Below are 57,671 nucleotides of genomic sequence, written 5' to 3'. Positions count from 1 at the left end.
GACCATCGGTCGTGACCGTTCGCCAGAGTGGATCGATTTTTATCAGCAATTGATGAGTTTCCGTCCACTGCCAGAAGGCCACTTTTTTGGCGTGTTACCGAAGGGTATTTTGCTGGAAAGTCCTTGTCATAGTTTTTATTTGCAGTTGGTTGAGCCGCCAGAAGGTGCTGCTGGTCTGCAATGGGAAGAGCAACTGGTCCGTGTAGGGATCGGTGCTCCTGATGTGCTGGACGCAGTACGTCAGCTACAACAAAGAGGCATTGTTTTCATCGACCGCGAACCCGCGCAATCGAGTGAAAAAGGTGCATTAACACAACTATATAAGGGTGGCATCAGTTTTGAGCTGGTCGTCAGTCATCCGGAGAAAACAGCATGATAGAGATTTCAGGTACAACGCGTATCTTTTTTGTGATTGGCTGGCCAGTAGAGCAAGTCAAGGCACCTGCATTGTTTAATGCCTATTTTAAAAAACACGATCTGGATGCCCGTGTTGTGCCGCTTAAAATCGAACCAGCTGCTTACACGAATGCGATACGTACGCTGATGGCGATTGAAAACGTTGGTGGTATTTTTGTATCGATTCCCCATAAGCCGATGAGCGTGACGGCGGTCGATGAAGTGACTTTACGTGCCCGACTCGCCGGAGCCTGCAATGCCATTTACAAAGCTGCTGACGGTAAAACCATTATCGGCGATCTGATTGATGGCGAAGGATTTGTCCGCGGGCTGGATCGTACCTGTGCCGAAACACCATTCAACTGGAAACAGTCCAATGCGCTGGTCGTTGGTAGTGGTGGCGTTGGCTGTGCTATCGCCGCATCGCTGGCAAGTCGTGGAATCGCCAATGTGTCGATTTACGATACACGCACGGAACAGGCGCAGGCACTGCAAGCACGTTTGCAAGAAGCATTTCCTGCAACCAAGGTCAGCATTGGTAAGCCAAGTGCGGAAGGCTACGATCTGATCGTCAATTCCACTCCACTGGGTATGCATCCTGATGATCCTTTGCCACTCGATCTGACGGGCTTATCACCCTCCTGCATCGTTTCCGATTGCGGTATGAAAATCGAAATGACTAAGCTGTTGACGGCCGCGCAAGAGAATGGATGCCGTATTCAGAAAGGTCGCGAAATGATGATTGAACAGTCACCGCTGTATCTGGAACTGTTTGGCTGGCCCGGCGTTTCTTCTGATGCGTTCAGAAATCTGGGGGTGTTATGAATCTGAGTAATTTTGGCATGGACAGCATTACACTGGCTGGTCCGCTGGAATCCAAACTGAATGCCTCTAAAGCTGCGGGTTTCTCACAAATCATGTTGTGGGCAAAAGATCTGGCTGGTCATCCGGGTGGACTGGCAGAAGCAGTGCGTCTGGTGCGCGCAAGCGGCGTCCGTGTCACGGGTATTCAGGTGATGCGTGATTACGAAGGATTGTCAGGTTCCTTGCACGAATACAAACTCGATATTGCCAAGAACATGCTGCACGTCTGCAAGGCAGTGGGTGCGCCTTTGCTGATGGTGTGCTCCAGCACATCAAGCCATGCCAGTGGCGACTTGTCGCTGATTTCGCATCATTTGTCCAAGCTGGCGACGCTGGCTGTACCACTAGGTGTCAAGGTGGGATTTGAAGCGCTGTCCTGGGGACGTCATATCAATCAATATGAACAGTCCTGGGAGGTCGTGGATATGGCGAATCATTCCAATCTTGGTGTCGTGATTGACAGTTTTCATATGCTGGCGAATCAGGCTGATTTTGATGGGCTGGAAGATATTCCCAGCGACAAAATCGCCATGGTGCAATTGTCTGATTTCATGTGGCGCGATATCCGCAGTGCCGAGGAGCGTCTGGAAACGGCCCGCCATTTACGCGTATTTCCGGGTGAAGGCGCGCACTCCAAAGAACTCAGCGATTTATTGCGTCGCCTGGATAAAGGCGGGTATCGCGGTGATTACAGTTTTGAAGTTTTTAACGACGATTATCTGCAACTGTCACCTGAAATCGTTGCCAGCCGCGCTCACACCGCCGCCAAATGGGTTACCGATCAGGTATTGCGCCGTAGCCTGAACATTCGTCAGCCAAGCGATGGACATCCGATGATGGCATAAGAAATAGCTATCACAAACCTGTGGCTAGAAACTGAATAGTAGCGTAGCCCATCAGGCGTAGCGTCATGGATGATCCGCTCCATTGCGCAGTAACAGAGAGTATTCAGCAGCACAAGTATTACTAAGCAGTAAAAAATTGCCAAGCGACACAAAGATGTCGCAGCAAAAAAAAGCAGTAAAACATAAACAGAAATAAATCTGTCATCACACAGGAGACAAAATGACTATTACTACAAAACACAACATCCTCACGTTCGCTATCAGTGCTTTGGCAACTGCCAGCATGTCCATGACAGCTTATGCAGCCGATCCTATCAAACTCGCTAACATTGTCGAACTGACAGGTGCAGGCGCAACAGCCGGTACGAATTTCAAAAACGGCGTGGAACTGGCGATCAAGGAAATCAATGCCAGCGGTGGTGTGCTTGGTCATAAGATCGAAGCCACGACGATGGATACTCAGTCCAATCCTGGTATTGCCAAAGGATTGACACAAAAAGCGATTGATCAGGAAGTATTTGCGGTATTTGGTCCAGTATTTTCTGGCTCTATCGTGGTCAGTATGGCAGAAACACGTCGTGCAGAAATCCCGAATTTTACCGGTGGTGAAGCGGCGAATATTACGACACAAGGCAATCCATATATTTTTCGTACCAGCTTCACGCAGTCCAATGCCATGCCTAAAGTTGCTGGCTATATCACACGCGTAGCACATATTAAAAGTCTGGCCATGATTTATGGCAATAACGATTTTGGCAAAGGTGGCCACGATGCGTTGCTGAAAGCACTTGATCCATCTAAAACGAAAGTGATTGCGGATATTTCTACTGATCCGGGTCAGGTTGATTTCTCTGCTGCTGTCTTGAAAGCCAAGCAAAGTAACGCTGACGGCATATTTGTGTATGTCAACGAAGAAGAGTCTGCCCGTGTATTGCGCGAACTCAAAAAGCAAGGCTGGAACAAGCCTGTAATCGGTGAGACAACACTGATCGGACAAAAAGTGATTGATCTGGCAGGTGATGCTGCCAATGGTGCCGTTGCTCACGTTGGCCTGACGGTCGATGCCCCCAACCCTGCGATTCGTGCGTTCCGCGCAAAATTTGAAAAAGAGTACAAATACATTTCTGATCACAACGGTATGAAAGGATATTCCGGTGTGTACGTACTCAAGGCGGCGATTGAGAAAGTCGGCAAACTGGATCGTAAAGCGGTTGCCGCTGCTTTGCATGGTCTGAAAATTTCGACAGCAACACAGCCTGGCGTATTGATGGATGTGGAATTCGATGAAAAAGGCGATCTGAATCGCGAGAGTTTTTTAGTGGAAGTAAAAAATGGCAAACAGGAAGTTGTTCTGGTCATGCCGATGGTTTCCACGAAAAAATAAGAGCGCATCATGAGCGATTTTCTTCAACTCCTTTTCTCGGGGCTTGCCACGGGGTCTATCTATGCGCTGGCAGCGCTGGGATTTACCCTGCTATGGCAGGCGTCTGGAACCGTGAACTTTGCCACCGGCGAATTTGTGATGCTGCCCGCGTTTTCCATGTTGGGGCTGATGTCACTCGGCTTGCCTTTGCTTGCCAGTTTTGCCGTTACTCTGGTTCTGTCTGTGATTTTTCTGGGCTGGGGCTTTAAGCGTGTCATCGTCGATCCTTTAATCCGTTTCGGCATGATGCCACTGATCGTTGCTACGATTGGTTTGTCAATGATGATGCGTAACGGTGTGCGGGCAGGTTTCAGTGCCGAGGCACATCCTTTCCCTGGACTATTTGGCGATCATTTATTCAATATCGCCGGTGTCAATGTCTCATCTGGTGATCTCGGTACGTTTGCCTTTGCGATGATCATCGTGTTTGCAGTGCAGGCATTTGTACAAAAGACCGTTACCGGGCGCGCGATGCAGGCTGTGGCACAAAATACAGAAAGTGCCACGGTGCTCGGCATCAATGTCAAACGGATGGTGTTTTATACCTTTGCGATCAACGCCATTCTCGCTACTGCTGCTGCTTTGCTGGTCAGTCCGGTCTATCTGGCGAAATTCGATATGGGTTTCGGTCTTGGCTTCAAGGCGTTTCTTGCGGCGATTATTGGTGGCTTCAGTAATTCCCGTGGTGCTTTGCTTGGCGGTCTGATTATTGGCGTCAGTGAAAATCTGGCGGGCGCCTATGTATCTGCAGCCTATAAAGATGGTGTGGCGTTGGCATTGTTCATGGTGGTGATTTTGTTTAAGCCGAATGGTTTGCTCGGCAAAGCAGAAGAGCGGAAAGTCTGAGGAGATCATCATGAAAACAACACAATGGATTATTGCCGGCTTGCTGGCGTGCGTGGCGGTGATTGCACCGCATCTGTTAAAAAATTATGGCATTTATCTCCTCAGTTACTGGCTGATTTATGTCATCGCTACGATGGGCCTGAATCTGATCGTCGGTTATGCCGGTCAGAAGGCTCTGGGGCAAGCGGCGTTTTTAGGAATCGGTGCCTACACAACGGCATTGATGCTGAATGCCGGATGGAGTTTTTGGTTGGCGATGCCCGCGTCAGCCGCATTAAGTTTCGTCGTGGGTTTGCTGATCGGCTTTCCGGCCCTCCGTGTGCAAATGGTGTATCTCGCATTTGCCACACTGGGGTTCAATGAGCTGGTCAGCCTTTTTATGCGAAACGAAGAATGGTTGACAGGAGGTACATTCGGTATCTCCGGCATACCGCGTCCTTCTCTTTTTGGGCTCTCACTGGAAAGTAATATCGCTTATTACTACCTGGTTCTGGCATGTACGGTATTGCTGTCACTGCTGCTCTGGGGGATTTTGCGTTCACCATGGGGTAAGGCATTTACTGCATTACGTGACAATCCTATCCGTGCCGAGAGTCTTGGTATCAATATCCAGCGCTATACCTTGTTGTCCTTTGCGATCGGTTCTGCCTTTGCCGGTGTTGCTGGTGCGCTGTTTGCATCGTTGGTACAGTTTATTGAGCCATCGCCTTTCAGTTCACAGATTTCTATCATGATGTATCTGATGGTGGTAATCGGTGGTCCTGGTTATATGTTAGGTCCTTTGGTCGGTGCCGCGATTGGTGTTCTGGCTCCGGAAGCGCTGCGCTTTGCAGAGGGCTGGTATCTGTTCGTGTTCGGCGCAATGGTCATTATATTGATGGTCTGGTTACCTGGCGGTCTGCTGTCTATCCCAGATCTACTGCGCGCCAAGCGTCAATCACGTGAAGCGTCTGCTGCCCGCACGGCAGCATCTGCGGCGGCATCCGCTAGCGCGATTTCTGCATCGGTATCCACGTCTGCCAAAGGAGCGACAGCATGAGCGCGTTATTGAAAGTCAACGATCTGAAAAAATCGTATGGCGCTATTCAGGCGGTTGGTGGGGTCTCTTTTGAGGTGATGCCCGGCGAGATTTTTGGTGTCATTGGCCCAAATGGCTCGGGCAAAACCACGATGTTTAACAGTGTGCTGGGGCAAATCAAACCAGACAGTGGAGAGATCACCCTGAAAGGTAAAAATATCACCGCGCTGAATCCGATGGAGCTGAGTCAGCGCGGAGTAGGGCGTACGTTTCAGACTTTGCAAGTGTTTGGACATATGTCTGTCCGTGACAACCTGATTGTCGCGGCTCAGGAACACAAAGGAACGATGTTCAGTCGCTTGTTTGCTGATGGAGACTCAGGTCTCGGGGACAAGGCCGATGCATTGATAGAGCAATTCCGCATCAGTCATGTCGCAGATAAACCTGCCGGCGCACTCAGCTATGGTCAGCAAAAGCTCGTCGATATTGCGATGTCTTTTATGAGTGATCCTGATCTGGTGTTGTTAGACGAGCCATGTGCTGGCGTCAATCCCAGCTTGGTCAGCGGTTTGTCTGATCTGCTTAAAGAGCGTAACCGGATATCCAGAAATTCATTTGTCGTCATTGAGCACAACATGGATTTTGTGATGGATTTGTGTGACCGCGTCATGGTGATGGTCGAAGGCAAGGTCATGGCAATCGGAACTCCGGATGATATCCGCTCAAATAAACAGGTGCTTGACGCCTATCTGGGGAATTGAGATGAACGATACGGCAATTGAATTTCAACACGTGCAGGCAGGCTATAAGGATTTCATGATCCTCAATGATTTGTCATTCAAGGCACAAAAGGGGGCGATCACTTTGTTGCTGGGGCCGAATGGGGCAGGCAAATCAACTGTTCTGAAAACCCTGTTTGGTCTGCTCAAGGTTCGTCAGGGAAAAATTCTGCTTGAAGGGGAAGATATTACCGGCTCCAGTTCACGTCAGTTACTCGACAAGGGAATCGGCTTTGTACCACAAGGGCGTAATTTGTTTGGTCAGTTGACCGCCTTTCAGAATCTGGAGTTAGGCGGCATCACCATCGGCATGAAAAAAACGCACGAACGGATACCGGAAGTATTGGAATTTTTCCCCCGCGTTCGTGAGCGCATGCATTCGCCAGCCGGTGCTTTGTCTGGCGGTGAGCAAAAGCAATTAGAAATCGGTCGTGCCTTGTTGTTGCGACCCCGGGTGTTACTGATCGATGAGCCTTCAATCGGTTTGTCGCCTATGGTGGTCGCCGATGTGTTCAAGCTCTTGCGCAAACTGGCAGATCAGGGAACAACCGTATTGATGGTGGAGCAGAACGTAAAAAGTGCATTGAAAATTTCAGATGATGCGATTGCTCTGGAGTCAGGTTTTTGCGCGTTGCATAGCAGTGCCAGTGAGTTACTGAATGATCCGCATATAGAACGTTTGTTCCTGGGAGCCGGACATGCCCAGAAAAAGGCAGCTTAATCGTTATACCTCGTAATACTGTTCCCGGTGATTCGGAATCGGGAATATTTTTAGATAAGTAAAAATGAAAAAAATCCTGATATTGAATGGCCCCAATCTTAATCTGCTTGGACGTCGTGAACCCGGTGTGTATGGCAGCCAGACTTTGGATGATGTGAAGCAGCTTTGCGCCGTTGCATGTGCTGCGCATGGCTACGCGCTAGATTTTCGTCAATCCAATCATGAAGGAGTTCTGATTGACTGGATACATGAAGCTGGCGCGGCACAGGCTGTGGGCGATGTTGCAGGGGTCATTTTTAATGCTGGTGCATATACGCATACTTCAATTGCTTTGCATGACGCAGTAAAAGGTGCGGCCGTGCGTTTGATTGAACTGCATATTTCGAATGTGCATGCTCGTGAAGAATTCCGTCAGCATTCTTACCTGTCGCCAGTTGCGCAGGGAGTAATGTTTGGATTTGGTACACATGGTTATCCGTTGGCGATTGCTGCCATGGCAGTACTGCATGAACAGGCTGAGGCGACAATTAAGTGAAGAGCGGAAGTCAGTCTGCACTGTCTGTCAGCATTTTATTAATGTTGTTACTCGCCACACAACCTGTGGCGACGGATGTCTATTTACCGGCTTTGCCGCAGATTGCCATTGATACAGGTGGTACTACCGGACAAGTGCAATGGACTTTGACGGCCTACATTATGTCGTTTGGACTGATGCAGCTTGTTGCTGGTTCGCTGGCAGATAAATACGGACGTCGCAGTACGTTGCTATGGGGTCTGGCTTTGTACGTTGCAGCAGGTATGGTAGGTGTACTTGCTATGCATTTGCCTTTGTTGATTGCCAGTAGAGTAGTGCAGGGAGCGGCAACGGCAGCGTGCATTATCAGTGCCCGTGCAGTCATTCGTGACAAGTATTCGGGCGCAGCCGGACTGGGCATTATGGCCAGAAGTATGACCGGGATGAGTCTGATTGGCTTTCTTAGCCCTGTTGTTGGTGGTTTGGTGACGGAATATTTCAGCTGGCATGCCACGCTGGCTGTTGTTACAGGCTTTGGTGTGCTGACCTGGTTGGTGGTGTATTTCTATTTTGTCGAAACTCATACCAATCACACAGCTCACACAGCCAATACAACCCATGCCCCGGCGAATGATGGCGTTGTGATTACTACCGGGGATACGAATTTTAGCTTTAGTTATTTTTTACGGAACAAGCAATTTTTGTTTTCGTCGTTACTGGCAGGATCGAGCTTTAGCGGTGCCATGGCATTTCTGATGCTGTCACCTTTCGTATTCATTGGTGAGTTTGGTATGTCGAGAGTTGCTTACGGTGTTTTGCCAGCGCTCTGTTCGATGGCGTTTTTAATTGGTACGGTGATTTGTCGTCAGTGTTTGCGTTACTGGACTGTACCCAAGGTCGTGCGCGTTGGCGCCAGTCTGTCGCTGATCGGTGGCATTACTGAATTTGTTTTATGGCAGTTACACGTACGGTCTGTATTTGCCATCGTTGCGCCGCAATGTATTTTCATGCTGGGTCATGGTTTTCATCAGCCATGTGGACAAGGTGGAGCCGTTGCACCGTTTCCCGATTGTGCTGGACGCGCTGCTGCCGTGTCAGGTTTTCTGATTACGGGGACTGCCTTTACGGTTGGCCAGATTATTTCGCACAGTTCGCACGCGGCATCGCAGACATTGGTCATGACGATGCTGGTGGTGGCGACGGCACTGGGTGTGCTTGGATGGATCGCGATTCCGAGCGCCTATAGGGATATTGCCTGAGGTTGCTGAGATTAATTCAGTCATACATGAATACAGTTTAGAAGTATGGAGGCCCCTCACTTCAGCAGTGCTTATGAGGGGGAACGGTTGAATTGATGTGCAATTCAACGAGATAACAATTTGTTTGATTAAAATTAAAACGGAGATTCTGATGAAAAAGAAATTAATCGTTGCTGCTACTCTGACCGCTTGTTCCGCATTGGCACAAGCGCAAAACAACGTCACGATCTACGGAACAGTAGACCAATACATAGGCTACATCAGCAGCAACAGCGGTGCCCACATCATCGGCCTCAATGACGGCACCCTGCTGCGCAGCCGCGTTGGTTTTCGCGGCGTAGAAGAACTCGGCAACGGCTACCAGGCCAAATTCAACCTCGAACAAGGCCTCAATGCCGATACCGGCAGCTCAGCGGACGCAGCCCACCTGTTCGACCGTCAAGCCTGGGTAGGCATCAACACCCCCGTCGGAGAATTCCGACTGGGTCGCCAAAACACAGAAATCCAGCAAATCGGCGGCGCCATCGACTACACCGAACGCACCACCTTCGGCTCCATCATCAACTCCTTCGGCGTCCCGTCCCGCTACGACAACGACATCTCCTACAAAACCCCCCGCATCTCCGGCTTCCAGGGCTCAGTCCACTACGCCCTGGCAGAACAGGCAGGAGGAGGCCTCAGCCAAAGCGCCATCTACCAACTCGCCCTTGATTACACAGCAGGCCCCTACCGCGCAGGTTATGCCGGCATCGTAGCCAAACCGGCACCGACAGGCAATATTCAGGAAAAAATCCAATACCACAACCTCTACGCCGACTACGACTACGGCCCAGGCAAAATCTACCTCGCCTACGTCCACAGCAACAACATCACCAGCAACGCCAACGGACTCACAGCAGGCAGCATCCTGAGCAACATCGCCAGCCCGAACAACCTCATTGCCGGCACAGACAAAAACGCCAACCGCTACTACAACATCTACCAGGTATCAGCAGACTACCGCCTGAGCCCACAATTACGCATAGGAGCGTTATACGGCGTCATCAAAGACACCAGTAACGGAGATGCCGGAGCACAAGGCGGTAACGTCGGAGCGTTCTATGATTTGTCCAAGAGAACGACCTTATACAGCTTTGCGAGCGTGATGACGAATGATGCGAATGCGGGCTTCCGTTTCAGTGGATCAGCAGGCCCCTCAGCGAATCTGGCGGGAGCGGATGTGAATGGCAAGCGTCTGACGGGATTCCAGGCGGGTGTGGTTCATCGCTTCTGATCGCCTTTGAACACTTTTTAAATGTAACCGTTTTACTTAGTATGAGCATGGCAACATCATAGAATCATCGTGTTGTCATGCTTGTCATAGCCCAGTTTTTTCCACCATAGTCATTATCTCTGCAAATATGAACCAGGCATCTACATCGACCACATCGCCTCGCAAGGCTGCACTCGCCAGTTGGATTGGCAGCGCGGTTGAGTATTACGATTTTTTTATTTACGGCACTGCAGCTGCACTGGTGTTCGGTAAGATTTTTTTCCCTTCCTTTGATCCGGCCACCGCAACCATCGCAGCATTTGCCACTTTTGGCGTAGGCTATGTTACACGTCCGATCGGTGCAGTTGTACTGGGGCACATCGGTGACAAATACGGACGTAAAAAGGTATTGACCTTCACGCTATTGTTAATGGGGGTATCGACTTTTTTAGTGGGCTTGCTGCCAACGTATGAACAAATCGGTATTGGTGCGCCTATTCTGCTGGTCGTACTGCGTATGTTGCAGGGCATTTCTGCTGCTGGCGAACAAGCGGGTGCAAATTCGATGACACTTGAACATGCCCCATCGCATCGCCGTGCGTTTTTTACCAGCTTTACACTGAGCGGCACACAGGCTGGCCTGATTCTGGCAACGCTGGTATTTCTTCCGATTTCTGCTTTACCTGAAGATCAGCTTCTGGCTTGGGGATGGCGTATTCCTTTCTTCCTCAGCGCGGTCGTGGTCGCTGTTGGTATGTGGGTACGTCGCACCTTACCTGAGACGCCTGCCTTTAAAGAAGACCAGCATAAGGCAGGGAAAATGCCTGTCACCATGCTGTTTCAAGACAATAAGGCGAATGTCTTGCGCGTGATTTTTGCGGCATTGGTCTCTGTTGTCAGTACGATTTTCAGCGTATTTACGTTGTCGTATGCGGTCAATACCATGCACATTCCTCGGGCAACGATGTTGACTGTACTGATTCTGGCGAATGTGGTGGCGCTCGCAGCTATTCCATTGTTTGCTTCGATTTCAGATCGTATCGGACGCAAGCCAGTTTTCATTTTTGGTGCATTGGGTTCAGCCGCGCTGATATGGCCATATATGTGGGCCATCAGCCAGATGAATATTCCTTTGATTTTCACTTTTGGTCTGTTATTGTCCGGCGTAGTGTATAGCGCTGCCAATGGTGTCTGGCCATCTCTGTATGGCGAAATGTTTGGTACGAAAGTGCGCTTGTCAGGCATGGCGATTGGTACGCAAATCGGATTTGCACTGGGCGGTTTTGCACCTACGATCAGCGCCTCTATTTTGCAGCCAGGCGAAAATGGTTGGATGCCAGTTGCTGCATTTGTTACGGCAACGGCGGTTATTTCAGCATTGACTGTAGCAACTGCCCGCGAAACCTATCGCACGCCGATGGATCAGCTTGGTTCCTGAGCACCATTGCTCATGTTGAAAAGCCTGCATAGCAATGCAGGCTTTTTTTTGACGAACGCATAAGCAAATCTGAATTGCTTCGTTGTACATCACGAAATGTCTTTCTATTATCTCTTCTTATTTTCCTACATCGAAGAGAGAAGCATGAAACTAGAGACGATCGCAGTACATGGTGGCTACAATCCAGATCCGACGACAAGGGCAGTTGCCGTCCCGATTTATCAGACAGTCGCCTACGCTTTTGATAGCACCCAGCATGGCGCTGATTTATTTGATCTCAAAGTACAGGGAAATATCTATTCCCGCATCACAAATCCGACCAACGATGTCCTTGAAAAACGGGTAGCCGAATTGGAGGGGGGGATTGCAGGGCTTGCGCTGGCATCAGGCCAGGCCGCTATTACTTACGCGATACAAACGATTGCTGAGGCGGGGGATAATATTATCTCTGCCTCCACATTGTATGGCGGCACCTATAATCTTTTCGCGCATACTTTTCCCCAATTCGGAATACAGACACGCTTTGCGGATTATCGTGATCCCGAATCTTTTGCCGCTTTGATCGATGATAAAACCAAAGCGATTTATGTCGAATCGATTGGTAATCCACTGGGCAACATCACGGATATTGAAGCAATTGCCAATGTTGCACATCGTCACGGCATTCCACTGATTGTTGATAATACTGTGCCGTCACCTTATCTCTTAAGGCCGATAGAATTTGGTGCGGATATCGTGATTCATTCGCTGACAAAATATCTGGGTGGGCATGGCAATTCAATAGGTGGAATTATTGTCGATTCGGGTAAGTTTCCCTGGGGAGAGCACAAACAACGGTTTAAACGTCTGAACGAGCCTGATGTTTCCTATCACGGCGTTGTTTACACTGAGGCGTTGGGAGCCGCAGCCTACATAGGTCGCGCACGAGTCGTACCTTTGCGTAATACCGGTGCAGCCTTATCGCCATTTAATGCTTTTCTGATTTTGCAGGGTATTGAAACGCTCGCATTGCGCCTTGATCGTATTACTGACAATACACTCAACATTGCACATTATCTGCAAAGTCACGACAAAGTGAAATGGGTGAACTACGCTGGCTTGCCTGATCACAAAGATCACGCATTAGCCCAAAAATATTTAGGTGGAAAACCTTCGGGAATTCTCACTTTCGGTTTGGAAGGTGGTCGTGACGCAGGAGCACGTTTTCAGGATGCATTGCGTCTATTCACTCGTCTGGTAAATATAGGAGATGCCAAATCTCTCGCTTGCCATCCAGCGACGACAACGCACAGGCAATTAAATCCGCAAGAACTGGAGAATGCGGGCGTCACAGAAGACACGGTGAGGTTATCGATTGGCATCGAGCATGTGGATGATCTGATCAATGATCTGGAGCAGGCGATTGCTGCATCAGTGCTGTGATTTATCGGATGTCTCCTGACATCCTTTGTGCAATTTAATTCTAGCCGTGCCTTGTACCTATCCGGCATTTTTGATCGACCGCTGGATGTGTACAAGGTTTGCCAATTTTTGGAAACAGAGCATCTCATATCTGATTTCTGAATAATGATGGTTATATTTATTCGTTTTGTGTCGTAAGCAATTTAGGTACATTGGATCACTGTTACGAAATCAACAGTTCTGTATCCAAGAGATTGAAAGTACGCCATGACCGATTTGATATTTGCCACACCTGCATCCCCAGCCTCCAGCATTTCATCTGCTCAGGCATCTGACACATCACAAAGCGCGGCAGCGCACCCCATTTTGCAACAAGCCCGTCAACGTGCGCTGGAAGCGCAACTGCCATTTGCCGGCAGTATTACACCGCCTGATGCCTGGCAATTGATTGCTGACGGCCTCGCTACCTTGGTTGATGTCCGTACGAATGAAGAGCGAGTCTTCGTAGGCTATGTCCCCGACAGTTTACATGTGGCATGGATGACCGGTACGGCAATGAATCGCAATCCACGTTTTGCGAAAGAGCTGGAAGGCAAAGTAAAAGATAAATCTACTGTCATCCTTTTTTTATGTCGCAGCGGAAAGCGCTCAGCGGCAGCCGCTGAAGCCGCACAAAAGGCAGGTTTTATCAACAGCTTCAATATCACAGAAGGATTTGAAGGTGATTTAAATCCGTCGCAACAGCGTGGCCATCTTGGTGGTTGGCGCGTGCATGCCCTGCCATGGATACAAGACTGAGTCTGTGATGAAAACGAGAATATGAATGGAATATGATGGAAACGGTACTACATCCCTTAAAAGAATCACGGACGTCACTGTTCGGTATTGATCAGGTTGTCGGTGAATTAGCCGCAGTCCGTCTGGCTTGGCGCAATCGTCAACAACGTTCATCCGAACCCGGTGGACGTGAGTTGCCATCACGAGATGCACTGACAAAAATTCTTACTGATTTGCGTGGCGCTTTATTCCCTATGCGCCTCGGACCACCGGAATTGCGTCAGGAAAGTGAAGATTTTTATGTCGGCCATACGCTTGATACTGTACTTCATTCATTGCTTACACAAGTCAGACTTGAACTGAGTTATGCCTCCCGCTATCAGCAGCAGGAAGTGCTGCACGTAGAGGATCGCGCAGTGGCGATCGTACGTGAATTTTCCAGCGCGTTACCAGATATTCGCAGCCTGCTGGACAGCGACGTGGTCTCGGCTTATCAGGGTGATCCAGCTGCGCGCAGCATGGACGAAGTATTGCTCTGTTATCCGGGAATTCAGGCAATGATCCATCACCGGATCGCGCATCAGTTATACCTGTCGGGCGTACCTCTGCTAGCACGCCTGGTTGCTGAAATCGCTCACGGTCAGACCGGGATTGATATTCACCCTGGCGCGCAAATTGGTCCCGGTTTTTTTATTGATCACGGCACCGGTGTGGTCATCGGTGAGACGGCAATTATTGGTCAGCGGGTGCGTATCTATCAGGCGGTGACGCTGGGAGCTAAACGTTTCCCGGTTGACGCGCATGGCCAGTTACAAAAAGGTCTTCCACGTCATCCGGTAGTTGAAGACGATGTGGTGATTTATGCCGGTGCAACGGTGCTCGGTCGCGTCACGCTGGGGCGTGGCGCCACAATCGGTGGGAATGTCTGGGTTACCTACGATGTGGCTCCCGGAAGCCACGTTAGTCAGGCGACTTTACGTCACGAACAGGATGTTGACCGTGTCACTCTGGCTTGAGGTGATGCATGAGTGATTTGTGTAATTGTTTTGGTATCGCCATTCGACAGGCGCGCGACGCACATTGCTGGTCGCAGGAAACGCTGGCGGAAAGGGCTGATCTGAATCGCTCTTATGTCGGAGAAATTGAGCGTGGCAAAGTAATTCCTTCTTTAGTGACCGTTGATAAATTGGCGCTTGCGCTCAGTATCAGCATGTCTGAATTAATGATGCGCTGTGAGGAATTACGCCGCGTGAAGGGACATAAAAAAATCAGTCTGTCGTCTATAGCATGTTGAGTGATGGCGGTAGACGGCAGACACTATGTTGTTGATGTTGAAACCCGATTATTCAGTGTTGATTAATCATACTTTTATATGGAGTACCCCATGACAGATGTGTCTTCAACTAACTTTGCGCTCGGCGATAATGCTGCCCGTCAGTTAGCGAATGCAACAAAAACGGTTCCTCAGCTCTCTACTATCAGCCCACGCTGGCTGGTTCATTTACTGCAATGGCTGCCAGTAGAAGCAGGTATTTATCGCTTAAATAAAGTCAAAAATCCTAAAGATGTCCGTGTCGCATGTTCTCAGCGCGATGAATCTGAGTTGCCGCAAACATTCGTTGATTATGATGAGCAACCGCGCGAGTATTTTTTGAATGCGGTATCGACAGTACTGGATGTGCATACCCGGATTTCTGATTTGTACAGCAGCCCGCATGATCAGATCAAAGAACAATTACGTCTGACGATCGAAACAATTAAAGAGCGTCAGGAAAGTGAGTTGATCAATAATCCTGATTATGGTCTGCTCGCAAATGTGCATGATGATCAACGTATTTCGACGCTGACTGGAGCGCCAACTCCAGATGATCTTGACGACCTGCTGACCAAGGTTTGGAAAGAGCCAGGATTTTTCCTCGCGCATCCACTCGCAATTGCTGCATTTGGACGTGAATGTACTCGTCGTGGTGTTCCTCCTCCGACAGTCAGTTTATTTGGTTCGCAGTTCCTCACATGGCGTGGTATTCCGTTGGTGCCTTCAGATAAATTGCCGATTGAAGATGGTAAATCCAAAATCATCTTGTTGCGTGTTGGTGAAAAGCGTCAAGGTGTCGTAGGCTTATTTCAGCCAGGACTGGCAGGCGAACAAAGCCCAGGCTTATCCGTTCGCTTCATGGGAATCAACCGTAACGCGATTGCGTCTTATCTGATTTCTTTGTATTGCTCTTTGGCTGTATTGACAGATGATGCAGTTGCCGTGTTGGATGATGTAGAGATCGGTAAATACCATGACTATCCTGACACCTACAAATAATAGTAACAATGCCGCGAGCGCAGGTTCGGGTCTGCTTGACGAAGGTATTCTGAACCGGATGGCGGCAGAGTTCTTTTCCCATATTCCAGGATCGGCGCAAGGTGTATCCGGCCTTTTGCCAGGGCTGTCGCATTTGCACGAGAACGGTACTTCGATATCGTCTGGAGCAAGCTCATCGCCTGTCGCAGGAGTACCTCAGATTGCACCTGTACAGGGAAGTGGCAATCACACCTCACTGGCGACGCCATCAGCGCAATCGGCAAACGCGCAGGGAGTGCCGGTTGCGTACGCAGCTGCATTGCCACAGATTAGTCGTGCATCTGCATCGTCGATTACAGGTCGCTCTGCCGGGAGTTCATATTATTTTCTGGATCAGTCAGATGCTCCTGATTCTTCATCGGCACTGGATCAACTGGCAACACAGGCAACAGGGAACCCTCAGCAAGTAGAGGCAAGATCATTTGGTTTGCCCGGACAAGATCAGTTACAGCAATTGCTGTCTGAACTTTATCCGGCCAGATCTACTGTTCCGACAGAGTCTGGTGTAAGTCAAAGTAAGTCAGGGTTTTATTTTCAGCAAGGGGAGCAGACTTACTGGGACGCAGCACCACGTTCAAATAACCCGGGTGCTTCGGCGCAGGCACCATTTGACATCAATATCGTTCGCAGGGATTTTCCTATTCTTGCAGAACGTGTGAATGGCAAATCGTTAGTTTGGTTTGATAATGCGGCCACTACACAGAAGCCACAATCTGTGATCGATCGTATCGCGTATTTTTATCAACATGAAAATTCGAATATCCATCGGGCAGCACATGAACTGGCAGCACGTGCGACCGATGCTTATGAGTCCGCGCGGAATAAAGTAACCCGGTTTCTGGGAGCAGCTTCTCCAGATGAAATTATTTTTGTAAGGGGAGCGACCGAAGCGATTAATCTGGTGGCCAATACCTTTGGCAAGAAGTTTATTGGTGCGGGCGATGAAATTATCGTCTCGCATCTGGAGCATCATGCCAATATCGTTCCCTGGCAACAGTTGGCGGCTGAAAAGGGAGCTGTCATACGTGTGATTCCAGTCGATGATAGCGGTCAGATTATTCTGGACGAGTATCGGAAATTACTGAACAGCCGTACGCGTTTGGTTTCCGTGACGCAGGTATCCAACGCACTGGGGACGATTACACCAGTGCAGGAAATCATTGCCCTGGCACATGCAGCAGGAGCGCGGGTGTTGATTGATGGTGCTCAGGCGGTGTCGCATCTGAAAGTCAATGTCCAGGCACTTGACGCTGATTTTTATGTTTTTTCGGGACATAAAATTTTTGGCCCTACCGGTATTGGCGTTGTGTACGGTAAAAAGGCACTGCTGGAAGAATTGCCACCTTGGCAGGGTGGTGGCAATATGATTGCAGACGTGACTTTTGAGCGAACTCAATATCAACCCGCACCGGCAAGATTTGAAGCTGGTACAGGGAATATTGCCGATGCAGTTGGTCTGGGAGCGGCGATTGATTATGTTGAGCGTATCGGGCTGGACAAGATCGCTTTGTACGAACATGCATTGCTGGAATATGCAACACATGGGCTCAAAAGTATTCCGGGAGTTCGTTTGATCGGTACCGCGCATCAGAAAGCCAGCGTTGCTTCTTTTGTTCTTGCAGGCTATAGAACAGAAGAAGTAGGCAAGGCATTAAACGATGAAGGTATTGCTGTTCGCTCAGGACATCATTGTGCTCAGCCGATTTTGCGTCGCTTTGGAGTTGAGGCGACAGTCAGACCTTCGTTTGCATTTTATAATACCTGCGAAGAAATCGATCGTATGATCGCCGTAGTCAGGCGACTTGCCAATATACGACCTTCCTGAAGTATGACCGTCCTGAGCATTTTGCGTTAAATATTGCTGGTCGATATACGTGAATGTGAACGGGATGGCAGAAATAAAAAACCGGACAGTGATGTCCGGTTTTTTATTGAAAATCGTATACAAATTATTTGTATAGAAAATTTTGAATTGAAATTTCCATAGAGAAGTTTTATGGACGAATCTCAACGGCGGGCAGAAATTCTAACCGTAGTCCAACTGCCGTGCGCTGGGGAAATCCCTTCCAGTAGGTGTGTTCTGCTGTTGTATTGCCTTCGCTATCGGTGCTCCATTTTCCATTTTGTGCATATTCAGTCAGTGCTAAATAGCTACTCATATCTGTGTTTTTTTTCAGGTATTTTCCTAAAAATGCTGTGACAAAATGCTGAGAAATATTATTCATTCTCGTGTTATCCCAGACTGCATCTATATATGTTTCTGCAGGAATCCGCTTTAAGTCGGGAAGAGCTTGCCATGCTTCCACTGGTGCGGGTATTGGCGCACCGGCATTGTGATTAGCATGTTCAAAAGTAAGTAGATAGCGATCGGCATTCGCTGTTGATTCAAAAATATTCCTGACTCCGGGTGAATAACCGGAAACATCATCAGCACTGCCTGCAATAAAAAATACAGGCGTTTTGATTGTCGCTAATCCCTGCGCATTCCACAGGCCTTTATTCCAGCCCCAGGGGGCGAATGCAACAGCAGCTTTGATGCGGGGATCAATCGACGCCTGATATTCCGGACGACCGGATTGTCTGATATTAAGAGCTGCATTTGGAACTATCGCGCTATTCACGATATCATCAGTTAATCCACCGCCGATAGTATTGATCACGCCATAACCGCCCATGGAATATCCAATCAGCGCAGTTTGATCGGTATTGATCAGGTGACTCAGAATATCGTCGTGATGTTGTTGCGAGATTCGCGCCATTTCGTTTAAAACAAATAACTGATCCAGAGAACGATTCAGTAAAGTGCTGGAAAACGCATTCAGATCGTGAAATGTACTGTCGGTATGGTCTATCGCTACGACAACATATCCCTTGCTGGCCAAATTTTCTGTCAGGTGACTGAGCAAGAAGCGATTACCAGGATAACCATGCGAGACGATGACTAATGGATATGAGGCGTCGCGCCTGTCCGGTGAGGCGTCACGTAGTGCGCGACCTTTCAGAGTGACTTCAGTTTTTCCATCGCGTAACAATGTCTGATACTGTCCTTCAGGTACTTGGTTTGTTTTAAGTATTGCCGGATACCAGATTTCAAGAGTTAGCGGACGGTCATACAAAGGAGTGATTTCACCGGATTTGGCATGAATAATATCTGCCTGCTGTCGATGTAACAGGTGACGTGTTGTAATGCCCACTTGATACTGGCCATAAGTGGCAAGCTCTGGCGCATCTGAACGAATCTGGTCAATGCGATTATCTATCGCGTAGCTCGTCTGCGCCACCAGATAAAGTGTGGAGGCAATAAGATAAAAAGATCTGATAGACATAAGAAAATACATAAAAAACTCCGGCTTGTTCCGGAGTAGGGGGAGTGAGGCACGGCGAATAAAGGTACTTTGACGCGGCTGGTGCGACGACAAACCATCCTGTTGCCAGGATGGTTTTGCGTAAGTCCGGATCATGAATGATGCTCTTAGCGGATAAGCGGAGTAATGAAAACGAATAGTTGATCGTTCACAGTTTTAATCCGTAAGCAATGCCGATAATGTTTTCGCGTAATGCTACGTTGGCATTGCCGCCGCCGAATACACCAGGAATGGAATTACTGCCATTGACTGATTTATTAAATCCATGTGTCAATGCGAAGCTGATTTCACCATTTCCAGTTTTAAATGTAGAGCCAAGCGTCAGATGATTTTGCACGACACCTGGAGCCAGAATATTAAAAAAAGTTTGTTCTGCCGGGATTGGCTGACTGCTATGGTTGTAGCCGGCACGCAGGCTTATGGTGCTGTTGTACTCATATACGGCTCCTGCTTTAAATACGGTTACGTCGCGCCAGCCAAACCCAGGGCCATTTGCTGCTCCCAACGGATTGCCAGAAAAAAGATTGGATAAGGGATTACTGACAGCGCTGATGCGGCTGTATTTAATCTGTTGCAGGTCAGCAGCCAGAGTCAGCAATGGCGTTGTTTTGATCGCGATACCGATCCCATAATTTTCAGGAATATCAAAACTACCACCATCAGCAAACAGCCCTCGATAACGGTCAAAGCCTGAAGTATTGGTTTTAGATGCCCAGGTCGCACCGAGCGTAATATCCTGATTGAGTTTTCCAGTCCAACCAAGCCTGATACCTATGCCAGTCGATGTGTCTGTACCTTGATCACTGACATTCGCCGGAGTAATCGAACTGGGTGAAAATATATTGATTCCCTTGGCTGAAAAACGTTGGTAAGCGAGATTTACGGCTGCACCAATGGAATGATTTTCGTCGATTTTGTAAGCCAGAGAGGGTGAAATAAATAATTGTTCAAGGTTGATGCCTGTATTTCCTTGGATACCAAATGCGGTAAAGGGGCTTTTCTTGTAATCAGTATTCATCCCGCCATTACCATATACTGCAAGACCCAGCGTTGTGTTGGATGAAAGCCGTTTTATGTAGCCAAATTCAGGCAGCCAGAAATTTTTTGTGTCATTCCCTTCATAGTGTCCATTTGCGCCAGGTACTTTGCTATCCGTAATATCTGTGCTTCTGGTTGGGCCAAACCAGCTGAGTCCCGCATCCAGTCTGTCATCCAGCCATACCGCCCCTGCAGGATTGCTGGCGATGACCAGGCTGTCTTGCGCTAAAGCGATACCAACGCCGCCTGTGGCTTGAGATTTAACACCGTAGCCATGAGAAAAATATCCGTCGGTCGCGTTACTCTGAGAGCTTAGCAAGGTGCTGATCAAAATGATGCCGGTAGTAAGATGTGAATGTTTCATCGTCACTTTCATTGAGTACAGATCGGGGATGTGGCTGCATTGATCTGTGATCGACAGAGTCAGAATGCAGAAGTTCGTTCTGCGATTTAATCGCAAAAGCCGGAGCTGAAAAACGAATATTTTTGAATTTCGATATACCTAAATGACAGATGACTTTTACTGACGCAAAAATCATCTGTCTAGTTCTGCCTCTTCAATTGAATATCGAGATGCCGATATTATTTCCCGGCATGTCGATCATTCAATGGCAAAATGGATACTGAATCAGCGGGTATAGCGATTTGCCGGGAAGGCGAGTCCTAAGTGTTCACGTAATGTCGATCCTGCATATTGTGTTCGGAATATTCCCCGTCGTTGTAACTCTGGGACCACATGCGTTGCAAAATCATCCAGTCCTCCAGGCAACCATGGTGGCATGATGTTAAAGCCATCTGCCGCATGTTGTTCAAACCATTCCTGCATCTGATCCGCAATCATTTCTGCTGTGCCGGTCAGCGTAAAATGGCCGCGACCACCTGCTATTCGCAAATACAATTGTCGTATAGTCAGATTCTCGCCTTGTGCCAGTGCGGTCAGCAGAGCTTGCCTGCTTTGCTGGCCATTTTGGGTAAGCGGTAATTCTGGTAATGGTTCATCCAGAGGATAACCTGACAGATCAAAATTACCGATCATCCTGCCAAGTAATGCAAGGCCGTCTTCAGGAAGCACCAGATTTTGCAGAAGCTGTAATTTATCTTCTGCCTCTGCCTGACTGCGACCAATGACGGGGAATAATCCAGGCATGATTTTCAATGAATCTGGATCACGCTTGAACTTCTGCGTCCGGGTTTTCATGTCCGCATAAAATGCTTGTGCGGAGGCAATCGATGGATGTGCAGTAAATACGACATCGGCTGTTTCTGCGGCCAGATCGCGCCCGGCTTCCGAACCGCCTGCCTGAACGGTGATAGGCTTTCCCTGTGGACTGCGAGAAACATTCAGCGGACCGGCAACAGAGAAGTGTTCTCCTTGATGATGTAGGGGATGCAGTTTTTGCGTGTCAAATTGTTTGCCATTGAGTTTGTCATTAATGATCGCATCATCTTCCCAGCTATCCCACAAACCTTGTACTACCTGGTGGAATTCCCGTGCGCGTGCGTAACGTTCTGTATGAGGGACATGCTTGCTCAAACCAAAATTGGCCGCTTCTTTCGCGTTGTCTGAGGTCACCAGATTCCATCCCGCACGCCCACCGGAAATTCGGTCCAGTGACGCGAATTTTCTGGCAACATGATATGGCTCGTTATAGGTTGTCGTTGCAGTTCCTATCAGTCCAATTTTTTCTGTCACCGCTGATAGTGCTGATAACAACGTCAGCGGTTCCAGCCCACCCACACCACTGGTCAGAGCAACACTGTCAGCAAAAAAGACTGCATCAAAACAGGCCTTTTCTGCAGTTTGTGCCAGATGCTGATAGAGTTTAAATGGATTCTGATCGGTTGGTGCTTCCGGATGCCTCCATGCCGCAACGTGATGGCCGTTATGCAAAAGAAAGGCACCTAATTTTAATTGACGTTTAGTGGTACTCATTTTTAAAAATCTTTTCTGAAGTTGATACCAAAATAACGTTGATCATCGCGAGGCACGGCACGGGTGACGTAACCAGTATTGTTGATGAGATTCGTAGCGTACGATTTGTCGGTCAGATTTTTACCAACCAGAGCAACTCGCCAGCCATTTGTTGGAGAGGAGAGGGCGATGCTGGCATTAAAGAGGCCGAAAGAACCTTGAATCGCATTCGGTGACTGGAACAAGTCGTACTGCACTTTGCTTTGCCATGAGTAATCGGCCGAAAGATCAACGAATAAGCCATTTTGTAAAGGAATGCCGTAGCTGGCACGGGTAAAGCTTTTCAGTTTTGGTGAGAATGGCAGTGTTTGTCCATTCAGATTGCATGAGGCTGCCGCAGCAGCAGGGCAATTAAACTGATCGATATGTGCATCAATGTAAGCCAGCGATTGAGTCAGCGACAGATATTGCACTGGACGAGCCTCAATATCGAGCTCGATACCGCGTGTTGAGACATTGCCTGCATTAATCAGGCGTGTGACAACAGCACCCGCAACAGTGTCATAAAAATTCGCCTGATAATTGGCATACTTGGTTTGAAATGCCGCAAGGTTGATCGATAGACGTTTGTCAAATGCGATTGCTTTTACGCCGATTTCAAATGAATCTGATGTCTCTGGTTTGAGCGCAATCGTATCGCGGTTGAGCATGTTAAAAAACACGTTATACGCCGGACCTTTATAGCCGCGTGAGTAAGTTGCATATGCGGTTACATCACGATGAAGATCCCATTGCGCGCCAAGCCTGCCGGAATAACCTGTTTCAGTAGTCGAGCCGGTATTGCTGGTGGCTGGTTGTACACCAGGAAATGCGCTGGTTTGCGTTGAGGTACGGTAATGATCGTAAGATAATTCATCACGATTCCAGCGCAATCCCGCAATTGCCCGCAAATCAGGACGGAATTTCAGTGTGCTTTCTCCAAACAACGCGTAGCTGTCGTTTTTTACACCGTAATTGGCAAAGCCATTGTTGATGACTGGCGGAGTCACAGATACGATACGTTGATATGTTTCACGGTCTTTGCCATGCAGATAATAAGCGCCAGCCACATAATCAATAAAATCATCTTTGGGCGAGGCAATACGCAATTCTTGTGAAAATTGTTCAAACTCCAGGGTTCCTACGTCGCGCGTGGCGGGATAAGCGCTGCTGACACGATTGACGTCGATGCTGTTCCCGATGGCAGAGGTGGAGGTGTATTGCTGGTTATCCCAACGCCGCAGGGCTGAGATGGAAGTCAGTGTATATCCATTCAGTCGCCAGTCCAGCTGAGCAGAAATACCCTTGGATGTATCGTTAATATTACTGGGAATATCGGCGTAGAGCTGGCGGTTTTCTGCACCTGCTACTGTCGGCAGGATAGCCTGAGAAAATACAGGGCTACTCGATTTATACACTGTGAAACTAGGGGAGCTGCTTGAATGCAGATAATCTGCAATTAGCGTGATATCAATATCCTTGTTTGGTGTCAGCAGTGCTTTTCCGCGCACACCTTTACGCTCATAGCCGTTGACATTTTTTCCGTTAGCGACATTCGTGATATTGCCATCGTAGTCCGCATACAGCGCTGTGATGGAGGCAGCTAAAACATCTGGCGTAATGCTGCCTGAGACGCCTGCGCGCAGGCGTTTTTCGTTATCTTCGTAATAGGATGCATCGACAAATCCGGTACTGGTCTTACCGGGTTGGCGACTGATGATGTTTAATACACCTGACGATGCATTTTTACCAAACAGGGTTCCCTGTGGGCCACGCAATACTTCCAGCCGTTCAATATCGAGCAGCTCCAGCGTCGCTTGTCCGGGACGCGCATACACCACACCATCGACTACGGTTGATACCGTAGGTTCTACACCGGGAGAAGTAGAAATAGTCCCGATACCACGGACAAAAATAGTGGAATCCTTATTACCACCTTGCTGTCTGAAATTGACACTTGGTAATTCTGCTGCAATGGCATCAATGCTGTTGCGATTGGATTGTTCCAGTTCGTCACCACTGATGACGGATACCGCAACAGGTACGCTGCGCAAACTTGCTTCTCTACGTGTTGCTGTAACTGTAACGCTGGGTAAGCTGGCGTTGTCTCCTGTATTTCGTACCTCTTTTAACTCTTCAGCTGCGATAGCGCTGACGGAGAATGCTGCCGTACCAAGCACAAATCCTAGCTGCTGGAATTTTCTGCGCTGTACAGATTTGATATGTCTATTTTTTTTCATGGTTGAGCCTTGTTGAAATAAGTGTTTACCTGAAGTGACGTTGAATCAATGTGCTTAATCATTTTCTTAATCATCGCGTCGATTTATTTTTATCGATTTCTTTTATCTGTTCATCTCATATGCATGCTTACAAAACCAACTTTGGTTACGCACATGACCCTGATAGAATTTTGATGGTACCGATACCATAAATAGTTTCATTTATGCGTACATTGAAGTCAAAGAATTAAAATGCTCTTCGATATGATGAATAGGAATAAGAAGCTATGCCAGAAGAAAACACAGGAAGAAAGCGGCGGGGATCAGGGCGGGCGACCATACATGATGTCGCCAGAGAAGCGCAGGTGGGATCGATTACAGTTTCTCGATATTTCAAACAGGCAGATCGCGTATCAGATGCACTACGTGTACGTATTGCTGCAGCTATCAAAAAATTGAATTACGTACCCAATTTGGTTGCCGGTGGTCTGGCATCGACTCACGGGCGAATTGTTGGCATGGTGATTCCAAACATCTCTGGTCCTATTTTTGCGAATACCATACAAAGTTTTTCCGATGTTCTGACCTTGCATGGGTATCAGTTGCTACTGGCTTCCAGTTATTTTTCATCTGCGCAGGAAGAAAATGCCATTCGCACGTTTTTAGGATGGTCCCCTTCAGCGCTCGTCGTGACGGGCCAATACCATACCAAAGCGAGTGAGCAGTTATTGGCATCAGCAAATATTCCGGTGGTAGAAACCTGGGATTATCAACCAAGGAGAAAGCCTGTCCAGGTCGGATTTTCTCACTATCAGGTTGGTGTGCAGGCAACCAGTTATTTAATCGGAAAAGGATATCGCCGGATTGCCTTTGTACAGAACAGTGTAGCCGGTGATGAAAGCGCGCTCGATCGAAGGGATGGATATGTTGCCACCATGCGTGAACATCAGTTGGAACCCTGGATGTTTTTACCGACAGCAGCAACGCCATTTGATGCTGGAAAACAGGCGATTGACGCCTTGGCAAAGCGGGAAAAAAAAACCGCACAAGCGATTATTTTTGCCAACGACAATTTGGCTGCCAGTGCGATTCTGGCAGGTCAGCGTGCCGGGTTAAAAATGCCGGAAGAGTGTGCCATTGTTGGTTTCGGTGATTACGCCTTGTCGTCGATGTTATTACCAAGTTTGACCACTATACGCCCACCTGCGAAGGAAATAGGGGAGATTGCCGCCATGAGAGTACTTGAGGCATTAGGTGAAATTCCACTTGGCAAGCGTCTGCAAAGATTGAATTTATTGGAATGTGAATTGATTGAACGCGAGAGTGCGTAGTGATCACAGATATCTAACACCAATCACTCTGGATGGATGATTCAGAAATAGACTGAACTTACGCAAAGTTACCTCAGCTGCGTGATGGCTTTTTGTTGTATAAGCGCTCCATACAAGCCCGTATTGCCTTTATCGCCATACCTTGTTTTGACAATTTTGCGTAAGTCCCTAATAGAAAATATAAAAGGAAACAAAAATGAAAAAAATAATACGCTTGTTAGTGTTGTGTATTCTCGCATTTTCTTTTGCGCATATACAGGCAGAAGAAAAAACGATTGGTATCGGCTTTCAAAAGGGAAGTGGTTTATTGTCGATTCTGAAATCGCAAGGAACGTTAGAAAAAATATTGGCTACCAAGGCAGTGAAAGTGAAATGGGTAGAGTTTCCGGCGGGACCACAATTGCTGGAAGCATTGCATGCAGGCAGCATTGATTTTGGTTTGACCGGAGCGCCACCGCCGATATTTGCACAGTCTGCGGGTGTTGATTTACGGTACGTCGGTGCGGAGCCGTCTGCGCCAGCATCAGAAGCGATTGTCGTCAGAAAACAGTCAACTCTGAATAAAGTTACAGATTTAAAAGGTAAGAAAATCGCTTTTCAAAAGGGTTCTAGTTCACATTTTTTGATTCTGGATGTATTGCAGAAATTTGGTTTGTCGATGTCGGATATACAGCCCGTGTATCTGACGCCTGCTGATGCAAGAGCTGCATTTGTCAGTGGTAGTATTGATGCATGGGTGATCTGGGATCCTTATCTGGTGGCGGTACAGCAGACTTTACAGGTGAGAGTGATTGCAGATCATCGCGGCTTGACGCCAGTGAATAGTTTTTACGAAGCTTCTAAAACACTGACCGAAAAATCGCCTGAAATTTTAAATGTGCTACTGGAGCAATTAGCGCTGATTGGAGCATGGAGCAACCAGCATCCGCGAGAAGTTGCCACAATCATCGCACCTCAGTTAGGTTTGCCAGCGGAAATTCTGGAAGTCTGGTTGCATCGTACCCAATATGGGGTGTTACCGATGAATAAAGAGATCATTTTTCATCAGCAACATATTGCCGATTTATTCTTTCAGGCAAAGTTAATTCCTAAAGCAGTCAACGTGGCTGCTGCAACCTGGGTATGGAAACCTGTACCATCAGGGAAATAATTTGCTGATTCTTTTTGATGCGCCAAAATAATAAAGGGAATCCAGCTGAGGATTCCCTTTGCAACAGGCAATATCGCCTGATATTGCCTGTTGTCGATTACTTGATTTTACCAGCGCAGTTTTAATATATTGAACTCAATGAGTATTATCTACGCATAGCATTTATTTCTTTGACTGATATATTTTGTCGAATTCAGCACCATCATCAAAGTGTTTTTTCTGCGCTTGTTTCCAGCCGCCAAACACTTCCTCTACGGTGAATAAACTGACAGGTTTAAACGACGAGGCGTATTTTTTTGCCGCAACTTCTGAGCGAGGACGCAGGTAATGTTTGGCTATCAGATCCTGGCCTTGTTCTGAGTATAGAAATTGAAGATAAGCGCTGGCAATTTTACGTGTGCCAAGTTTATCGACAACCTTGTCAACGACTGCCACCGGTGATTCTGCCAGTATCGATGTTTTGGGATAAACGACATCGTAATTGTCACCGAACTCTTGTTTGACCAATTGCACTTCATTTTCAAACGTGACCAGTACATCTCCGATGTCTCTCTGTGTAAATGTGGTTGTGGCACCGCGACCACCAGCATCAAGAACCGGAACATTTTTAAATACTCGCTCGACTAACTGTCTTGCTTGTGCTTCATTGCCACCATTTTTGATGACGGAACCCCATGCTGCCAGATAGCTGTAACGGCCATTCCCAGATGTTTTTGGATTTGGAATAATGACCTTGATGCCTGACTTACCCAAGTCCTCCCACGTCGCGATGTGCTTTGGATTTCCTTTACGGGTCAAAAATACCATTGTTGAATAAAACGGTGCCGAGTTATTCGGGAATTGTTTTGCCCAGTCATTCGGAACTAAACCTTTTTCCGCAAGAATATCGATATCGTTTGCCTGATTCATTGTCACGACCGATGCTTCCAGTCCGTCAATAACTGAGCGCGCCTGCTTGCTGGAGCCACCATGCGATTGATTGATGGTGACAGACTCTCCGGTTTTCTTCTTCCATTCTGCGACAAATGCCGGATTAATCTCCTTAAACAATTCGCGAGTGACGTCATAAGAAGCATTGAGGATTGCATTGGCGGCGGAGGCTGGTGGCAATACAGTGAAAAAGCTGGCTCCGGCCAGCAGCAGGCTTGTTGCAATACTGGCCCGACGTTTTTTGATTGATGGACTTTGTTTCATTGATTTCTCCTGAAGATGGTGTGCTATCTATCATCCTTAAAAAGACTACGATCAGGAACGATAAATTTCGTCTATGTATAGTTGAAATTGATGCGGATAGAATCTGGTACCGGGTATTGCCTGAGATATTGTTTACGTATTGTCTGTCTCGGTATAACTTTGATTTATAAGGGGCCGAAAAGCGACCCTAGGGTCGCAGTTGCGATATCAGTTCATATTATTCATCCTATTCTGGATGGAATTGATGAGCAAAGGTAAATTCATCTGTTCTCGGAATATATTTAACGCCTTTGCGCATCGCCCAACTGGCGTACTGATGATATAGCGGGATAACAGCATAGTCGCTCAGCGCGATGGTAGCTGCTTTTTTCGCGAGTTCTTCGCGCTTGCTTTCATCTACTGTTGACAGAGAGAGTTGTATCGCTTTATCCAGCGTTGGATTGCTGTATTTCCCCCAGTTCCAGGTACCCCAGCCGGTTTCCGGATTATTGGTGCCCGTGAGCGTACGTAAGCCAAAATCGGTCGCCAGAGTGCCCCATCCTAGCAAGGCCATGCTGAACTCATTGCGCCCTGCTCTTGGGAAATAGGCTGCTAATGGCAGGGTTTCCACTTTTGTCTGGATGCCAGCTTTGGTCAGGAATTGAGCAATGGTTTGTATGACTTGTTCGTCATTGATATATCGGTTATTAGGACCATGTAAGGTTAATCCGAATCCATTTGGATATCCTGCGGCAGTCAGCAATTTCTTTGCTCCTTCCAGATCATATGCCTCTGCCTTCAAGGAGGAGTTATAGCCCATGATCCCGGGGGCTACGATATTTGATGCTGGTACAGCAAGACCTTCCAATGTTTTTTCTGTCAGAGCAGTACGATGAATGGCTTTTGAGATTGCTTGCCGTACGCGTATGTCTCGCAGAGGGTTCTCGGCTAAAGGTTTGCCAGCTTTGTCGGTGATAAACGGCGAGCTATGTGCTTGCTGATCAAGTTGCCAGAAGAGAGTACGCCACGATATTTTTTGTTCCAGTCTGAATTTATTATTGCTTTTGAGTTTGTTGACATCGGCAGGAGGAACGGCATCAATGACATCAACGTCGCCAGATAGCAGCGCAGCAACGCGTGGGGCACCACTGGTCATAATGCGAAATATCACTTTATCCCAGCTACTTTTTTCGCCCCAGTACTGATCATTGCGCGCAATCGTAATGCTATCGCTACGTTTGAAGCTGACAAACTTAAATGGTCCTGTTCCTATCAGTGCTTTGCCGCTGTTGAAATCATCGCTGGATGCACGTGATGCCACTTTTTTGGATACGATAAAAATAGAGCTGAGATCCAGAGGTAACGGGCCATATGGTGCTGCCGTTTTCAACCTGATGGTGTACGCATCTGTTGCCTGCTTGGCGATAATCTGCTTGGTGTAACTGGTGAATGGACCAGGGCTGTTTGTCAGTAAGGCAGGACGATCCAGTGAAAAAATAACATCCTCAGCTGTTAGTTCAGTGCCGTCATGAAATTTCACGCCTTTACGTAATTTAAATTCCCAGGTCGTGGCATCTATTGCTTTCCACGAAGTAGCCAGGCCAGGTATCAGTCTGCCATTGGCATCAATATGCACCAGAGCATCGAATAAGTGCGATGCAAATGAAATATTCGGTGCGATATTCAGGTAGTGCGGATCAAGGGACGATACGTCTGCCGCCAGGCCAATTTTCAGATCTGCCGCAATGCTGTGAGTGTGCACAGAGGCCAACGCAAGAAGTGCTGACAATATTGTTGAAGCGAGTGTTTTTTTTATGGTGCGATCAAACATGTATTTCCTTTATGTCCAACTGCTGACAGAAGACAGCACGACGTTGCCACTGTTGTGATGGTAAAACCGGCATGCTGCATTGTTACTGCCAGTATGACTGAATCTGTAATGGTAGTGTGATATCTCCTTTTTGCAAAAGATAGATTTTATCTTTGAATATGCCATCTCTTATTGCATATGACCTACAGTTGAAATTGGTATATACAAATAATTTTTTATGATTGGAAAGTATTGACGCTATTCGATACAGTGAGCACCTGAATGATTTACGGCGACATGTACCACAGTGATTTATATAGAACAACTTCAAAAGAAATATAGAGTCGGGCCGCGAGAAATTATTGCGTTGCGCGACATTCATCTTCACATTCCCCAAGGGCATATTTTTGGCATTATCGGACGTTCCGGTGCAGGGAAAAGCAGCTTGCTACGCACCTTGAATTTATTGGAAAGGCCAGACGCAGGAAAAATACTGATTGAAGGGCATGACATCACTGGATTTGATTCCCTGCAGTTGCAGCAATTGCGGCAAAGAACTGGCATGGTATTTCAGCATTTCAATTTGCTGAATGCTAAAACGGTGGCAGACAATATTGATTTTCCTTTAAAGCTTGCAGGTACTTATACAAAGGAACAGCGGCGGAAACGAGTAGCAGAGTTATTGGAACTGGTTGAGTTACAAGGACACGAGCAGCAATATCCTTCGCAATTATCTGGTGGACAAAAGCAGAGAGTTGGTATCGCACGCGCGTTGGCGAACTATCCACATCTGTTGTTATGTGATGAGGCAACTTCAGCACTTGACCCACAGACGACGCAGTCTATTTTACGTTTGTTATCTGATATTAATCAGAAATTAGGTCTGACCATTGTTCTCATCACCCACGAGATGCAGGTGATACGTTCAATATGCGACAAAGTGGCAGTGATGAGTGCGGGCGAGATTGTCGAAACGGGTGATGTTGCTCAGGTATTTTTGCATCCACTCCATCCAGTAACGCAAAGTCTCATGGCTGAAAGTCAGGCAGTAGATGGTGATGCCTTTTTGCAGAGGGAGCGACGTGCGGATACGACGTTACTAAGGTTGACTTATGTTGGGGACGTGACTTATGCGCCAGTGTTCAGTCAAATTGCATCACAAAGCAATGCGGAGCTGACAATTTTGCAGGGAACAATTTCCCGCATCAAACATACACCCTATGGACAATTATTAATCGAATTGCGTGCTTCAGCGCTGGAGACCAGTCGTGTGATCGATTTATTGCAGCAGATGAGTGTCAGGGTTGATTTGCTGGAGGGCGTGTAATGATGAATTTCTCACATATTGATTGGGAAGATATTGCTCAGGCGACGCTGGATACATTAACGATGACAGGGTTCTCTTTGTTATTCACCGTTTTGCTTGGGCTACCGTTGGGCGTACTGCTTTTTTTGACAGGGAAAAAACAGCTGTGGGAGCAGCGTGGCGTTTATGTGTTGCTGTCCTTGCTGGTGAATATTTTACGTTCTGTTCCTTTTATTATTTTATTGATTGTCCTGATTCCTCTGACTTTATTCTTAGTCGGTACTTCGCTGGGTGTGGCAGGTACTATTCCTCCCTTGGTGATCGGTACGACACCATTTTTTGCACGACTGGTAGAAAACGTGCTGCGAGAGGTTGACCGGGGCATTATTGAAGCCTGCCAGGCGATGGGCGCGACACCGAGACAAATCATATTGCATGCCGTGTTGCCAGAAGCATTGCCAGGCCTGCTCGCCGCTACGACAGTGACGACCATTGCTCTGGTTTCATACGCTGCGATGTCGGGTGTGATTGGCGGCGGTGGTCTGGGCGATCTTGCCTTGCGTTATGGATATCAGCGCTTTCAGACGGATGTCATGGTGGTGACAGTAGGGGTACTGATATTGCTGGTGCAGTTATTACAATTCTTCGGGGACAGGTTAGTTTTGCGATTTACGCGTAAGTAGTTTATTTTATTTTCAGGAGTTTTTTATATGACTTATTTATTCAAAAAAAAATTACAAGGATTGCTTTTTATTGGCATCAGTACTGCTGCATTGATCGCTTCAGGTGCTGCCTCTGCTGCAGAGGTATTGAACATCGCGGCAAGCCCGGTACCACATGCTGAAATACTGGAATTTATCAAGCCGCAACTGGCAAAGGAAGGCGTTGATCTGAAAGTGAAAGTATTTACCGACTATATTCAGCCTGCTGTTCAGGTGAACGAAAAACATCTGGACGGAAATTTCTTTTTGCATCAACCGTATTTGAATGAGTTTAAGAAAAATCACAGCAATGACATCGAAGTCCCGATTGCTAAAGTACATGTAGAGCCATTTGCTGCTTACTCTTTCAAATACAAAAAAGTTGCAGACATTCCTGACGGCGCGACAATTGCTATCCCGAATGATCCATCCAATTCTGGCCGTGCCCTGTTATTGCTGGCAAAGCAGGGTTTGCTGAAATTGAAAGATCCTACGAATATTTCTGCTACCAGAAAAGATATTACTGAGAATCCCAAAAAACTGAAATTTAAAGAATTGGAAGCGGCAACACTGCCACGCGTTCTGGATCAGGTTGACCTAGCCTTAATCAACACGAATTATGCAATTGAAGCAAAACTGAATCCGGTGAAAGATTCCTTGTTTATCGAAGATGCTAATTCTCCCTATGCGAATTTGTTAGTCGCTCGTGAAGATAATAAAAATAGCCCCGCATTTAAGAAACTGGTAGCAGCATTGCAATCTCCGGCGGTGAAGAAATTCATCGAAGATAAGTACAAAGGTGCTGTGATTCCTGCATTCTGAGACATATTTGATTGGTGTGCTATAAATAAAAAACGCTGCTCTAAAGCAGCGTTTTTTTTGAGCGAATCAAACTTAGTTGCGCACTACACGTTTGTATTCGTTTGTACGTGTATCGATCTCGATCACGTCATCCTGGCTGACGAACAGTGGAACCTGAACAGTGTGGCAGTGAGCTTCGATAGCGTTTTCGATTTTTGCTTCTTTCAACACGTTACCGGAAGTATTGCCCTTAACTGCTGGTTCAGAGTAGACAACCTGACGAGCGATAGTAGTAGGCAGTTCAACAGAGATTGCTTTGCCATCATAAAACACGGCTTCGCATTCCATGCCATCTTTCAGGTAATGCAATGCATCACCCAGATTTTCTTCTTCGATTTCATACTGTTCGTATTCAGTATCCATGAATACATACAGCGGGTCAGCGAAATAAGAGTAAGTAACTGGTTTTTTGTCCAGAACAACAACGTCAAATTTGTCGTCGCCACGGAAAACGCTTTCCAATGGGCTGTTCGTCAACAAATTCTTCATTTTCCACTTGTAGGTGAAGCCCGTGCGGCTTGAACCATTGACGTCAGAACGCAAAACGATCATAGGCTTGCTATCGACCATAATAATGTTGCCAACACGAATTTCTTTTGCAGGTTTCATAGTGAATATATGTAAAAAGTAGATTGCATAAAAATCATCTGTTGCCTACTGGTAAAAATCCTGCAAGCCTACGTCCGATTGAACTTAAAAATACGTCAAAAATTAACCGCATATTTTACCCCATTTTCGACTTCTTCTTACCTAACTCTTTCTGCAAACTTGAGTAAATTCGTACTCAGATCACCATTTTCGAGCAATTGACGTTGCCAATCCTCACTACTGGCGCAGATTTGAGACATATCAGCACACAATGATGTCCATACATTATTCCAGTCGATAGGTTCTTGAAGTGCGCCATTCCACGCAAGTGACAGCTGATGAAGTGATGTCGTAGCGGGGCGATAGCATTCCAGAAAAGCCTTCAATTTGACGTGATGCAGATTTTCGTCTTGCGGATAGATATGCCACACGAAGGGTTTGCATGCCCACTGTGCCCGAACGAAAGAGTCTTCACCCCGAACAAAATTCAAATCACATGCCCATAACAGTTTGTCGTAGTCTGGCTGTGGAACAAAGGGAATGATTCTTACGGTCAGTGCGCCATGGGTCATGCTGTCGCCAGCATGGGCTGCATTACCCATCCATGTCTTTACTGTTTCTGTGGCAACGCCTTCAGGTATCAGGCACAGTACAGGCGTGGCAGATATTTGCCAGACGTTGAAGAGTAAATTGACAGGCGCATGTGGATAGCAGAACAGCGATACCGTCAGTCCATTCATTTCTTCCTGAGTCACGCCAAACTGTTTTAAAAATAGTTGTTTGGCGACAGAATCTGACTGAAATTGTTGCCGTTGCGACACCAAGTCAGATTCAATCAATAAGCCGCCTGTTTTTTGATTAAAACCGGGGAAGAAAAAGTATTTTGTCAGTGAGTAAGAGGGATGCGGTGATGGCAATGTATGACATCCCTCTACCCATGTTTCGGCACTGAGACCTTCCAGGTTGAGCCATACAGGACGCGGTTCGCAAATTGCCATGGTGGCAATATATGCGGGTGGAATATCACAACCGAAAAATTCGATGACGATATCAGCAATATCATCCGTAGTGAATACGCCATCCTGGTCACGCCATTCGCGAATAATGACACCAGCGATGCGTTGATGTGCTGCTTCTGGACGAACTTCCGGACAAATCCTTTGAAAGCTCTTCAGGTCGTCTACCCATAAGGTAACCACAATCCCATGTTCGCGTTGTAGTTGTCTGGCGAGGCGCCAGCAAATACCGATGTCGCCATAGTTGTCGACGACTTTGCAAAACAAAGCCAAAGAATTACCTGCCAGCTTTGTCTGAGGTATGTTTGAAGAGGACATATAAAATTGGATGGAATAAGAAACAAAAAGCAGATATGTTGTTTTAGTGCCGGCATTGAGAGGAATGCTGAGCAGTGTTCGTCGGGATTTACCTGTTCAGACCGGTATTGATCAATCCGTTGATCAATTCGCTTATCAATACAATACTCATCAATCAGAATCTACGCAAAATCACCACGTCGAGGGAATGGCGCCTCGTTGCAACGCGCTGTAATAAAGCTCTGTACAAATTCGTACCGCCTTCACTGTCATTTTGTAGCCAGAAATTCAGGCAACATATCGCATGCTGGTGAAACAAACATCACTTGTAAGTCATATATCCAAAAAAAGGTAAGTTTGCATAACCTTGTTGAGGCAATTTCGCGTAAGTTCTGATCAATATTCAGGCATAGTGATTTTTCCACATGCGTAATGCGGCAAAATGTTCCGCAGGGCTTTGGCTTGCGGTGATTTTATCGGACTCTAATAATTTAGCTATGACGCTGGCTTCTTTGCTACGCAAAAAGGGATTGGTTTGTTTTTCCAATCCTATCTGGCTAGGAACCGTAGCAATACCCTGTGCGCGTTTTTCCTGTTCTTGTTGAACTCTTGCTTGCAAGGCCAGATTGTCTGGTTCAATTTCTTGGGCAAAGCGTAAATTGGACAAGGTGTATTCATGCGCGCAGTAGACGGCGGTATCTTCTGGCAAACAGGCAAGTTTTTCCAGCGATGTCAGCATTTGTGCTGGTGTACCTTCAAACAGACGCCCACAGCCGCCTGCAAACAGCGTATCTCCACAAAATAGCCAATGCTGCTGTTCAGCGAAATACGCGATATGCCCGGCAGTGTGCCCGGGGACATCGATCACTCTGAGTTGCCATTCCAATTCCGGAATGTTGACCGGATCACCTTCGTGCAGTGCGTGTGTCACTGTCGGTATGTGATCTCGTGTGGGGCCAAATACAGGAACTGATGTGTGGGAGAGTAATTCTGTTACGCCTCCCACATGATCTGAGTGGTGATGTGTCAGCAGGATTGCTGCCAGACGTAAGCTGTGTTTTTCCAGTGTCTGTAAAATAGGTAAGGCATCACCGGGATCAATCACTGCAGCATGTTGACCGTTGTGCACGATCCACAGATAGTTGTCGTCAAATGCAGGGACAGTCAATATACTCAGAGAATTCTTCATAGATGCGCATGGAACCAGTGGAAAAAAACATTATAGACCTGAGCACCTGGCTCGAGCAGCCTGCAGGGCGATATATTCTGGACTGGGAACAGGTATTGTTTGACGAGTTGACGGTAGATATTTTTGGTTTTAATGCATTGCAGATCGGCTTGCCTCAGATAAACGCATTGCGTGCCAGCCGCATGCCATATCGTTGGTGTTCTGATGTTGCTGTTTCCTCGCAGGGGTTGGGAAGTCTGCTACAAAAAATTGCGATCGTACATGATTTCACCGAGTTGCCATTTGATTCTCATAGCGTTGATCTGGTGGTCTTGCCGCATGTACTTGAGTTTGCCAAAGAGCCGCACCAAATTTTACGGGAAGTCGAAAGGATCTTAATTCCTGAAGGTCGCTTAATCGTGAGTGGATTTAATCGCAATAGTTTGTGGGGGGCGAGGCAATTTACCGGACGCATCCGAGGGCATTATTTTTTACCGCAAGAAGGCGAATTTATCAGTTTTCCGCGCCTCAAAGACTGGTTGAAATTATTGAATATGGAAGTGGAGCGTTCTGATTTTGGTTGTTATGTTCCGCCGTTCTCAACAGAAAAATGGCTGAATCGCTATCAATTTATGGAAAAGGCTGGGCAGCGCTGGTGGCCTTTTTTTGGCGCAGTATATATGCTGCAGGCCGTGAAACGAGTAAAGGGAATGCATTTGATCGGACCGGTCAGAAAGAGTAAGCGCGTCTCTCGTGCAAGCGTGATGCCGGTCACTAATAAAGCAAAAAAGAATGATGGATAAGATTCAGATATATACAGATGGGGCGTGCAAAGGGAATCCGGGCGTTGGTGGCTGGGGAGCATTACTGGTTGCGGGGAATAAGGAAAAAGAATTATTTGGAGGAGAGAAAGAAACAACGAATAATCGTATGGAATTAATGGCCGTGATACAGGCTCTCAACGCTTTGAAACGTCCTTGCGAGATTACCTTGCATACCGATAGTCAGTATGTATTGAAGGGCATAACAGAGTGGATCAGTGGTTGGAAAGCCAAAGGTTGGAAAACAGCGTCTAAGGCGCCAGTCAAAAATGTTGATCTGTGGCAGGCATTGGATCAGGCGCAGTCCGTGCATCAGATCGACTGGCGCTGGGTGCGGGGACATACCGGGCATCCTGGCAATGAGCGGGCTGATCAACTGGCAAACCGAGGCGTGGAATCAATATTGTAACGATTGCAATGACGACGGCCTCTTGCATGCTTAATCAGATTGGATGAAGGTAAAAGATTGCAGACCTCGCTGCAAGTGATCCAGAAACTGATGAATATGGTAGGCATCTGCTAATCCATGATGAACGAAAGTAGCGACTGGCATCATCCACTTGTCTGCCTGCTGAAATATTTTTCCGACAGATATTTTTGGGATGCTGTCGTTGACATCAAAGCGCCGCGCATGTGTGATACTGCTGAAGCTCATCCATGGAATGGCCGAGAAATGGATGACATCGAGACGTTTGCATTCATCGTTAAAGCAAAGACCATTGCTATTTCTGACTGCTTGCATACGTGGTTCGGCTTCGCTCACAAATATTTCAATATCTCTTTCAAAGTTAATCGGGCAAAAACCGAAAGTATGGTCGGCACGCCCTATGGTTGCATTGGCGTGAATGACATCGAAATCGACGACCTCGCCATTCTCGATACGATAACGCATGGATTCTGTCGCATTGATGGCTAATAAAATCTGATGCAGGTAGAGCAAGAAAAAAGACTTTTTATACGTTTTGCAATGCTGATAAGCTGCGCTGCAGTCGAGATGTACGACGACGCTGTGAAATGGCTCACTGCACTGAGAAAAAAACTCAACGTGTTCACGCCGGTTCCATTCTGCGAGGTTGATGATTTTTTTCATGGCTTATGTTGATTAAGTGTTGATTAAATGTTGATTTGATTTTGTTCAGTGGTTGCAGGTATTGTCGCAAACGGGCTGAGTATAGGATTTGTAAAAAAGAAGCCGGAGCAGAGAGTCTGTTCCGGCTGGCGTATTGCTGATATAAATGATGCGGCTTTTATCTCATATCACTTATGCATGTCTTTCATGATTTAACGAAGCGCAATGATCATTTGCTCCAGTTTGAGTGTATCAGCGCAGAATGCACGTATACCTTCCGACAGTTTTTCGGTCGCCATCGCATCGTCGTTCAGTTGGAAACGGAAAATCTTTTCATTCATCTCGATTTTCTCGAGTGAAGATTGCTGCGCTGTTTCCTGACTCAGTTTTTGTGTGACGTGAGTGCTACTGTCTGCCAGTTTTTGGAGTAATTCGGGGCTGATAGTCAGTAAATCGCAACCTGCCAGTTCAAGAATTTGTGAAGTATTACGGAAGCTGGCACCCATTACTTCTGTTTTGTAGCCAAATTTACGGTAGTAGGTGTAAATCTGTTTGACTGATAATACGCCCGGATCATCGGCGCCGAAAATTTCTTGTCCCGTCTGCTTTTTGTACCAGTCGTAAATGCGGCCGACAAAAGGTGAAATCAATTGTGCCCCGGCTTCAGCACAGGCAACGGCTTGCGCGAGGCTGAACAGCAAAGTCATGTTGCAGCGTATACCTTCTTTTTCAAGAATTTGCGCTGCACGTATTCCTTCCCATGTCGATGCGATCTTAATCAGAATGCGTTCTCGTGAAACGCCTGCTGCTTCATATAGTGCAATCAGTTGGCGACCTTTGGCGACCGTCGCTTCTGTATCAAACGACAGACGTGCATCGGTTTCTGTCGATACGCGTCCAGGAATAACGTTCAGAATTTCTAAGCCAAATGTAATCAGCAGATGATCGATCGTTTCATCGAGAGATTGACCGGCGGTCTCTTTGACGGCTTTTTCCAGCAGATGTTTGTATTCTGTTTTTTGTACTGCCTTCAGAATCAGCGATGGATTGGTGGTGGCGTCGCGGGGAGTGTATGCTTGAATTGCCTGAAAATCACCGGTGTCGGCGACCACGGTCGTGAATTGTTTAAGTTGTTCTAGCTGATTCATGATGGTTGCAATGTGAAAACAGGGTTAACTTTCGTGGATGTTCAGCCTATAACAATAGCATTAATTCTGGCGTACTCAAAGAATCCGGCTTACTACTTCCGCGTTTTACGATCCGCGTAGTGATTTTTGAGGCAGTGATGCCAGGGTTGATTCTCAAATTGTGCCGCATCGTGATCAGATAAAAATTGACCGGGCGACAGACACAAAAAAAGCGGTCACATCGTGACCGCTTTTGTCTTGAACCGCCTGCGACGAGGCTGAAACAAGGCTAATGTGACGTTAATCCATCAGGTAAAGGATTAATAGTCGCCAAATGAGCGACGTGCGCCGCCTTCGCTTGAGCGATTACCTTTGTATCCGCCGCTACCTTCTTTGCGAGGACCTGCACTGCTACCAGTACCAGCAGGCTTGCTGAAAGAGCGTTGAGCTGGTTTGTTGGCGCCGAAATTGTTGCCTGTTTTCCGGCTGTCACCTGGTTTCCAGCCGCTTGGTTTGCGTGCGGCAGAACGTGCTGGTGCTGCTGTTTTCTTAGGCTCAAAACCTTCGATCACATCGACAGGGATCAATTGCTTGGTGAAGCGTTCGATACGTTTGACGTGCATGCCTTCCGCATGGTTGACCAGCGAAATCGCCAGGCCTTTACGACCAGCACGGCCAGTACGACCGATGCGATGGACATAATCTTCCGGGAATTTCGGCAGATCGTAGTTAAATACATGAGTGATGCCGGGTACATCGATACCACGTGCTGCCACGTCAGTCGCGACCAATACGCGGACCTGACCGCGACGCAATGCATCGAGCGTGCGGTTGCGAGCGCCCTGATGCATGTCACCATGCAATGCAGCTGCTGCAAAACCTGCAATGTTGAGGCGATCAGCGATCGTGTCTGCATCGCGTTTTGTTGCAGTAAAGACGACAGCCTGGTCAACTGAAACGTCGCGCAGCAGGTGATCGAGCATACGATTTTTATGTGACAGATCGTCAACAAAGTGAACCTTCTGCTGAATATTTTCATGCTTACTGGCAGAACCTGCGATCTGAATCACCAATGGTTCAGTCGTGATACGTTTTGCCATATTACCGACAACGCCATCCAGTGTTGCTGAGAACAGCATTGTCTGACGTGTTGGTGGTGTAGCCGCGACGATTTTTTCGATGTCGTCAATAAAGCCCATATCCAGCATGCGGTCAGCTTCGTCCAGCACCAGCATTTGCAATTCGGAAAAATCGATTTTGCCGGATTCCATATGATCAATCAGGCGGCCAGGAGTTGCTACCAGGATTTCAGGGTTGCGTGACAGCAATTGCATCTGCTTTGGATATGGCATACCGCCCAGAATAGACACAGCTTTAATGCGACGTGAATAGGCGCTGTACTTATCCGTTGCTGTTGTTACCTGCAAGGCCAGTTCGCGGGTTGGTGTCAGTACCAGCATTTTTGGTTTTGCTGCAACAAAACGTGGACGATCACCACGGGAGCGGGCAGCCTGACGTTCCTGATTCGGTGTTTTGCTGTTGTCGTAACTGACGACTTCAGCAGATGCCAGCTTGTGCAACGCTGGCAGCATAAATGCGGCGGTTTTGCCTGAGCCAGTCTGGGATGAGACCATCAGGTCACGACCTTCAATCGCAGCAGGGATTGCCTGCTCTTGAACCGATGTCGGCTTGGTGTAGCCAGCATCTGTCAGGGCGCGGATGATATTGACGTGGAGACCTAGTGCTTCAAAACTCATGAAATTCTTTCGTAAAGATTAAGCGCGATGCAAACGTAACGCGCGCAAAAACGCAGCGCCAACCAAACGAAATGAACACAGAAAATCCAACAACGGACGACAATGAAATTTCGGCACAAAAGCTTTGCGCCGGGATGATGTCTATGATTGTTACCAGACATGCAGGGCGGGAGGGCTTTTACATGCACCATCGAATTGATGTGCACAGGCTTGCGATGCTACAGTTTTTAATTGCGATTTATTGCAATGCAAAAACGAAATGATACAGGATTTTGTAAAAAGACGCAGATATTTTTAACAATTGAACATAATTGAAAGAGATGTAGATGCATTAAAAGGGTTTTCCGCAGTTTTGCATCCAGTGCATTTCTATTTTGCCGTTGGTGCCGAAGCGGTAACGTTTATCCATCCACCCTGTCGCAAACAGGGTAAGCACCTGATCGTAATACTGGTCAGTTTTGACGGGCTGTGCCTGAATACGCAGTATTTGCTGTTGCAGGGCTTTCTGCGCTTTGCTTGCTTGCAGAAAGGGCAGTAACGCAGCGGAAAAGCCGGTAGATCCCGGGCTTTTTACTTCGCCTGACTGTATATCCACAAATTCTGGCGGGTAAGCTTTGCTTTCAGTCAGTGTTGCCATGGGCTGCCAGGTTTTGAGCAACAAGCTCTTGTCCGGATCCTTGTCTGCGAGCATGCCTGCCCATAAATACACACGGATAGCGTTGTAGCCTCCGTTACCTTTTTCACTTCCCTGAGTGTCGATCTGAAAACCTCTTTCGGGGTGGTAAATCGTCCAGTCTGGCGCATATCCTTTAGGCGAGGCTTTTGTCATGATGCTGACTGAAGAGGACAGCAGGCGTTTCCAGCGCTCGTCTTTTTCAGAATAATGGAACCAGCGCAGGAGCTGCAGCGGTGTATAGCTGGGGTTTAGTTTCCATTGATTGTCGGGTAGAGCAAAGCCTTTTGGCGCTGGTAGCAGCGTGAGTCCCAAACCAGGAATATCTGCCGTTTCTTCATTCAGAATTCTTTGGGCCAGAAGGCTGGCCAGAGCGTTGTAACGCTTATCTTTCCACAGTTCGCCCGCGGCGTTCAGAGTATAAGCGATCCATAGGTCTGCATCGGAGGCGGGGTTGGGATCAATGATTCCCCAGCTTCCGTCGGTCTTCTGACCCCACTGCCATGCGGGCAGACGCGTAGTCAGATCGCCACCAGCAAGATTATTTTCTGTCCAGGTCAGGATGCGTTGAAATGCGGCTTTATCGTTGGCAATCAGAGCAAAAAAAAGTGCATAGGCCTGGCCTTCAGATACAGTGGGCTTGATGGTTCCGCTGTGGTCAATCACGCGACCATCTTCAGTGATAAACGTTTTTTTAAACTGCGTCCATTCTGGCCAGTTCTGCTCGCAGAAATTATTTTGTGCGGAAGCCATTCCTGACACGCAAACGAACCCAAGGGCAGCGATCTGCGACAGAATTGATCTGGAGAAGCGAATAGAAACAAAGGGCATGGTTTTGTTTGAGTAAAGCAACTGAGCCTGATAGGATGCAGACAAAATGTTAATAACTCATGACAAGGTGGTTACCGTTGAACACGAAATTTGCTGCAGCCGTATTGTTGACTGTTTGTCCCCTGTTGGCAAGCGCAGGGACGATTGCTGTTGCCGTCGCGGCGAACGTACAGTATGCATTTGATGACCTGAAAACCGCTTTCAAGCAGGAAACAGGACACGATGTGCAGGCTAGTTTTAATTCCTCAGGTAAATTTGTGGCGCAGATCAGTAACGGTGCGCCATACGACGTGTTTTTGTCAGCGGATATGGAGTTTCCTGAGAAGTTGCATAAAGACGGACTGACAGCGACCGAACCACGCGTTTATGCCTATGGTGCGTTGGTGTTATGGTCAATGAAAGAAAAGGATTTAACTCAGTGGCAGGCTGTCCTGAGTGGTTCCAACGTCAGCAAAATAGCGGTGGCCAATCCTAAAACAGCGCCATATGGTCGGGAGACAATGCGCGCTTTGCAGTACTTTAAGCTCGACCAGAGTTTGCAACCTAAATTGGTATTTGGTGAAAGTATTGCGCAAACTAATCAGTACATTCATTCTGGTGTTGCTGATATCGGCTTTACTGCTAAATCGGTGGTGTTGTCGCCAGAAATGAAGTCGCAGGGAAAATGGATTGACGTGCCCAGGTCAGCCTATCAACCGATTGCTCAGGGAGCGGTCATACTGAAATACGGTAAAGAACAGCATCCGCAGATCGCACAGCAATTTTATGATTTTGTCTATTCTGTCAAAGCACGCGCAATATTAGAGCGCTATGGTTATTTACTGCCATGAATCAAATTGCTGGTGAAGTCACAGGTGTAGAGGCGCATGGCAGCGTTGCGATTATGGATGTGGCGGCAGGGCATGTGCAATTAACGGCGACGCTGCTTGGTAACCCGCAACAACTGGCAGCATGGACCATAGGCCAGCCTGTCGTGTTGTTGTTTAAAGAAACAGAAGTGGCATTGGCTAAAAATCTGAGCGGAGACATTAGTTTGCGCAACCGCTTGCCTGGTTACATTGTAAGTATCGAAATGGGGCAGGTGTTAACGCGGGTTCATTTGTTACTTGCGGCGGCAGACGGCTCTTGCCCCGTACAGACGGAAGGTGTAGCCAAGGCTGATAATGCGCTTGTCCAGGTCAGCTCTGTGATTACCACCCGTTCTGCAAAAAAACTCTTGCTGACGGTGGGAGATAAGGTCGAGGCGCTGGTCAAATCAAACGAAATGAGTGTGTTGCCACGCCCTGACGTAGCCGGGATGATTGCTATATGAACTGGATGGAAATTGACTGGCAACCTTTGTGGCTGACCTTTCGTCTGGCTGCACTGACCAGCGTGTTGCTGATGCTGATTGGCATTCCGCTGGCATCGTGGCTTGCCTATTCGCAAAGTCGCTTCAAACCTGTATGGGAAACGCTGGTCAGCATGCCGCTGGTATTGCCCCCGTCGGTACTCGGCTTTTATTTGTTACTCGCTTTGAGTCCGCAACATGCTTTTGGTCAATGGCTGGAACAGTATTTTCATCTGAAGCTGGTGTTCAGCTTTCCCGGATTGGTGCTGGGGTCTGTTATCTTCAGTTTGCCGTTTATGGTGCAGCCGGTGCAATCGGGTTTGCAGAATTTACCGGCATCTCTGCTAGAGGCATCACGCACCCTGGGGAAATCGGATGTGTTCTCGCTGTTCCATATTTTACTACCCAATATCAGACCTGCATTGCTGACTGGCATTGTATTGAGTTTTGCGCACACAGTAGGGGAATTTGGTGTTGTGCTGATGATAGGCGGAAACATCCCGGGCGTCACCCGCGTTGCTTCAATTGCGATCTATGACGAAGTAGAAAGCCTGCATTATCAGGCGGCTCATGTATATGCCGCGATATTATTCATCGTCAGTTTCGTGATTTTGTTATCTGTCTACATCATTAACCGTCGCCGTAACCAGATGGTATTTGCCAGATGATAGCGATCGACATACAAAAACAGCTGCAGACAGGTACAGCAACATTGGCGTTGAACATACAGATGCAGATAGCACAAGGTGCCATGGTCAGTCTGCTTGGTTCTTCCGGGACAGGAAAAACCACGTTGCTGAGGATGCTTGCTGGCCTGTCTCGTCCAGATGGCGGGCATATCATTGTCAATGATCAGGTCTGGTTTGATGCTAATACCCGGATGTTCAAACCACCACAGGCACGCTCAGTAGGTATGGTGTTTCAGGATTACGCCTTGTTTCCGAATCTGAGTGTGGCCGACAACATCGCCTATGCGCTCAACAAGACGGATACGCGTCAATTGGCACATTTGCTGGAGATCACGGGTTTGTCGGCGTTAAGTCAGCGCTTGCCGGGGAGTTTATCCGGAGGACAAAAGCAGCGAGTCGCGCTGGCGCGTGCACTGGCGAGGGTGATGTTGACGGAGTCCCGGATATTGCTGCTCGATGAGCCATTATCTGCGCTGGATGAAGGCTTACGTCATCAGTTACAGGATGAGTTGTTATCCCTGCATCGACAGTTTGGTTTGACGACCATACTGGTCAGTCATGATGTCGGTGAGGTGTTCAAACTTGCCCAGCAAGTCTATTGTCTGGAGGCTGGTCGCATCGCGCGGCAAGGGACGCCGGCAGAGATTTTTTTACATCAACAGGTGCAGGGCAAACTGAATTTACAGGCACAGGTGCTGGCGATACGTCAGGAAGAAGTGGTGTACGTGCTGTCGCTGCTGGTCGGGCAGGAGATTGTCGACATCATTGCGTCTGCCTCTGAAGTAACAGGACTGAATGTCGGTGACAGAATTACGATGTCAGCCAAGGCATTCAGCCCTTTGATTTTCAAACAACCAAATGGGTAGATCAGTGGTTGTAAGAATCTGCGTTCAGACCCATGACATGAGAGAAACCGCCATCGACATAGGTGATTTCACCAGTAATGCCGTTCGACAATGGGGACAGCAGGAAAGCGGCAGTATTGCCGACATCTTCAATCGTCACATTACGGCGCAGCGGCGCGTGTTCGGCCACAAAACCGAGTAACTTGCCAAAATCCTTAATGCCGCTGGCTGCCAGCGTTTTGATTGGGCCTGCAGAAATGCCGTTGACACGGATGCCTTGTTTGCCCAGGTTTTCAGCCAGATAGCGCACGGATGCTTCCAGCGATGCTTTTGCCATGCCCATGGTGTTGTAATGCGGAATCGCACGAATGGCACCGAGGTAGGACAATGTCAGCAAGGCTGAATCCTGGCGCAGCATTGGCAACGCTGCCTTGGCTAATGCAGGAAAGCTGTAAGCGGAAATGTCATGTGCAATGCGGAATGCTTCGCGCGAGAATCCATCCAGAAATTCTCCGGCAATTGCTTCGCGTGGTGCGAAACCGATGGCGTGCACCAGCCCGTCCAGTTGATCCCAGCTTTTTGCCAGATCAGCAAATACGGCATCAATCTGCTCATCGCTGCTGACGTCGCAATCAAAAATCAGTTCACTGTCAAATTCTTTGGCGAATTCGGTAATCCGGTCTTTAAAGCGCTCACCGACATACGTAAATGCCAGTTCAGCACCTTCGCGTTTGCAAGCTTGGGCGATGCCATAAGCAATGGAACGGTTCGATAACAAACCAGTGATCAGAATTTTTTTGCCTTGCAGAAATGCCATATTGACTCCAGATGTCATCGCTGTCTGCGCACAATGAACCTGAAAGTCCAGCGTGTTGTGACACAAGCAGCGATAAGGGTAATGGGAGTTTCATTCATCGGCATTTCCAGAGACCGGTTGCGGCAGCGTCGCTGGCCTGATCGGCAGTGTGGAAATACGATGTCAGAAACACCTAATTCATTCTCGTATTCGTCTTCGTAATTCGTCTTGGTTTTTTGTGCTGCATACCGCAGCGTTTCCCTTAACAGGTCGGAATTGTAGATGCTCTAAGGGAAACGGGCAAATATTAACTTCAGTCTTGTATTGTTGTTCAATATTTAAGACCTCAATACTGCCCGGTTTTTAAAGCACAAAACGGAGTTCTTTCAACAGCGCACCGGGTAAGATGGCGCCGCCGGTATGGCGTTCGCCATAGGAGCGGTCATCCATGATGATCTCGGTTTCAGCCGTCAGCGCCAACAGATGATCACCCAGTATTTTGAATAAAGAGTCGTCAAAACGCATGACATTCAGTGGTGCTTGTATCTCGCCGTTTTCTACCCAGAAGCTGGCAAAGCGCGTCATGCCAGTGATACGGCAATTGGCACGGTCGGAAAAATTCAAATACCAGAGATTGCTGATGTAGACACCGGTGCCCAGTTCCTTTAATGCCTGTTGCATTGGCAGATTGCCAGCCTGCATGCGTATGGCGTTGGCGGATTCATCGTCGGAGGCACCATTGCTGGGAATGCCATACTCCCGGGCGCTCCGCGGGGAAACCATACTGCCGACCAGTTTACCTGCGGCAATCAGCGGAATTTGTCCCGGTTTGATCAATCCCTGTTCCTGAAACGCCGGAGTCAGACCGCTACTGCTGTCCTCGGTCAGATGGACAGCCGGATGCAGGCTGATATCGCCATGACGGAGTTTTCTGAGCGAGCTATGGCTGGTGCGCAGCGCTTTCTCTGACAGTCCACCCCAGTTCAGCATCATGATCAGCTCATTCAATGCGGTCGGCGTCAGGTAGGCACGATAGTTTCCCGGTGGAATACTGATCGGTGGACGTGCCAATATGGCCAGTTGATGGATTGCCTGTTGAAATTGTTGCCGGAAGCGTGCGCTGTCCCATTCAACACCGGCATAGTTCGCTTTGACCGCTTTATCGCCAGAGTGAAATAAACTCCAGTCGAAATTGACGTTATTGGTTTCATACCAGTTTCTTTGACCGTTTGAGCTGGCGAAACCGCGGTATTGGGCGCCCGTCATCAGAAATCCGACCATATCAACATCTTGTGCTGCCTCAAGAATATCCTGCACCATGACATCCGGTGAGGGCAGGTTGGCGGTTAATATGGTGTAGCTGTTTTCTTCTCTGGCTGGCAACATCAAATGCGGATCTTCTGGCAAATCGCTGAATTGCTCACGCAGATATAGTAGCGCATCGTTGATCAAACTCTGATCCTGTTCCAGTTGCCCGCTCAGGCTCATGCTGAATCTGGCGTGAGTATGCCCCCGTATCAGCTGCAGACTCAGTGTGGATTGACGGACATGACCGGGCTGGCGGATGCGGCTGCGGTTGAAGCGGACAAAATGACTGTCTTCTGCCGACAGCCAGCAGGTACTGGTTTCTTCTGGCTGTAGCAGGTCGGATATGTACTGCGCCAGTGTATTGAAATAGGTTTGCATCAGGCATCTCCTCCAAATACCTCAACCTGACTGAACAGGCAGGCAGGGGAGGCGTGTCCGACGCGTATCACCTGCGAAGGTTCTCCTTTGCCGCAAAAGGGCGTTCCCATGACTGCGTAGGTCGATGCGTCGCCCACCATTTTCAGCGAACGCCAGAAACTCTCAGAAATACCGCGGTAATTCGGGTTTTTGACCAGGCCGCACAATTGCCCGTTTTTGATCAGTTGGCCATATTCACAGCCAAACTGAAATTTGTTGCGTGAATCATCAATCGACCACGACACGTTGGTATTCATCAGTACGCCATAGTCGATCGCTGCGATCATGTCGTCGAGACTGGAATTACCAGGCTCGATATTCAGATTGGCCATGCGGTCTATGGGCGGTCTGTTCCACCCGCTGGAACGTGAATTGGCAACGCCATTCATGCCCGCCCGTGCTTGCGATAGCGCGCTACCCAGCGGACGTTCCAGAATGCCATCGCGAATCAGCCAGGTTTTGCTGGCAGTGTGGGCATCGTCATCCCATTGATAACTGGCAAACTGTTCAGCCCGGCCTGGATCATGCGTCACATTCAACAGCGGTGAACCATAGCGGAAATGACCGAACATCTCCGCCGTGACAAAACTGGTTCCGGCAAAATTGCGTTCATCACCAAGAATACGATCAAGTTCTAAAGGATGACCAATGGATTCGTGTATCTGCAACATCATCTGTTCTGGCATCAGCAATAAATCCATGCGTCCATTAGGGCAGTTGGGCGCTTCCAGCAAGGCTAATGCTTCGGTCGCAATGCGTTTTCCGGCACCGTAAAATCCGGCGTTGGCCAGTACTTCCAGTCCGCCCTGATGGCAAAAACCATTGTATTGCCCACCCAGACTACGGGTTTGCGTTTCGTTTCCCTGATTGGCGGTCACAGATACATTGGGAATCAGATAATCAAAGGTTTGCCCGATATCGGCGCCAGCGCTACTGATGAAATACTGTTCAGTGTGTATGCGTTGAATGGATGCGCTCCAGTCAACGATTCTGGCATCGATCTGGCAGCCGTGCGACTCCTGCATCAACACCTCAATAAGGTCTTTACGAGCCCAGCCGCTCGCACCCGGGCCATGATGTCGTCCTTTGGCACTTGATTGAGGGAGTGCGCTGAAATCAGTCACGCTATGTTCTGCGCTGACACGCGCCCAATGCGCCGCCTGATCCAGCGCTGCCTGCAGGCCACGACGAGAGAGATCGGGCGTGGCAGCATAACCATAGCCACCCTGATGTATGACGGTCAGCATCGCGCCACGGCTGCGGTGATAATGCAGCGGCTGCAACAAATGTTGCCGGACGTGTAATTCTTCCTGATGTTCATCGACCAGACGCAGCGAGCAAAAATCCACTGCGGGCATTAAGTCGAGAAAATTTTTCTTTATTTCATGTAAGCCTGCTTCCATGAACCGTCACTTTCAGTCATTTGATTCAATAAATACTGGGTGGAGTATCATTTTATACGCCTTATAATTCAACGACATCAGCGCATTTTTAAAGGATACTCCCCATTTTTATGGGTTTTAGTGCTTCTTTACCTCAATGCGACAGACCGCGCGGAATGGCACCGAGCAAGGTTTTGGTGTACGCCTGCGTCGGGTGTCGATATAACTCGTCCGAATTCGCCAGTTCGACAACCTTGCCCTTGTTCATGACCATGACCTGATCTGCAATATATTTCACCACCGCCAGATCATGCGAAATAAAGATATACGACAAGCCGAATTCTTCCTGCAAATCCTGCAGCAGATTCAGTACCTGCGCCTGCACCGATACATCGAGTGCCGACACCGATTCATCGCAGACCAATACTTCCGGCTTCATGGTCAGGCAGCGGGCAATCGCGATCCGCTGGCGTTGGCCGCCGGAAAACTCATGCGGATACCGGTGGAATGCCACTGCAGGTAATCCCACCTTATCGAGTAATTGATACGCCATCGCAGCACGCTCGCTGTCATTGTTGCCGATACGGTGAATTTGCATCGGTTCCATCAATATCTGACCAATGGTGAAACGTGGATTCAGTGACGCATAGGGATTCTGAAAAATAATCTGTATCCGTCGTTTATACGGCAGAAAGTCCTTGTTCGACATCGACAAAATATCCTTGCCATCAAAGATAGCCTGACCGCTGGTTGCCTGATGCAGTCGCATCAGCGTCAGACCAACGGTTGTCTTGCCAGAGCCGGATTCACCGACAACGCCCAGTGTTTTACCACGCGCCAGTTTGAACGAAACACCTTCGACGGCTTTGAATTCTTTTTTGCCGAAAAAACCTTCTCTGCTGTAAAAACTTTTACCGAGATTTTTCACATCCAACACGATGTCTTCATCACCATGAAGGCCACGCGGACGCTCTTTCTGTTCTTTCAGCACGTCCTGATTGTTCATGAAATCGGCAATCACCGGCAGGCGCCACGGGCGGGTGTCCAACGTGGGTCTGCAATGTAACAAGGCTTGTGTGTAGGTATCTTTTGCTGCGTGAAAAATTTGTCTGACATCGCCCGCTTCACGAATTTCGCCGTGGCGCATCACAATCACCTGATCGGCAATTTCGCCGACCAATGCCAGATCATGGGTAATGAACAGCACCGACATTTTATGTTTGATCCGCAGCGCGTCGATCAGGTCAATGATCTGTTTTTGTATCGTCACATCCAGTGCTGTCGTTGGCTCATCAGCGATCAGCAATTTGGGCTCGCAAGCGATTGCCATTGCAATCATCACGCGCTGTTGCTGTCCCCCCGACATCTGGCTGGGGTAGGCATCGATCTTGGTGTGCGGATCGGGAATGCCCACTTCCTCCAGCAAGGCGATCGCTCTCTGGCGCGCTTGTTTTGCGTTCATTCCCATATGCAGACGCAATACCTCGGCGATCTGAAAACCCACCGTAAAGACCGGATTGAGCGACGTCATCGGCTCCTGAAAAATCATCGAAATATCTTTGCCACATAGTTTGCGACGTTCGTCGAGACTGAGTTCCAGCAAACTGCGGCCTTCAAAAACAATATGACTATCGCTGGCAATGCTGGAGGTATCTGGCGGCAGTAAACCCATCACCGCCAGCGAGCTCACTGACTTTCCACTGCCGGATTCACCGACCAGTGCGACCGTGGAGTTGTAGGGAATATCGAAGGAAATGCCTTTGACCGTTTCGACACTTTCTTTTTTATTGATGCGGAACGACACGCGCAGATTCTGAACGCTCAACAACGGGCGGTCAGTGATCGGACGTTCTGCGAAGGGACGGGAAGATGTATCTTGGCTCATGGTCGTCCTTATTTCAATTTAGGGTCAAGCGCGTCGCGCAGGGCGTCGGTAAACAGGGAGAATGCCGTGACCAGCACAGCCATGGCGCCAGTCGCTGCCACCAGTTGCCACCACTTACCAAGAATCAGCTCATTTTGCGCTTCATTGAGCATGCTGCCCCAGGACACCACACCGACGGGAACGCCAAAGCCAAGAAAGCTGAGGATGACTTCTGATTTGATGAAACCCACCACCAATATGGATACTTGCACCAGAGCGACATGGCTGATATTCGGGAAAATATGAATGAACATTTTACGGAAATGTGAGGCGCCGATCGCATCTGCAGCCCAGACATATTCCCGTGCCTTATGCTTCATGTATTCGGCACGGATCAGGCGGAATGGACCTGTCCAGCCGGTAAATGCCAGAATCAGAATAATCGTGGTGATCCCTTTTTGCTGAAGTACCGCTGCCACAGACAAGATCAGAAGCAGGTAGGGGATGGAGGTGAAGATACTGTAAAACCAATTGAAAAAATCATCGACACGATTGCCAAAATAACCGGCGAGGGCACCAAAGATTGTGCCCAGCAAGGTCGCCAGAAAAGCGGCGATTAATCCAACCAAAATAGACGTTTCCGCGCCCTTGACCGTTTTTTTGATAATGTCGTGCCCCCATTTGTCAGCACCAAAGGGCAAGGTGCTGCGACGCTCAGCGACGACTGCTTTGCCGGATTTTGCCAGCTCGGCCTGGATATCCGCCATTTCTTTTGCCAGTGGATCGGCAATGCCGTAATCATTTAGCACGGCATTCGTATTATCCTGATTGCCCTGATGTATTTGCTGACGCAACTCGCGGATGACATCAGCGAGTGGATCAAGTGGATTTTCAGGTAATGTTTCAGTGGTTTCTGCTTTGATCTGGGTGGCCGGATCTGCGCCTGTAAACCCCGGTGGCGCATAGCTGATACCGGTTTCCTGCTCCCAGTCGGCTGCGATGATTCCAGAGGATGACAGCAGTAACGTGATCAGAAATAAACTGACGATGGATAACGCCAGCATGGCGACTTTGTCGGCGCGCAGACGTCGCCATGCCAATGCCCATAAACCCGGTGATACTGACATTGACACTGATGGTGATGTGGTAGTTGTCATGTGCATCCTTATTTCAACTGTACGCGTGGATCAACCGCCTGATACAGCAAATCGGTTAATAAGTTAAACAGCATGGTGGCCGCAGCAACATACACCGTGATGGCCTTGATGACCGGAAAATCACTACGCTCCACCGCCAGAATGACTTCACGGCCAATACCGGGAATGGAAAAAAAGCGTTCAATTAAAAAGGCACCGATCAGAAGTGCCGGCAGATTCGACATCACATGTGTGATGATGGGAATGGACGCATTGCGCAGGACATGTACCCACTTGATCCGTCGCTCCGATACCCCTTTGGCACGGGCTGTGCGCACATAATCCTGGTTGACTTCATCCAATATAAATGTCCTGAACAGCCGCAGATTGGGAGCAACACCAACTGCCAGCGCAATCAGAATCGGAAGAGCGGAGTATTTGAATAAATTTTCCGTAAAGTGATTACCCCAGCCCTGCACCGGAAACAGACTGAGTTTGTAGGCGAAAAAATATTGTCCGACAATGATGTAGACCAGAATACTGACCGACATACCGACAGTACAGGCGATCATAACTGCGCGATCGGTAAAAGAGCCACGGCGAAAAGCGATTGCCAGCGCCAGTCCGATCGCTACCAGTGTCTCGATGATCGTTAATGGCACCAGTACCGTCATGGAAGGTCCAAGGCGGTTACCGATGATCGATGAGACTGCTTCACCCGTGCTCCAGCTATTACCAAAATCGAAGCTGACGATTTGTTTGATGAAAATCCAAAGCTGGACGTAATACGGCTGATCAATGCCAAGCTGTTTGCGAATGTTGGCGATCTGTTCTGCATTCGACATTTTTCCGGCGAGGATATAAGCAGGATCGCCCCCCACCCAGTTAAACAGAAAAAATACCAGCAAAATGACTCCCAGCATGGTGGGAGCCATCTGCCACAGGCGGCGTAAGATATAGGCGGTCATAATGAACTTTCTGTTCCCTTAACAAAGGAGCATGGAGAGAGAGGCATTTATTTGTTTTTATCAATATCGATGAACATCCACTCGACGTGCATGATCGGATGCTTTTTATAACCAATGACGCGCGGCTGTGACAACATATTGCGATAGCGCGCATACCCGACACGCTGTGCAGAATAGACTTCCATGAGTCGCGTCATTTTGTGATAAAGCAAATCGCGCTCAGGGCCGGCAGGCAGTTTTTGAGATTGTTCATACAGCTTGTCGTATTCAGGAATAGCGACGCAGCCGTTGTTATTCATATGAATATTTTTTCCATAAAACAACTGCATAAAATTATCCCCATCTGGATAATCTGCCATCCACGGTGAAATTCTTTGCGTCAGTTGGCACTGTTTTTCTGCTTTCAGAATTTCGGCAAACGGACGGAAATCCGCTTTCATCCTGATGCCAACGCTGTCATAGGTTTTTTTCCATACTTCCGCTTGCAGATGACCACGTGAATCGGTTTGGGTTGTGAATGTGATCTCCAGCGGCTTTCCATCCGGCGAAGAGCGATAGCCATCTTTCGCTTTTTTATAACCGAACTTGTCCAGCAAGGCGTTAGCCGCCGCAGGGTTATACCGAATGCTGCTTTTGTAATTGGGATCATTGCCAACGACTCCCGCAGGGATAGGATATTCCAAAGCGACCGCTTCACCATTATCGACAATCCGGATTTCATCATTCACATTGTGAGCCATCGCAATAGCGCGCCGCAGGGCAGTTTTTTCTTTGCTGAGTCCACCAAATACAGGGTCTTGCATGTTCCAGTAATAGATCGTCAGTTCCGGATCAATAATCCGTGACATCTGTATCCCTTTTTTCTGCAGTTCGGGTTTCAGTTTTCCGTCCCTGAGCACTTGCGGTGCCAGTCCGCCGTAGAGCTGAAACAGATCCGATTCATCCTTCTGGAAGGCCAGTAGGCGTGACTGGTCTTCCAGAATCACATTCACCACCACACGACCAATTTGGGGCATGCGTTTGCCCTTCATCGCTGTGATGATTTTTTGATCCTCAACATCATTGCTAGCCTGAAAATCCCAGGTGACCGGGCGGTAATCACGATTGGCATCGAGGACAATTTTTGAGCCACGCACCCATTCCGCCAACTTGAACGGACCGGTCCCCACAGGATTGCCCATGATTTGTCCTTGCCCATCCTGATATTTTTCCACCACTTCACGCGCGACGGCAGACATCGCGGCATAAGCCATGATCATGGGTAAATTAAAATCAGGTCTGGTCAGATGAATACGCAGTGTGTATTTATCGATGATCTCAAAACCGGGAATGTTGGCGCTGTAATCAAACTTGCCAGTCTTTTTTGCTTGTGCAGCGAGTTGATCCAGTCCGACGATTTTATCTTCCAGTAACCAGACATGGCTTGATGCCAGCTTGGGATCCATTAAGCGTTTAAACGAATACACATAATCGTTTACTGTCAGTTCACGTTTTTTACCATTGAATGCAGGATCATCGGTGAAATAAATTCCCTTTTTCAGTTTGATCGTATAGGTCTTTCCATCCGCCGAAATATCAGGCATTCCATCGGCAGTCTCCGGGACGATTTTTGCGGGACTTGCCAGATAATCGTAACTGAACAAACGCTCAAAAATCACTTCCACCACGGAGTTTGAGTACAAGTCGCGGGTTGCCGCGGGATCAAATCCTGTCTCGGCAACAGGGAATATGGTACGCAATACTTTCGCCGGATCAGCAAAATCCTTTTCTGGTAGTGCCGCATTGACGCCGACGCTCGCCAACAGGCCTGTCAGCAGGCAAGTGCAAAGACTGAATTGACGTAAATGTCGATGTAAATACGAATGCCAGACGGAAGTAGTGAGTCCCTTATCGGGGGAGGTAAATAGCATGTTTGGTTTCTCCTGCGCTCTGAGTTCAGTGCTTTTCGACATCAATGAAAGCCCAATCAGAATGCATAATCGGGTGTTTTTTATAGCCTTTAATCCATGGACGATACAGCCAGCTGCGGATTCTGGTGGAATGCAGCGCCCATGGCGTATCTGCCTCCATCTGGCGGTTCATCTGAGCATATAAGCGGTTACGTTCTTGACCTAATGGCAGCGTAATCGCTTTGTTGTAAAGCGCATCGTAAGCGGCAGATTCATAGCAGGCATGATTGCCACGACCGGCTTTGGATCCGTGTAATAACTGTAAGAAATTTTCTCCATCAGGGAAATCGGCATTCCATGCGCCTCCCCACATGGAGAGCTTGCAGGCAGAAGCCGCTTTCAGATTATCTGCAAAATTACTGACCGGAAATTCAATACGTATGCCGAGTTGATCCAATCCGCGCTTCCATATCTCTGACATCACTTTATAGGTTGCCGATGCTTCTACAGTCTTTTTTAATACAAGTGGGCTTCCGTCAGGCATGGTTCTGTAGCCATCCGCACCACGCTTATATCCGAAGTGGTCAAGCAATTTATTGGCGAGAGGAATATCGTAACCAATACTGCTACGGCACTCAGGATTATGTCCGACAATTCCCGGAGGAATAACAGATTCTTGCTTCAGTCCCTGACCCAGCCGAACCTGGGCAATTTCGTCAGCATTGTTGTATGCCATCGTAATAGCTCTGCGGAGTGCGATTTTTTCTTTCGTGTATCCACCAACAACCGGGTCACGCAGATTGAATATCGTATAGGTAATGCCGGCATCCACCACTCTGTCCATGCCTATTCCTGCCTGTGTAAATGCAGGCTTGAGTTTGTCGCCGTCCAGTACGCTGGGTGCCGCAATTTGTGGCATTTTGTCTATGTCGAGTTGGTTGTCCTGAAACGCCAGCCAGCGCGACTGCTCTTCATCGATAATACTGATCTCAACTCTGCCCACTTGCGGCATGTGCTTGCCTTGCATTTCTTTAACTATCTGCTTGTCTCTTGCTGAGTCAGTAGGCGTGAAATTCCAGATATAACCACGATATTCAGGATTAGCGGTCAGCATAATCTTACTGCGTGGCAGGTATTTTTCTATCATGTAAGGGCCAGTTCCCACAGGGTGCAAGCCAGATTGTTCGCCATAGGTATCAATGACCTCTTTAGCGACAGCGCCAAATGCGCCATAGGCAACAATATACAAAAAGTTGTAGTCGGTTTCCTTCAGCTCAATTCTTAAGGTGTATTTATCGATAGCCTGTAATCCTGGCACGGATTTGCTGTAATCATATTTGCCTGATTTTTTTGCTGCCGTGGTGAGTTCGTCCAGTCCAACAATTTTCCCTTCGATAAAACTGGCGTTCGGTGAACGGTTCACAGGATCCAGTACACGCTTGAACGTGTACACATAATCTTCTGCCGTTAACTCACGTTTTTTGTGTTGAAAAGCCGGATCAGGGGCAAAGTAAATACCAGGTCTGATTTTGAATATAAACACTTTGCCGTTGTCGTTGACTGTCGGCATGGCCTCTGCCGCCAGAGGAATCAATTTGGCAGGACGTGCCAGATAATCGTAACTGAGTAAAGGTTCGAAAATAGCTTCGCTGACCCATCCAGAATAAAAGTTCTGAGTTTTTGCCATATCAAAACCATCATCTGCAGCCTCAAATGCTTGTCTTACAATTTTGCGATTGTCTGCCGGATTTGCCGCAACCGTACCGAGGTTTGCCATGTTACCAAGTACCACTGACATACCCATGATACAAATTTTCATATGCTTAAGCATTTTTATACCTTGCTTGTGTCTGGCTGACACGATAAATTGCGCCCTGAACGCAGCGACAAAAAGTCGTAACCATAGCGTAAGTCAGAAAAAAGAGAAGAGGAAAAGAAAATTTTTTATCAAAAATATTGCACCAACATTGTGCATCAATATTTTTTGATCTTAAGAAGAAATAAAAAATATATTTGATATAGATAAATTTTTGTTGCTTTGCATTATTTCTGTAAAAACATGGTGCGGAATATTTTGTGGTTTTAGTGCTGTATTCACGACAAAAAGGAATTTTATTCTGAGCGATGCCGATGCTGGCAAATTTAAAGGTGGGCTCGGTCAGAACTCAATATGCATGCACCGTTTTTTGCAGCATGACACAAAAAAGAGCATTTCCTTTTCTGATCTTCTGAATGAGAAATATCGCTTGTTGTATTTTTGTGAAATAGAAAATAACAGCTATTGACAGGCGATATCGAGAAATGGTTTTATGCGCCTTCGGAAAATTTTTGACGAATAAATTTTCATTTTGTCGTTTAGAAATATCAATCTATTTACATGTTTTTTGTGCGAATTGACGAAAAACATGTCACGATGTTTGCGTTTTCAAAAAATTTGAAATGTAAGTTTTTTTTGATTGATGAAGTACTGCCGACGGAATGATAAAAATGAAAACGTTTTTCGCGTTCGGATGTCAGGTAGTTGCAGCAAAATTCAAATTGAAGTGCGGATTGAATTGAGTAGTAAAGCAGGGTAGTGCATCTGAATGAAAGTAATCGGGCAAATTAAATAAAGTATTTTTCGATCTGGATACGATTTATATTTTGACCAACCCGGTACTTGTGAATTTATAAGTGGTTTTATGCTGGCATGACTTTTTCTTGAGTGGCAGCATCTATAATCATTTTTTTGTTTGATTGGGTTTGACTTCGGTCAGACAGTGAAACCTTGTGGTATTGGAGGAGCAGGAATGGATTTTTCAGAACGCCAGCAAGAGCCGGGCAAGAAACTGGCAGGGATAGGGCTGGTCATATTATTTCACGTCGCCCTCGTGTACGCCCTCATCAACGGGCTGGGACACAAGATCGTC

General features: G+C 47.8%; 51 protein-coding genes (1 of these 51 running past the window's edge). 30 read left to right on the top strand and 21 right to left on the bottom strand.

Features of this window, described 5'->3' with window-relative positions; translation table 11 throughout:
- The 18 genes from ACO0LB_RS07800 to ACO0LB_RS07715 form a co-directional block, all read left to right on the top strand.
- A protein-coding gene (locus tag ACO0LB_RS07800; protein WP_423048182.1) for a 4-hydroxyphenylpyruvate dioxygenase crosses the window boundary here: on the top strand, nucleotides 1-376 show its final stretch. Its footprint begins 506 nt before the window's first position; the window shows 376 of its 882 coding nt (coding positions 507-882); its start codon lies off the left edge, out of view; its stop codon occupies nucleotides 374-376.
- Nucleotides 373-1,221: a shikimate dehydrogenase family protein gene (locus tag ACO0LB_RS07795; protein WP_423048180.1), complete on the top strand. Its 849-nt coding sequence runs from the start codon at nucleotides 373-375 to the stop codon at nucleotides 1,219-1,221. Before ACO0LB_RS07800 ends, ACO0LB_RS07795 begins: the two co-directional genes overlap by 4 nt.
- Nucleotides 1,218-2,105 (top strand): sugar phosphate isomerase/epimerase family protein, encoded by an 888-nt coding sequence (locus ACO0LB_RS07790; protein WP_423048178.1) that lies wholly within the window; start codon nucleotides 1,218-1,220, stop codon nucleotides 2,103-2,105. The genes ACO0LB_RS07795 and ACO0LB_RS07790 overlap by 4 nt, the downstream gene beginning before the upstream one ends.
- 220 nt (nucleotides 2,106-2,325) lie before the next feature.
- On the top strand, nucleotides 2,326-3,489 hold the full coding sequence (locus ACO0LB_RS07785) for an ABC transporter substrate-binding protein (RefSeq protein ID WP_423048176.1): 1,164 nt from the start codon (nucleotides 2,326-2,328) through the stop codon (nucleotides 3,487-3,489).
- A 9-nt stretch (nucleotides 3,490-3,498) separates the two neighbouring features.
- Nucleotides 3,499-4,374 (top strand): branched-chain amino acid ABC transporter permease, encoded by an 876-nt coding sequence (locus ACO0LB_RS07780; RefSeq protein ID WP_423048174.1) that lies wholly within the window; start codon nucleotides 3,499-3,501, stop codon nucleotides 4,372-4,374.
- A gap of 10 nt (nucleotides 4,375-4,384) precedes the next feature.
- Nucleotides 4,385-5,413 carry a branched-chain amino acid ABC transporter permease gene (locus tag ACO0LB_RS07775; protein WP_423048172.1) on the top strand — a complete coding sequence of 343 codons (1,029 nt, stop codon included), beginning with the start codon at nucleotides 4,385-4,387 and terminating at the stop codon, nucleotides 5,411-5,413.
- The gene (locus ACO0LB_RS07770) at nucleotides 5,410-6,153 is read left to right on the top strand and encodes an ABC transporter ATP-binding protein (RefSeq protein WP_423048170.1); all 744 of its coding nucleotides are present in this window, start codon (nucleotides 5,410-5,412) and stop codon (nucleotides 6,151-6,153) included. Before ACO0LB_RS07775 ends, ACO0LB_RS07770 begins: the two co-directional genes overlap by 4 nt.
- 1 nt (nucleotide 6,154) lies before the next feature.
- A complete protein-coding gene (locus tag ACO0LB_RS07765) occupies nucleotides 6,155-6,892 on the top strand; it encodes an ABC transporter ATP-binding protein (protein WP_423048168.1) in 738 nt (245 codons plus the stop codon).
- Nucleotides 6,893-6,956: 64 nt separating this feature from the next.
- Complete coding sequence (aroQ, locus tag ACO0LB_RS07760; protein ID WP_423048166.1) at nucleotides 6,957-7,427, top strand: type II 3-dehydroquinate dehydratase; 471 nt, start codon at nucleotides 6,957-6,959, stop codon at nucleotides 7,425-7,427.
- The gene (locus ACO0LB_RS07755; RefSeq protein ID WP_423048164.1) at nucleotides 7,424-8,665 is read left to right on the top strand and encodes a multidrug effflux MFS transporter; all 1,242 of its coding nucleotides are present in this window, start codon (nucleotides 7,424-7,426) and stop codon (nucleotides 8,663-8,665) included. The genes aroQ and ACO0LB_RS07755 overlap by 4 nt, the downstream gene beginning before the upstream one ends.
- A gap of 151 nt (nucleotides 8,666-8,816) precedes the next feature.
- A complete protein-coding gene (locus ACO0LB_RS07750; protein ID WP_423048162.1) occupies nucleotides 8,817-9,938 on the top strand; it encodes a porin in 1,122 nt (373 codons plus the stop codon).
- A 127-nt stretch (nucleotides 9,939-10,065) separates the two neighbouring features.
- On the top strand, nucleotides 10,066-11,355 hold the full coding sequence (locus ACO0LB_RS07745) for an MFS transporter (RefSeq protein WP_423048160.1): 1,290 nt from the start codon (nucleotides 10,066-10,068) through the stop codon (nucleotides 11,353-11,355).
- A gap of 144 nt (nucleotides 11,356-11,499) precedes the next feature.
- Nucleotides 11,500-12,777: an O-acetylhomoserine aminocarboxypropyltransferase/cysteine synthase family protein gene (locus tag ACO0LB_RS07740; RefSeq protein WP_423048158.1), complete on the top strand. Its 1,278-nt coding sequence runs from the start codon at nucleotides 11,500-11,502 to the stop codon at nucleotides 12,775-12,777.
- Between the two features lie 246 nt (nucleotides 12,778-13,023).
- Entirely contained in the window at nucleotides 13,024-13,554 is a 531-nt protein-coding gene (locus ACO0LB_RS07735; RefSeq protein WP_423048156.1) for a rhodanese-like domain-containing protein, read from the top strand.
- A gap of 32 nt (nucleotides 13,555-13,586) precedes the next feature.
- Nucleotides 13,587-14,549 carry a serine O-acetyltransferase EpsC gene (gene epsC, locus ACO0LB_RS07730; RefSeq protein ID WP_423048154.1) on the top strand — a complete coding sequence of 321 codons (963 nt, stop codon included), beginning with the start codon at nucleotides 13,587-13,589 and terminating at the stop codon, nucleotides 14,547-14,549.
- 8 nt (nucleotides 14,550-14,557) lie between these two features.
- A complete protein-coding gene (locus ACO0LB_RS07725) occupies nucleotides 14,558-14,827 on the top strand; it encodes a helix-turn-helix domain-containing protein (protein WP_423048152.1) in 270 nt (89 codons plus the stop codon).
- A gap of 90 nt (nucleotides 14,828-14,917) precedes the next feature.
- Nucleotides 14,918-15,847, top strand: a complete 930-nt coding sequence (locus ACO0LB_RS07720) for a family 2A encapsulin nanocompartment shell protein (RefSeq protein ID WP_423048150.1) — start codon at nucleotides 14,918-14,920, stop codon at nucleotides 15,845-15,847.
- Nucleotides 15,822-17,711, top strand: a complete 1,890-nt coding sequence (locus ACO0LB_RS07715) for a family 2A encapsulin nanocompartment cargo protein cysteine desulfurase (protein WP_423048148.1) — start codon at nucleotides 15,822-15,824, stop codon at nucleotides 17,709-17,711. Before ACO0LB_RS07720 ends, ACO0LB_RS07715 begins: the two co-directional genes overlap by 26 nt.
- A gap of 169 nt (nucleotides 17,712-17,880) precedes the next feature.
- On the opposite strand, the gene ACO0LB_RS07710 is transcribed toward ACO0LB_RS07715, so the two are convergent.
- The 4 genes from ACO0LB_RS07710 to ACO0LB_RS07695 all read right to left on the bottom strand — a co-directional run bounded on the left by ACO0LB_RS07710 (nucleotide 17,881) and on the right by ACO0LB_RS07695 (nucleotide 24,480).
- A complete protein-coding gene (locus tag ACO0LB_RS07710; protein ID WP_423048146.1) occupies nucleotides 17,881-19,212 on the bottom strand; it encodes an alpha/beta hydrolase family protein in 1,332 nt (443 codons plus the stop codon).
- A 187-nt stretch (nucleotides 19,213-19,399) separates the two neighbouring features.
- Entirely contained in the window at nucleotides 19,400-20,653 is a 1,254-nt protein-coding gene (locus ACO0LB_RS07705; protein WP_423048144.1) for an OmpP1/FadL family transporter, read from the bottom strand.
- Nucleotides 20,654-20,917: 264 nt separating this feature from the next.
- Nucleotides 20,918-22,222 carry an LLM class flavin-dependent oxidoreductase gene (locus ACO0LB_RS07700; protein ID WP_423048142.1) on the bottom strand — a complete coding sequence of 435 codons (1,305 nt, stop codon included), beginning with the start codon at nucleotides 22,220-22,222 and terminating at the stop codon, nucleotides 20,918-20,920.
- 2 nt (nucleotides 22,223-22,224) lie between these two features.
- A complete protein-coding gene (locus tag ACO0LB_RS07695; RefSeq protein ID WP_423048140.1) occupies nucleotides 22,225-24,480 on the bottom strand; it encodes a TonB-dependent receptor in 2,256 nt (751 codons plus the stop codon).
- A 266-nt stretch (nucleotides 24,481-24,746) separates the two neighbouring features.
- Here ACO0LB_RS07695 and ACO0LB_RS07690 point away from each other — a divergent pair, with 266 nt between their 5' ends.
- Entirely contained in the window at nucleotides 24,747-25,790 is a 1,044-nt protein-coding gene (locus ACO0LB_RS07690) for a LacI family DNA-binding transcriptional regulator (RefSeq protein ID WP_423048138.1), read from the top strand.
- A 196-nt stretch (nucleotides 25,791-25,986) separates the two neighbouring features.
- Nucleotides 25,987-26,940: a sulfonate ABC transporter substrate-binding protein gene (locus ACO0LB_RS07685; protein ID WP_423048136.1), complete on the top strand. Its 954-nt coding sequence runs from the start codon at nucleotides 25,987-25,989 to the stop codon at nucleotides 26,938-26,940.
- A 162-nt stretch (nucleotides 26,941-27,102) separates the two neighbouring features.
- On the opposite strand, the gene ACO0LB_RS07680 is transcribed toward ACO0LB_RS07685, so the two are convergent.
- Nucleotides 27,103-28,134, bottom strand: coding sequence for a sulfate ABC transporter substrate-binding protein (locus tag ACO0LB_RS07680; protein WP_423048134.1), 1,032 nt, complete (start codon nucleotides 28,132-28,134; stop codon nucleotides 27,103-27,105).
- A 226-nt stretch (nucleotides 28,135-28,360) separates the two neighbouring features.
- Entirely contained in the window at nucleotides 28,361-29,944 is a 1,584-nt protein-coding gene (locus ACO0LB_RS07675) for an ABC transporter substrate-binding protein (protein WP_423048132.1), read from the bottom strand.
- A 286-nt stretch (nucleotides 29,945-30,230) separates the two neighbouring features.
- Here ACO0LB_RS07675 and ACO0LB_RS07670 point away from each other — a divergent pair, with 286 nt between their 5' ends.
- From ACO0LB_RS07670 to ACO0LB_RS07660, 3 genes are read left to right on the top strand one after another with little or no spacing between them, the layout of a single operon-like run.
- Nucleotides 30,231-31,250, top strand: coding sequence for a methionine ABC transporter ATP-binding protein (locus tag ACO0LB_RS07670; protein WP_423048130.1), 1,020 nt, complete (start codon nucleotides 30,231-30,233; stop codon nucleotides 31,248-31,250).
- Nucleotides 31,251-31,252: 2 nt separating this feature from the next.
- Nucleotides 31,253-31,912, top strand: coding sequence for a methionine ABC transporter permease (locus ACO0LB_RS07665; RefSeq protein WP_423048393.1), 660 nt, complete (start codon nucleotides 31,253-31,255; stop codon nucleotides 31,910-31,912).
- Between the two features lie 27 nt (nucleotides 31,913-31,939).
- Entirely contained in the window at nucleotides 31,940-32,752 is an 813-nt protein-coding gene (locus tag ACO0LB_RS07660; protein WP_423048128.1) for a MetQ/NlpA family ABC transporter substrate-binding protein, read from the top strand.
- Between the two features lie 72 nt (nucleotides 32,753-32,824).
- On the opposite strand, the gene ACO0LB_RS07655 is transcribed toward ACO0LB_RS07660, so the two are convergent.
- The 3 genes from ACO0LB_RS07655 to gloB all read right to left on the bottom strand — a co-directional run bounded on the left by ACO0LB_RS07655 (nucleotide 32,825) and on the right by gloB (nucleotide 35,881).
- Complete coding sequence (locus ACO0LB_RS07655; protein WP_423048126.1) at nucleotides 32,825-33,400, bottom strand: elongation factor P; 576 nt, start codon at nucleotides 33,398-33,400, stop codon at nucleotides 32,825-32,827.
- Nucleotides 33,401-33,537: 137 nt separating this feature from the next.
- Nucleotides 33,538-34,713: an elongation factor P maturation arginine rhamnosyltransferase EarP gene (gene earP / locus ACO0LB_RS07650; protein ID WP_423048124.1), complete on the bottom strand. Its 1,176-nt coding sequence runs from the start codon at nucleotides 34,711-34,713 to the stop codon at nucleotides 33,538-33,540.
- 382 nt (nucleotides 34,714-35,095) lie between these two features.
- Nucleotides 35,096-35,881, bottom strand: a complete 786-nt coding sequence (gloB, locus tag ACO0LB_RS07645) for a hydroxyacylglutathione hydrolase (protein ID WP_423048122.1) — start codon at nucleotides 35,879-35,881, stop codon at nucleotides 35,096-35,098.
- 8 nt (nucleotides 35,882-35,889) lie between these two features.
- Between gloB and ACO0LB_RS07640 the strand changes: the two genes are divergently transcribed.
- Both ACO0LB_RS07640 and rnhA read left to right on the top strand, forming a co-directional pair.
- Complete coding sequence (locus ACO0LB_RS07640; protein ID WP_423048120.1) at nucleotides 35,890-36,663, top strand: class I SAM-dependent methyltransferase; 774 nt, start codon at nucleotides 35,890-35,892, stop codon at nucleotides 36,661-36,663.
- Nucleotides 36,656-37,090, top strand: coding sequence for a ribonuclease HI (gene rnhA, locus ACO0LB_RS07635; protein ID WP_423048391.1), 435 nt, complete (start codon nucleotides 36,656-36,658; stop codon nucleotides 37,088-37,090). Before ACO0LB_RS07640 ends, rnhA begins: the two co-directional genes overlap by 8 nt.
- Nucleotides 37,091-37,120: 30 nt before the next feature.
- Here rnhA and ACO0LB_RS07630 read toward each other — a convergent pair whose 3' ends face one another.
- From ACO0LB_RS07630 to ACO0LB_RS07620, 3 genes are all read right to left on the bottom strand, one after another.
- Nucleotides 37,121-37,771, bottom strand: coding sequence for a CatA-like O-acetyltransferase (locus tag ACO0LB_RS07630; protein WP_423048118.1), 651 nt, complete (start codon nucleotides 37,769-37,771; stop codon nucleotides 37,121-37,123).
- A 191-nt stretch (nucleotides 37,772-37,962) separates the two neighbouring features.
- Nucleotides 37,963-38,898, bottom strand: coding sequence for a transaldolase (gene tal, locus ACO0LB_RS07625; protein ID WP_423048116.1), 936 nt, complete (start codon nucleotides 38,896-38,898; stop codon nucleotides 37,963-37,965).
- A 299-nt stretch (nucleotides 38,899-39,197) separates the two neighbouring features.
- Nucleotides 39,198-40,634, bottom strand: a complete 1,437-nt coding sequence (locus tag ACO0LB_RS07620) for a DEAD/DEAH box helicase (RefSeq protein ID WP_423048114.1) — start codon at nucleotides 40,632-40,634, stop codon at nucleotides 39,198-39,200.
- Between the two features lie 71 nt (nucleotides 40,635-40,705).
- Here ACO0LB_RS07620 and ACO0LB_RS07615 point away from each other — a divergent pair, with 71 nt between their 5' ends.
- Complete coding sequence (locus ACO0LB_RS07615) at nucleotides 40,706-40,897, top strand: hypothetical protein (protein ID WP_423048112.1); 192 nt, start codon at nucleotides 40,706-40,708, stop codon at nucleotides 40,895-40,897.
- Between the two features lie 68 nt (nucleotides 40,898-40,965).
- Here ACO0LB_RS07615 and bcsZ read toward each other — a convergent pair whose 3' ends face one another.
- On the bottom strand, nucleotides 40,966-42,138 hold the full coding sequence (gene bcsZ / locus ACO0LB_RS07610) for a cellulose synthase complex periplasmic endoglucanase BcsZ (RefSeq protein WP_423048111.1): 1,173 nt from the start codon (nucleotides 42,136-42,138) through the stop codon (nucleotides 40,966-40,968).
- 77 nt (nucleotides 42,139-42,215) lie between these two features.
- On the opposite strand from bcsZ, the gene modA reads away from it, so the two are divergent.
- The 4 genes from modA to ACO0LB_RS07590 are packed head-to-tail and all read left to right on the top strand — an operon-like array spanning nucleotide 42,216 to nucleotide 45,023.
- Entirely contained in the window at nucleotides 42,216-42,968 is a 753-nt protein-coding gene (gene modA / locus ACO0LB_RS07605; RefSeq protein WP_423048109.1) for a molybdate ABC transporter substrate-binding protein, read from the top strand.
- Complete coding sequence (locus tag ACO0LB_RS07600; RefSeq protein WP_423048107.1) at nucleotides 42,965-43,450, top strand: TOBE domain-containing protein; 486 nt, start codon at nucleotides 42,965-42,967, stop codon at nucleotides 43,448-43,450. The genes modA and ACO0LB_RS07600 overlap by 4 nt, the downstream gene beginning before the upstream one ends.
- Entirely contained in the window at nucleotides 43,447-44,136 is a 690-nt protein-coding gene (modB, locus tag ACO0LB_RS07595) for a molybdate ABC transporter permease subunit (RefSeq protein ID WP_423048105.1), read from the top strand. The genes ACO0LB_RS07600 and modB overlap by 4 nt, the downstream gene beginning before the upstream one ends.
- A complete protein-coding gene (locus tag ACO0LB_RS07590) occupies nucleotides 44,133-45,023 on the top strand; it encodes an ABC transporter ATP-binding protein (RefSeq protein ID WP_423048103.1) in 891 nt (296 codons plus the stop codon). The genes modB and ACO0LB_RS07590 overlap by 4 nt, the downstream gene beginning before the upstream one ends.
- Nucleotide 45,024: 1 nt before the next feature.
- On the opposite strand, the gene fabI is transcribed toward ACO0LB_RS07590, so the two are convergent.
- From fabI to ACO0LB_RS07550, 8 genes are all read right to left on the bottom strand, one after another.
- On the bottom strand, nucleotides 45,025-45,819 hold the full coding sequence (gene fabI / locus ACO0LB_RS07585) for an enoyl-ACP reductase FabI (RefSeq protein WP_423048101.1): 795 nt from the start codon (nucleotides 45,817-45,819) through the stop codon (nucleotides 45,025-45,027).
- Between the two features lie 342 nt (nucleotides 45,820-46,161).
- Complete coding sequence (locus ACO0LB_RS07580) at nucleotides 46,162-47,484, bottom strand: TldD/PmbA family protein (protein WP_423048099.1); 1,323 nt, start codon at nucleotides 47,482-47,484, stop codon at nucleotides 46,162-46,164.
- Nucleotides 47,484-48,926: a TldD/PmbA family protein gene (locus tag ACO0LB_RS07575; RefSeq protein WP_423048098.1), complete on the bottom strand. Its 1,443-nt coding sequence runs from the start codon at nucleotides 48,924-48,926 to the stop codon at nucleotides 47,484-47,486. The genes ACO0LB_RS07580 and ACO0LB_RS07575 overlap by 1 nt, the downstream gene beginning before the upstream one ends.
- 133 nt (nucleotides 48,927-49,059) lie before the next feature.
- A complete protein-coding gene (locus ACO0LB_RS07570) occupies nucleotides 49,060-50,790 on the bottom strand; it encodes an ABC transporter ATP-binding protein (protein ID WP_423048096.1) in 1,731 nt (576 codons plus the stop codon).
- Between the two features lie 8 nt (nucleotides 50,791-50,798).
- On the bottom strand, nucleotides 50,799-51,926 hold the full coding sequence (locus ACO0LB_RS07565; protein ID WP_423048094.1) for an ABC transporter permease: 1,128 nt from the start codon (nucleotides 51,924-51,926) through the stop codon (nucleotides 50,799-50,801).
- Between the two features lie 8 nt (nucleotides 51,927-51,934).
- Entirely contained in the window at nucleotides 51,935-52,873 is a 939-nt protein-coding gene (locus ACO0LB_RS07560) for an ABC transporter permease (RefSeq protein ID WP_423048092.1), read from the bottom strand.
- A 47-nt stretch (nucleotides 52,874-52,920) separates the two neighbouring features.
- Entirely contained in the window at nucleotides 52,921-54,783 is a 1,863-nt protein-coding gene (locus ACO0LB_RS07555) for an ABC transporter substrate-binding protein (RefSeq protein WP_423048090.1), read from the bottom strand.
- 25 nt (nucleotides 54,784-54,808) lie between these two features.
- Complete coding sequence (locus ACO0LB_RS07550) at nucleotides 54,809-56,581, bottom strand: ABC transporter substrate-binding protein (RefSeq protein ID WP_423048088.1); 1,773 nt, start codon at nucleotides 56,579-56,581, stop codon at nucleotides 54,809-54,811.
- Nucleotides 56,582-57,671 lie beyond the last annotated feature (1,090 nt).

Origin of the sequence: Undibacterium sp. SXout7W, assembly GCF_049339385.1 — a bacterium.
Taxonomy (GTDB): Bacteria; Pseudomonadota; Gammaproteobacteria; order Burkholderiales; family Burkholderiaceae_D; genus Undibacterium.
This window is presented reverse-complemented; position numbering and strand designations above follow the sequence as displayed.

Coding starts and splice junctions, on each gene's coding strand:
- ACO0LB_RS07795 (WP_423048180.1), top strand. CDS start 373: ATGATAGAGATTTCAGGTACAACGCGTATCTTTTTTGTGATTGGCTGG.
- ACO0LB_RS07790 (WP_423048178.1), top strand. CDS start 1,218: ATGAATCTGAGTAATTTTGGCATGGACAGCATTACACTGGCTGGTCCG.
- ACO0LB_RS07785 (WP_423048176.1), top strand. CDS start 2,326: ATGACTATTACTACAAAACACAACATCCTCACGTTCGCTATCAGTGCT.
- ACO0LB_RS07780 (WP_423048174.1), top strand. CDS start 3,499: ATGAGCGATTTTCTTCAACTCCTTTTCTCGGGGCTTGCCACGGGGTCT.
- ACO0LB_RS07775 (WP_423048172.1), top strand. CDS start 4,385: ATGAAAACAACACAATGGATTATTGCCGGCTTGCTGGCGTGCGTGGCG.
- ACO0LB_RS07770 (WP_423048170.1), top strand. CDS start 5,410: ATGAGCGCGTTATTGAAAGTCAACGATCTGAAAAAATCGTATGGCGCT.
- ACO0LB_RS07765 (WP_423048168.1), top strand. CDS start 6,155: ATGAACGATACGGCAATTGAATTTCAACACGTGCAGGCAGGCTATAAG.
- aroQ (WP_423048166.1), top strand. CDS start 6,957: ATGAAAAAAATCCTGATATTGAATGGCCCCAATCTTAATCTGCTTGGA.
- ACO0LB_RS07750 (WP_423048162.1), top strand. CDS start 8,817: ATGAAAAAGAAATTAATCGTTGCTGCTACTCTGACCGCTTGTTCCGCA.
- ACO0LB_RS07745 (WP_423048160.1), top strand. CDS start 10,066: ATGAACCAGGCATCTACATCGACCACATCGCCTCGCAAGGCTGCACTC.
- ACO0LB_RS07740 (WP_423048158.1), top strand. CDS start 11,500: ATGAAACTAGAGACGATCGCAGTACATGGTGGCTACAATCCAGATCCG.
- ACO0LB_RS07735 (WP_423048156.1), top strand. CDS start 13,024: ATGACCGATTTGATATTTGCCACACCTGCATCCCCAGCCTCCAGCATT.
- epsC (WP_423048154.1), top strand. CDS start 13,587: ATGATGGAAACGGTACTACATCCCTTAAAAGAATCACGGACGTCACTG.
- ACO0LB_RS07725 (WP_423048152.1), top strand. CDS start 14,558: ATGAGTGATTTGTGTAATTGTTTTGGTATCGCCATTCGACAGGCGCGC.
- ACO0LB_RS07720 (WP_423048150.1), top strand. CDS start 14,918: ATGACAGATGTGTCTTCAACTAACTTTGCGCTCGGCGATAATGCTGCC.
- ACO0LB_RS07715 (WP_423048148.1), top strand. CDS start 15,822: ATGACTATCCTGACACCTACAAATAATAGTAACAATGCCGCGAGCGCA.
- ACO0LB_RS07710 (WP_423048146.1), bottom strand. CDS start 19,212: ATGTCTATCAGATCTTTTTATCTTATTGCCTCCACACTTTATCTGGTG.
- ACO0LB_RS07705 (WP_423048144.1), bottom strand. CDS start 20,653: ATGAAACATTCACATCTTACTACCGGCATCATTTTGATCAGCACCTTG.
- ACO0LB_RS07700 (WP_423048142.1), bottom strand. CDS start 22,222: ATGAGTACCACTAAACGTCAATTAAAATTAGGTGCCTTTCTTTTGCAT.
- ACO0LB_RS07695 (WP_423048140.1), bottom strand. CDS start 24,480: ATGAAAAAAAATAGACATATCAAATCTGTACAGCGCAGAAAATTCCAG.
- ACO0LB_RS07690 (WP_423048138.1), top strand. CDS start 24,747: ATGCCAGAAGAAAACACAGGAAGAAAGCGGCGGGGATCAGGGCGGGCG.
- ACO0LB_RS07685 (WP_423048136.1), top strand. CDS start 25,987: ATGAAAAAAATAATACGCTTGTTAGTGTTGTGTATTCTCGCATTTTCT.
- ACO0LB_RS07680 (WP_423048134.1), bottom strand. CDS start 28,134: ATGAAACAAAGTCCATCAATCAAAAAACGTCGGGCCAGTATTGCAACA.
- ACO0LB_RS07675 (WP_423048132.1), bottom strand. CDS start 29,944: ATGTTTGATCGCACCATAAAAAAAACACTCGCTTCAACAATATTGTCA.
- ACO0LB_RS07665 (WP_423048393.1), top strand. CDS start 31,253: ATGAATTTCTCACATATTGATTGGGAAGATATTGCTCAGGCGACGCTG.
- ACO0LB_RS07660 (WP_423048128.1), top strand. CDS start 31,940: ATGACTTATTTATTCAAAAAAAAATTACAAGGATTGCTTTTTATTGGC.
- ACO0LB_RS07655 (WP_423048126.1), bottom strand. CDS start 33,400: ATGAAACCTGCAAAAGAAATTCGTGTTGGCAACATTATTATGGTCGAT.
- earP (WP_423048124.1), bottom strand. CDS start 34,713: ATGTCCTCTTCAAACATACCTCAGACAAAGCTGGCAGGTAATTCTTTG.
- gloB (WP_423048122.1), bottom strand. CDS start 35,881: ATGAAGAATTCTCTGAGTATATTGACTGTCCCTGCATTTGACGACAAC.
- ACO0LB_RS07640 (WP_423048120.1), top strand. CDS start 35,890: ATGGAACCAGTGGAAAAAAACATTATAGACCTGAGCACCTGGCTCGAG.
- rnhA (WP_423048391.1), top strand. CDS start 36,656: ATGGATAAGATTCAGATATATACAGATGGGGCGTGCAAAGGGAATCCG.
- ACO0LB_RS07630 (WP_423048118.1), bottom strand. CDS start 37,771: ATGAAAAAAATCATCAACCTCGCAGAATGGAACCGGCGTGAACACGTT.
- tal (WP_423048116.1), bottom strand. CDS start 38,898: ATGAATCAGCTAGAACAACTTAAACAATTCACGACCGTGGTCGCCGAC.
- ACO0LB_RS07620 (WP_423048114.1), bottom strand. CDS start 40,634: ATGAGTTTTGAAGCACTAGGTCTCCACGTCAATATCATCCGCGCCCTG.
- ACO0LB_RS07615 (WP_423048112.1), top strand. CDS start 40,706: ATGAACACAGAAAATCCAACAACGGACGACAATGAAATTTCGGCACAA.
- bcsZ (WP_423048111.1), bottom strand. CDS start 42,138: ATGCCCTTTGTTTCTATTCGCTTCTCCAGATCAATTCTGTCGCAGATC.
- ACO0LB_RS07600 (WP_423048107.1), top strand. CDS start 42,965: ATGAATCAAATTGCTGGTGAAGTCACAGGTGTAGAGGCGCATGGCAGC.
- modB (WP_423048105.1), top strand. CDS start 43,447: ATGAACTGGATGGAAATTGACTGGCAACCTTTGTGGCTGACCTTTCGT.
- ACO0LB_RS07590 (WP_423048103.1), top strand. CDS start 44,133: ATGATAGCGATCGACATACAAAAACAGCTGCAGACAGGTACAGCAACA.
- fabI (WP_423048101.1), bottom strand. CDS start 45,819: ATGGCATTTCTGCAAGGCAAAAAAATTCTGATCACTGGTTTGTTATCG.
- ACO0LB_RS07580 (WP_423048099.1), bottom strand. CDS start 47,484: ATGCAAACCTATTTCAATACACTGGCGCAGTACATATCCGACCTGCTA.
- ACO0LB_RS07575 (WP_423048098.1), bottom strand. CDS start 48,926: ATGGAAGCAGGCTTACATGAAATAAAGAAAAATTTTCTCGACTTAATG.
- ACO0LB_RS07570 (WP_423048096.1), bottom strand. CDS start 50,790: ATGAGCCAAGATACATCTTCCCGTCCCTTCGCAGAACGTCCGATCACT.
- ACO0LB_RS07565 (WP_423048094.1), bottom strand. CDS start 51,926: ATGACAACTACCACATCACCATCAGTGTCAATGTCAGTATCACCGGGT.
- ACO0LB_RS07560 (WP_423048092.1), bottom strand. CDS start 52,873: ATGACCGCCTATATCTTACGCCGCCTGTGGCAGATGGCTCCCACCATG.
- ACO0LB_RS07555 (WP_423048090.1), bottom strand. CDS start 54,783: ATGCTATTTACCTCCCCCGATAAGGGACTCACTACTTCCGTCTGGCAT.
- ACO0LB_RS07550 (WP_423048088.1), bottom strand. CDS start 56,581: ATGAAAATTTGTATCATGGGTATGTCAGTGGTACTTGGTAACATGGCA.